The organism is bacterium (Candidatus Blackallbacteria) CG13_big_fil_rev_8_21_14_2_50_49_14 (genome assembly GCA_002783405.1).
In the GTDB taxonomy this organism is placed as follows: domain Bacteria; phylum Cyanobacteriota; class Sericytochromatia; order UBA7694; family UBA7694.
This window is the reverse complement of record PFGG01000041.1, coordinates 173015-228721: the sequence shown is the minus strand read 5'-3', so window position 1 is coordinate 228721 and position 55707 is coordinate 173015. Positions and strand designations below refer to the sequence as shown.

Below are 55707 nucleotides of genomic sequence, written 5' to 3'. Positions count from 1 at the left end.
GCCTTTATCCGAAAGGCAACACGCATGTCCATGTGGCTTAACCTTGAGTCGCGATCAGAATGCTGCACGTGTGATCTTAAACTGGGCCTTAGAGAGTATTAAGGGTCGGGAACCGGCCCTGTGTGGAGAGAAACTTTTCTCTGTGAAGCACGAAACTCCCTCCATACCCATGCGGGTTGGAGGGATGTAGTTCATTGACCAAGAATTTGAACCGCTTCTCCTTTTGTAAGATGGGGCAAGATCAGCCAAAGCGTTCTCCGATCTCCAGGGTTCGGAGTACAATGCCTTGAAATCGACTGCAAAGAGGTCCCCGATGAAAGCACTACACAGACCTGAGTTTTGGGGCTGGAGCGAATTCAACCCAGAAAGGAACCTGGATTTCCACTCTGTGCTTTGGATTCGTCCCGAGGGCAACTGTGCTTTTGACCCCCTGCCCATGAGCGAACACGATCTGAACCATTTAAAAAGCCTGGGAACCCTCAGGCATATTTTAATCAGCAATTCTGACCATCTGCGCTTTGCGATAGAACTGGCAGAGCAAACAGGCGCAACACTCTGGGGGCCTGCCTCTGAGCCCAATTTGCTGCCCAGACAAATGAATTTAAGCGATGGGCAGGAGCCTGTTCCCGGGCTTAGAGTTTATCAGCTTGAAGGTTCAAAGACTCCCGGTGAACTGGCTTTTTTGATTGACGGCCATACCCTGATTACAGGAGATTTAATTCGTTCCCACCAGGCCGGCAAACTTTGCCTTTTGCCCGAGGCCAAACTCAAAGATAAACAGCAGGCCCAGGCTTCGGTAAGACGCTTTTTGGATTGTTCAGACCTGGAAACAGTTTTAACGGGAGATGGCTGGCCTATTTTTGGGGCGGGTCGGCAAGCGATCCAAGCCCTTGTTGCAGGGTTTACCTAAGCGCTTGGGCCAAGCTTTACTCGCTGTTTTATTCTGGCTGAAAGGGAATACTGATACACACTTGCAGATTATCTTCTCTGCTTGTGCAGGTTAAAGTTTGTCTAAAATAAACCGCTTGCAACAAGATTTGCAAAAACTGAGACTATAATTAAAATATTAATCTTTACGCATCCATTTTTTAAAGCCTGTCCCTATCCATTTTAAGGAGCCTCCTGAATGACCAGACTCGACTTTACCACAGCCGCACAGCCTTTGAGCCGTCTGGGAACTCAACCTAAAGCTCCCCCAGCAATCCAAACTGAAAAACAAGCCCCTCCGCCTGCCCAGCCCACGTTTCAAGCCGACAGCCTGCTCAACTCAGGTGTCAAAGGCAACGCCACCCCCACCCTCTCTTTGGAGCCTGAGCCCCAATTTCTGATGCACAAAGTCAAACGCGGTGAAACCCTGGGCAAACTTGCGCAAAAATATTTGGGCAATGCCAATCGCAATCTAGAGATTTACAAGGCCAATCAGGATGATTTGCAAAATCCCAATGATCTGCGCATTGGCATGGTTTTGAAAATTCCAGTTCCTGCCAGCGCTGAGCCCATTCAAGAAGAACCCGATGCCCCAGAGCCAGCCACGCCCAACGACCCCACAGCTGATGCCTTTACCCTGCGGACCGTGAAACGGGGTGAATCCTTGAGTATTATTGCCCTGCGTACCCTCGGTGATTCTGAACGCTATATGGAAATTTACAAGGCCAACCGCGATATCCTCAAAACACCCGATGCACTGCAACCGGGAATGCAACTGAAAATTCCGCAGCGCAAGGCTGAAGTTCCCCCCCCAGCAAATCCACCTGTTCAGCCCAGCAAACCTGAAACACCGCAAAAGCCAGCCACACCTGAAAAACCAGCGGGACCGAGTGGCCCCAGCGCAGTCGATCATTCCAGCCTGACCCCTGGCGCACAGGAATTGTTCGCAGCCATGCAGAAATACCAGAAGTTTTATGCTGAACGGGGTGTGACCAGCCGAACCAAAACCACTCCCACCCAATTGCGTGAAATCGCAAAAGAACTTGACAGTGCCTCGAAAGCCTTTGGGGTGGATCCCAAAATGATGCTTGCACTTTATGCCCACGAAAGCGGCGGGATCAATCCCGGTGCACGCAGCCATACCGGTGCCGGAGGGCTGGGTCAGTTGACCAGTATTGCGATTCGCCAGGTGCATTTTATGGCAGGAATTGGCAAAGGCGGCAAGGGTACAGCTCCTTATAATCAATACAGGGGCAATTTTATTCAAAATGCCCGCTCCATTCAACAGCGTTACAATATCAAAGCCAATGTCTGGACCTCTGTGGCCTATATGAGTTATGAACTCAATGAGCGGGCCCGTCTGGGCAGAGGCATTGAAAAAGCCTTGAAACGCTACGGCGACCCCAGTGTTTCAACCTATGCCAACAAGGTCAATGATGAATACAAAACCCTCTTTGGTGGCAAACTCTTTTAAATAGCTTTCTATCAAGACCCAAGGCCTGAACAGACACAAAGTCTTGTCTGTTCAGGCCTTCTTTTCTGTATACCGGAAAGCGCTTTGATAGCTTCGCTGTATAATGAAGCATCATCATTCACAGACAATTGGAAATTGAGATGTATACGATATACGGCATTAAAAATTGTTCCACCATGAAAAAGGCCTTTACCTGGCTAGAATCCGAGGGATTGGCGTATACTTTTGTCGATTACGCCAAACAAAAACCCAGTCTTGAAGATCTTCAGCGCTGGCAAGCAGGCTTTGGGGAGTTGCCCGTCAATAAAGCGGGCACCACCTTTCGTAAATTCAAAGAGGCCTATGAAGCCGCCTCTGCCGAAGAACAAGCCCAGCTGCTAATTGCGAATCCCTCTGCTCTCAAACGCCCGATTCTGGAAGGGCCTGGACTGCTATTAAAAAGTTTTAAAGCTGAAGAATGGGCCCATCATTTGATAAAATCCTGATTCAAAAAACAGTCAATTTCAGTTAGCTGTGCAGTTTATAAAAAATCAGACCCTAAAAATTCAATTTAAACTACCCTAAATAACTTATAATTTTCTTTTTTTTTGGTTTTTGATCTTGTCGAATCCTAAAATTTCGAATCAATTGGCGGGTTCAGCCCTGACAGAGATGCGTTCGCTTTACCTGAGCTAACCTCAAGCATGTTTTGAGGACACTGAATCAGCTTGGCCTGAGATTCAGAAGCTTAAACATGCGCTGTGATTCAACAAAAATAAAAGGCCGCTGAAGGATTTTCAGCGGCCTGATCAACTGGGTCGATTAAGCTGGGGCTCCTCCAGCCTTCCGTTTGGCATAGGCCTTGCTAGCCAGAGCAAAGCCCACTCCAATCAAAACCACCACTGTGGTAAAGATCAGCTCAGGCAATTTGACCTGTTTGATCAGCCAGAGCGAAACCCCACAGCCCAATAGAGGAACCAGAATTCCCCCCGGAATTTTAAAACGACGTTCCAGCTCAGGTTGCTTCAGACGCAACCAAATCACCGCGGCACAGGTTGCCCCATACTGGCTGATGACCGCCAGATTGGAGATGTCCACCAGGGCCGCAAAATCCAGCCAAATCGCCATAAAAGCAGTTAAACCGGTGGTAAGCGCAATCGCACGGGCCGGGGTCAGATAGCGCGGATGCACAGCCCGCAACCACTGGGGCAGAAAATGATCCTCTGCCAGAGCATCCAAATAACGGGCAGATCCCATCGCATTGCCTGCACTGTAACCCGTCATTGAAATGGCGGCACCGGCTGCCATCAGGGTCGCTCCCAAAGGCCCCAGGAAAGTGGCGGCGGCATCAGCCAAGGGCTTTTGCGAACCCGCCAGCCCCGGCAGCGTTCCCACTGAAACAATCTGAATCAGGGTATAAAAGAGGGCCACTGCCAAGAGTGAAAAAATCGTAGCCAAGGGTACATCCCGCTGGGGATTTTTGCTTTCTCCGGCAATCACCGGCACCGTTTCAAAGCCCTGCAAGGGCCAAAGCGAAAGAAAAAGCGCTGCCCCCATGGTATTCAGATCAGTCTGCAAAGCCCCCTGAAAATTTCCAGGTTCGAGATGAAACAGACCCACGCCCACAAAAAGAGCAAGCGGCAAAGTTTTAGCAACCGTAAAGAGATTGACCGTAATCGCCCCCATTTTCACACCAAAATAATTGATTGTGCCAAAGCCCAGAATCAAGCTGCAGGCTAAAATTTTGGTCACCAAGACGGTATTAAACAGCGGATGAAAATAGGCAAGCTGCGAGCTGATCGCATTGGCAACTGCAGCCCAACTGAAAATCGAGGTCACCCAGGCAATCCAACCCACAACAAAGCCAATTTTCGCGCCAAAGGCTGTCAGCGCATAGACATAAGCCCCACCATTGCGCCGGGTCAGTCCCGCCATCTCCGCATAGCTAAGTGCAACGGTGACCAATAAAAGACCACAGAGAATAAACGCAAAAACCGAGGTCGGGCCAGCTGATTTCGCCAAGCGGCCCGGAAAGAGAAAAATTCCAGAGCCAATAATGGCATTGACTCCCAGGCAGAGTACATCGGGAAGCGTCAGACGACGGGCCAGTTCAGACATATTGACTTCCTTTTTCATGTCAAAAGGCCGATTCTGAAATCGGCCTTTCAAATTTAAAATCAGTGTTTATTGCTTGATTTTTGTCGTAACGGTGGTTTCAACGGTTAAATCTCCCCCACCCGGTGCTTTCGGAGAAGCATGAACCTGGGTCCCCCCTGCAATATTGCGCAGAGTTTCCAAAATAATATTGGTGGCTGATTGGTAGGAACTGTTGGTTGCGTTCCGCGCAGCAGTCAGTCCATTGGCAGCCTGGTTGCGAATAAATTCATTGCTGGCTTTGTTCTCAATATTGTTCAATTGATTATACGCGCCTGAATAAATCCCTTCCCGGCTCAGGTTATTGATTGAACCATTGCTCATGATCTGTCCACCCAAGCTGCGAACCGCAGTATGCACATTCTGAATCGCATCAGAAGCCAGATGTTTCATATCCCGGTCATTGTTTTTATGTGTGGTTTTAATTAGATTGAGCGTCTTCAGATAGGAGTTCAGACGTTTTTCGGGATCTTTGATCAGTTTGCCCCCATCGAGGGTAGCTGTCACAATATTGCGCAGGTTAGATGACTCACCAGCCAATTCATTCAGTTTGGATAAATATTTTTCGGCCATCCCAGCCACGTCACCGGCATTTTCTGAACCCGTAACGCTGCCATCATTATTCACGCCCCCTATAAACCCAAAATCCAAGGCCTGGTGTAAAGACTTGATCGCCACATCAGCCTGTTGAGTCACTTTTTCATGATAGGATTGCGTGGGCTGAGAAAACAAGTCCTGCATCACAGCAGCTCCACCCGCATCGAATTTTCCAGCCTGAACCTGATCGGCAATAAAGGCTTTGGCAGCTTCTGAAACATCTGCCCCCTTGCCCGTCAATTTTTCTTTGATTTCAATCGCTTCAAACTTATCCACTTTGCCAGGGGAATAGGGATCGTTGAGTGAACGTGAAACCATATCGCGCGCAGAATTTAAACTAAAATTTCCCATGAAGTCCTCCAGGACAGATTTTCGCTTGTCTTTCTATCGTCTTTTTAACCTGAAATCTGAACAGTTGCAAACACAAATTGAAAAAAAACCGTGCGAATGCTCTTCACACGGTTGAGTTTGCGGCAATTGCTATTGGGTAGAGAAAGCGAAAGAAGCGTCAAATCTCACTTCTGGATACATGGTAGTTGCCCCATTGAATTTTTGAATATGCATACTGCTATCCACTTTTAAAGCCACATTTTGAGTTGGCCGATACACCACACCCAGAGAGGGTTTAAAAAAGACACCATCATCGGACATCCCCGCTTCATTGTCGCCGCCATAGGTTTTACTGCCTATCACTTCAGGATGGCTCATCCAATCCAAGAAGGCGTAAGGCGTAAAAGTTCCAAAATCTGTTGGAATAGAATAACCCGCACGTAGATAAAAGGTCTGAACCTGATAATTGGCTTGGGTAATGACATCAGAGGCGCTTAAAGCATCGTTTGATTTGCTTGAATTGGAGCCAAGAAAACGTTGACGCTGTGAAGGCAGCAGCCCGCCATTGCGTACTATATTCAATACGCTTTCAGGATTGCGCTCTCCATTGTGAACCGCATGCCAGTATGCCGCCTGAATATTGAGATTTTCAAAAATCTGGCTTTCCAGAAAACCGCCAAAGACCATATAATTATCCCCTGACATCCAGGGCAAAATCCCACCTCTGGGTGAGCCATTGCCCAGGCCGACAGTTGATGTGCCTTTTCCGCCTGTTATGCTGGAAACAAAACCTGAGGTGCCCAAAATAATAGAGGGATTGCTCAAAGGGGCAAAATCCAGATTGACTTTGCCACGCAAATCCCAACTGAGGGGAAGGGTATTCAAACTGGCCCCTCCTTCGCCATTGTCAGTTGCCAATGCGTAAGCATAGCCCCAGTTATTGATAGTATTCTCTCCGTGTAGCATCAAACTGGTTGTACGCGGTAAAAGCAAATGATCCTGATCAAAGAGTTCGGGGGGTTCTATCCCCAAAATGACGGGAATTTGGTCGAGCTTTTCGTTGTAAAGACCAAATTTCTGATACATCTTCCCAAAGCGAACCTGAAACAAATCTTGATAGAGCTTAAAATTTCCCCAGGCATTCCGAATCTCAAGTCCATTTCCACTTTTCGCAAGGTTGATCAAAATATCGATATTGTCAAACAGATTGGCTTTTCCATAAATATGAAAATTTGGAATCGAAAATTCATAGGGGTCTGATTCAGACTCTGTTTGTCCATTCGCACCGATTCTGGGAATATTGAAAACTTCTTCCAAATTGGCATTGACATAGCCATAGATTACAAATTTCTTGTCAAGTTTTGAGACATCGATATTGAGCAAGCTTTCGATATCCATATCAAAAAATTGATCGGTGGGTGGAGCTTGAGCCACTTCTTGAGCCAAAACGGCTTGGGTCGTGCTGAAGAGAAATAAAAGTGATGCAGCAAGATTTTTAAACCTCATTGAAAATACCCCTTTAATAATCATGTGAACTTACAAATTTTTGGTTGATTCCTTCAGAATCTCTGGTTCAGCAAATCCTCCTTTATCCATCTTTGGAATATGGCTCCTTCTGAAAAGTCCCTTCAAACAAAAACCAGAGTCCGCTCCTCTTGATTTTGTTTTTGAAGCTCTTTCGCCATTTCGGCCAATTCTAAAGCAGATTCATTCAAAGTTTGTGCTCCTTGAGAAGTTACACGTGAAATTTCAACCAGTTGATCGGTACTTTTCAGAATGCTTTGACTGCCCACAACAGCATGTTGAACATTCGAATCAATCGATTGCGTTGTTGCTGCCTGCTCCTCAATAGCAGCAGCAATCATACTTTGTAAATCATTGATTTGCTGAATCATTGAAGTAATGCTCTCAATCGCTCCGACCACTTTGTTCACGTCGTTTTGAATTGCAAATATCTCTTCGCTGATAGAATTGGCCGACGCCGAGGTTTCCTTGGCCAGAGATTTGATTTCACTTGCGACCACGCCAAAACCTTTGCCAAACTCACCTGCCCGCGCGGCTTCAATGGCAGCATTCAGAGCCAAGAGTTTCGTTTGCTCGGCAATGCTCGAAATAAACTGAATGACTTGCCCAATGCTGATGCTTTTTTCCCCCAACTGAGCCACCACTTGATTGGTGATAAGGGACTCTGAAACGGCTTGATTTCCCATTTGATTTACACCGACAACGTGGCGGTTAATTTCTTGAATACTGGCGCGCATTTCTTCCATGCTGCTGGCAATGGTATACAACTCTGTATTCATTTGCTGAAATGTAGCCGAAACCTGAGTCGCTTGCTCAGTGGTCATATCTGCGTTTTGACTCAGTTTTTGACTCAAGGAAGAAAAAACACCAGAGGCTGAGGCTAAGGCTTCAGACTGCTCCATGTCACGTTCCAATTGAACTTTCTCTTTCTCACGTTGTTCGGCATCTTTGAAACGCTGTTCCTCATCTCGTTGGCGTTGCTCTGTATCTTTGCGACGCTGTTCCTCATCCCGTTGGCGTTGTTCGGCGTCTTTGCGACGCTGTTCTTCATCCCGCTGGCGTTGTTCAGCGTCTTTGATTTTTTGAATTTCTTCGCGTTTTTTCTGTTCTGCGATCACTTGCCAATCCAATACTTCTTGGCCCGTTGCCTGTTTTATACCTGCAATCGTCTGGTTGATAGAATCTGCCATCAACCCAACCTCGTCTTTGGAATGGATTTCAAGAACTTGGGTGAGATCTCCTCGGGCCATGGCTTCAATGACTTTGGCTGAAATTTTCAAGGGTCGGCTTACGAGCAGGTCAATCATGAAATACCCGAGCAGCTGAAGGATCAAAATACCCACAAAGGCCAAGACCAACGCAAATTGCGTTGAGGAATTTAACTTCTGTCTAAAATGATCTGAATCGGTCTTTAGATAAACCCTCCCAATCTGCTTCTTTTCAAGCAAAATGGGCAGGGACATTTCTAAGATCCCCCTTTGTTCATCCCAAAGCTTGTTTTCTTGAGGAAGGGTTGGCAAAGGACTTTTTTCAGAACCTTTGCGAAGATACTGTGCAAAAATTTTATTGTCTTGTCGATACACTGCAGCAGCCATTACACCAGATTCAACTTTGAGTGTAGACAATAATTTTTTTGCTTCTTCAGGCGTATCAAACTCAAGAAAGACTGAGGCATTTTCAGAAATTATTCCCCCTAAAACTTGGGTCTGGCGTTCCAAGACAGAATGAAAGGTTGTTTTTTCATTCCAAAGAAAAGCAGTACAAATCAAGGCAATAATCACAGCCGTATTCAAGCCAATAGCAATCAGCAATTTAGCTTTTAATGAAACGGGCAATTGGTTGATCTTTTCGAACATTGAAGACTCCAGTTATGAGTAAAAGAAAATTACTGAACCGATTTCGCTAATTTGAGCAATTGAGCACTGATTCCCAAATTGTTTTTCTTGGCAGTGGTTTGATCCAATGAAAACTGAACTTTACCCCCCGCCACAGAAAAAGACACAATCCCGCCATTTCCGACAGTTAAAATCGGCAGGGATTTAAAATTTCCAGGCACCGCCCCCCCCTCAAAAATAGCAACTTGACAGGCTGTCGCAGACCCCGCGCTGGTCACTGTAAAACTAACGGCCTGTCCATTGATCTTTTGCCCCTTCAATTTTTGTTCCAAGGCACCCGTCATACCACTCGCCCCAATCGCACAAACTTTTAAGGCACCGGAAGAAGGCCATTTGACAAATTTCATAATATTGAAAAGCAAAGCAGCTTTGATAGCATCTTCACTGCCTGCAGCCAGAACAGAGGCTCCCAGGCTCATGCTGCCCACCAAAATCATAAGTGCAGCAATCATTTTGCAAAGGGGCATTGTTTTCATGAGTCAAATCCTTTTTCACTTTTAAAATTGATATAAAGATCAAACTTAAAAACTACAAATCAAGTCCAGGAATCACAATGGAGAGATGAACAGAACTCCCAAGCCAGAACTTTTTTGTCCAAACTCAGAGTCAATCACAACGAGCAAAGTGATTTATTACAATTCACAGGAAAAATCACATCAAATAATATTACAAATTTATGAAAGGAAAAATACATTGTGAACTAATTTACAAATTGTAGCCCTGAAATATCACAGATGCAATAAAAAATTTATAATTGTGTAACAAATAATTGGAGATTCAAATATATAAAAAATAATGAATTACGCCGCTTGAAACAACGGGCATCCTGATCGGCATCCGAAAACTAGATATCCAGTTTCCATTCAGAGGCCAATCGGTAGCCCACTTGATGCAAGGCCTGAAGACTGGCGCGTTTGGAGACAGCACATTGGGGGTTCAGACTGACCAGATCCAGAGTCTGGCGCAGACCTTCAGGGCGATCTTGCAATTGCACGGTCTGACCGGTGACCAAACAGACTGGTTTTTCATATTTTTGACAGGTCTGAATAAGATATTGGGGCCATTTTCCCCAGGCAGACTGCGCATCATAGGCCCCTTCACCCGTGATCACAAGATCTGCATTTGCAATGGCCTGCTCCAAATCAGACTCCTGGATCACCCGTTCAGCCCCTGATTCCAAAATGGCTTGGGTCAGGGCTGCCAGAGCAAAGCCCAGCCCCCCCGCGGCCCCTGCACCAGGCAGGCGGGAACAGTGCTCTGCTGCTGGTAGAATCGGCAGCAGCAACTTCAACCAGGATTGAATCCGTTTTTCCAAGCGCTCAATTTCATGCGCAGAAGCCCCCTTTTGCGCGCTGAAGACGCGAACTCCACCCGCTTCGCCCAAGAGCGGATTGCGCACATCCGCTAAAATGCGAATCACTGGAAAAGCAACTGGGTTGAGAGCTGGCTCGATTTTCTCAAGCAAATCCCAATCCTGAGGAGCACCCGAAAGTAAATTCCCTTGGGCATCGTAAAAGCGATACCCCAGTGCGGATGCCAGCCCCATTCCTCCATCCACAGTGCCACTGGAACCCAAACCCACGAGGATCTCGTGGGGCTGCAGTTTATTTGCCGCCAAAAGCAATTCGCCCAGACCATAACTTGTGAGTTCAAGGGGATGTCGTTTTTCAAGCGGAATCAAATCCAAACCCAGGGCTTGCGCAGATTCAATCCAGGCCCTTTGGCGTGCGGGTTCCCAGCCAAAGCGAGAACTCACCCTTACGCCATGCGGGGCTTGAATTTCAACAGTTTTGAATTCCAAAGCGAGGGGAACCTGCAAGGCCGCCAGCAAACCTTCTCCCCCATCACTGGCAGGAAAGATGCAAATTTCGAATTCATCAGAATAGCTGCGAAAACCCTCTGCCAGCGCTTCACCCACTTCCCGCGAAGTCAGCGTCCCCTTGAATTTATCGCAGGCAAGCAGAACACGCATGGACGAACTTATCTGATTTTAGAAGGCAGCAGATAGGTCCAGACCACTTCAGAATGATGCGTGACTTCTAGCACCTGGCGGTTGCCACTGTGCACCACCACCGTATGGCCATTGTCGAGACGGTAGGCTGCCGTGGGATTTGAAATCTTTTTATGCGATTTTTCAGAATGCAACCCCCCAAACTGCCAGAAAATACCCCCAGCCGGATCGACTTCAATCACGCGGTGGTTGCGGGTATCCACAATCAGGGTATTGCCATTGACGAGACGAATCGCCCGCTCAGGATACATCAATTGATGGGGGCCTGAACCTGGGTTTTTCAGCATGCCATATTGCCAGACAATTTCGCCCTCACGATTCACTTCGATCACGTAGTGGTTGCTCCAGTCGGTAATCAGAACGGTATCATCGGGGGTAACTTCTGCATAATAGGGCGCATTGAGCGGATTGATGCCATTGTCCCACCCGCCAAAGCTCCAGATAATCTGTTTGAGTTCGTTAATTTCCAAGACACGGCCGCTGTACTGATCGGTGACCAGTATCGAGCCACGGTTGGTATTCACGGCACTGCGGGGATGTCCCAAAAGACCAGGGCGGCTGCCCATCACCCCAGCTTCGCCGTATTGCCAGAGAATTTCTTTGGTCGCCCTGTAAATTTTAATCACGCGGTGGCGATCGGTATCGGTGAGCAAAACTTCACTGTCTTCACGATCTGAGATTTCAACACATTGGGGGCGTTCAATGAACTCTGCACTGCGGGGGTGGCTTTCACCAAAGCGCCAGACAATCTGTTTTTGGCGGTTAATGATATACACGCGGTTTTCCTGTTTGTCGATCAAAGGCAATTCCAAATCAAGCAGATTCGCCTTGGTGGTGACATAGCTTTGGGCCGCCTGACGCGCCATTTCATTGATGCGTTCGGTCGAAGGTTTGCTGGAAAGCTCGACAATTTTATCGCTGTCTTCACGCAGCCGATGGTAATCAGGGGATTTGGGCAAGGTCGCAAATTGATAGAGATAGAGTGGTTTGAGCAGTCGGGTCACTTCTATCACATAGAGCGGGCTGAAAACCACAGTATTGCCATTGCCCATGCGCACCATGCGGTTGGGGATAAACGAGAAGGCCCCACCCGATGCTTTTTCAATCCCCGTATCAAAGAGCCAGACAATTTCTTTTTCTGGATTCACTTCCACCACACGCCGGTTCTCACTGTCGGCGATCAGGGTATTGCCATTGGGCATGCGAAAAGCCTGTGAAGGGGCATTGAGCTGGTTGGAATGGGAGCCATACCCAGATCCCAGCTTGTTTTCAGGATTGCCAAACTGCCAGACAATCTCTTCATCCTGGTTGACCTCAATCACGCGGTGATTGTCAGTATCCGTGATCAGAAAATGCCCGCCCTTCAGCACCTGCATATCCGAAGGGCTGTAGATCCGGCCACGGGTAATGCCCACCGAGCTGGTAATGCCATATTGCCAGACAATCTTATTCTGTGGGTTGATTTCAATCACGCGGTGATTGCCCTGATCGACAATAATCGTATTGCCGTTCAATTTGCGCATGGCTTTCACAGGGCGATGCAGGCGAATCTCTGAAGATTTATCTGAAGGAGGAAATTGCCAGCGAATTTGCCCAGATTTTGAAACTTCGTAAACCGTATCGCTGCCAGCATCGGCAAATAGCGTATTGCCGCTGGGCAAACGAATCGGATTCATGGGTTCGAGCAATTCCATATGGCCAATGCCGTCTTTGCCCCCAATCTGCCAGGTAATCAGCCCCTTATTGGTAAATTCAATGATGCGCTGACGCTCAGGATCGTGAATCAGAAAATGGTCATTGGGCAGATCATCGGCACGCAAGACCTGATCATCGGCTTCATACTGCATGGTTTTGGGGGTATTTGCTGGTTGTGCGATATCCTGAACCCGGCTTGCCAATTCCTGGATATTGGTGGGGGGTGATTTTGGCGCGACCGCAGACGCTTTGGGTTTCGCAGCAGGCACCAATTGACGGGCCAGCGCCAGAAAGGACTCTTTGGTAATCACGGTTTCGAGTGAAAATTGATTGTAAAGATCCGGAATGCGGATAATCGTATAATCAAAGCTCATCAATTCCTTACGCGCCCGATCGATAAAGGGATGCAGTTTTTCGAGCACCTCCACTTCACCGCTGAGATCAATTCCCCAGATTTTGCGGAATTCATTCAAACAATGCTGGGTCAAGGCCTCGTTCAGTTTCTCGCTTGAGAGCGCAGCAAAATCAATTTCCTGTTCAGAGTTTTCAGCCCCCTCAGACTCGGAAGCTTCTTCTGAAGCCATTTCTGAACGCGTGAGTTCCTGGACAAGGCTGTTTTTTTCTTCAAGCTGAGCGGGTGGAATTTCTTTTGAGACAGAAGCAGGCAGATTGGCAGATGGGGCATGATCTGGTGCAGATGGGGCTGAAGCTTCAGTTTTTACAGGCTCAGGGGGAGCAGGTGGCAGGCCCTGCTCGATTAAATTCTCAAGCACCCCTTCGGGTGCCGTACTGGCAAATTCATCCCGCTGCGCAGGCGACATCTTCGAAACAATCTTTTTCATGCGGTGAATAATTTGCGCATAAAATTCCCGCATAAAGCGCTCAAACTCATCCCTTTCAAAGGGAATCAGATAGAGTGGCAGATCGGGAAAAAGTTTCTGGGTAATCATTTCAATTTCGGGCTGAGCGGGGTTAACGGCCGCTACGCGAAAAATTCCATTCAATTGATTGATCGGCACAAACTCATAACGCCGCAGCAGCGTTTCTTTGAATTGAATCAAAATACTGGGATCAATCTGATGCTCATTCAAAACAGGATAGTCCTCTTCGGGATTCCCGCGTTGGGCTTCAAGTTCTTCAAGCTCTTCTTCATCCTCAGGGTCAAGCTCAAAGGCCTGGCTGAAGTCTGGATCGGCATCCGAATCAATGCTCTCAGCTTCAAAATGAATTTCGGGTGCCGTTTTATTCAAGGTTTCCTGAATGGTCCATTCTGCTTCTTCTACATCCTGAAAAGAGATATAGCCCTTGTCGAGCAGAATATCCAGAATGCTGGTATCAGAGCGGAAATAGCCATCGGGTTTTGACATGGCAAAAGCCAGATAGCTGGGTTTGGTATCTTCGGCAAAGAGCGCATAGCGATCAATCAGTTTATTGCTGGCCAAATCGACAATATTCAACCAGGGGGTAAACATCGCGGGAACATCCACATAGGTCATAAAGACCATAAAATTATTTAACGGGCTGATCGCCATCAGATCACAGGGGTCATCCAAGCCACTGAAGAGATTGCCTTTGAGGGGGATCGTGGCCAGATGAAGCAGGTTCAAGGTATCGACCACGACTATTTCAACACTGCCATCCGGGCGGGTGCTCTGTAAATAGAGCCACTGGCCATCCGAAGAAAGCTGAATATTCCCCAAAATGCCATAGGGCAGCGGCTGGCGTTTAATTTTCAGGGTTTTCAAATTGACAATAAACAGAGAGGGTGACTGGTTATCTGTAATATACAGTTTGAGCCCATCGGGGCTGGGAGAGAGATTCAGGGTCTTTTTACTGCCTGCTGGGCGCACGGTCAAAACGCCTGAAACTTTAAAACTCTCGGTATCGACCACAAAAATCGAACCCCGTCCCCGATCAGACACAAAAATATGCTGACCAGAACAGGAAACGTGCAAATCCAGAGGCAAAGATTTCTGTGCTTTGATCGGGAAATAGCCATAATGCAGGTTCTGGCTCAATGCAAGGTAGGGGTGCTCATCCAATTCCCCAAAATAGAGATGGGTATAGCGCTCAGAAACCGTGATGCCGCCCAGACTGTTTTCAGCATCTTCCCAAGTAATTTCGCCCAATTCACGCGCATTGCTGGCATGAAAGAGATAGACAGAGCCGCTGCCATTGGGGATCCAGTCAACCCCAAAAAAGCGCGGGCTGAATTTGCGACTGCTTGGCAAGACCAATTCTTCAAGCACTTCGCCATTCCAGGGGTTGATTTTTTTGAGCGAATAGGCGCGCTGATCAACAGCATAGCTCACCGCTTTTTGCTCTCGCTGCTGCTCAATCTTAATCTGACGCAGGCGGGCCACGGCCAAAGAAAGCTGTTCAGGCGTAATTTTACCCGTATCCAGCAGATACTCCTGAATCAACTGTTCCTGAAAATCTGGATTCGATGGATTCAGGGTTTCGGTGGGGGCGCTGGCGCTGCTCATGGTTTACCTATCAAAAATTTATTCCTGCTAACTGCTCAAATGACTTTACTTTCAGTATTTTACAACAACTGAATGAGGCTAGGGGGTTCTCACCCTGTTTGCGCGGTAGTCAGAGAGAACCGAAAACCTGCGATAAATTTTGATTAAATCAAGAAATTTCTCAGAGAAACAGCCCATAAACGCTTTAGCCATGCAGACTTGAGGAGGCCGTGAATGCAAAACCCAGGAATACCAAAACCAGGGGGATGGGAGCTCAAACCCCTGAGTGAAATGCTTCCCAGTTTGCGCGCTCCCCTCAAGCCCCCCGCACAATTTTCACCCACCCTTCATTCAGTATCAGATCAATTGCAAAACCTTTCTCCACTCAGCTCAGGTCTGGATCAGTTTGCCTTTCTTGAAGACGCCGCCCAAATTCAGGCCGAAGCAGAGGTTCGCCCTGAAAGCTATCAAGCGCTGCAGACCCTTCCTGGCAAACATTGGCTCGGCAAAATGCCAGCCAATGGAAACCGCGAAGTGGCGGTAATGATCCCCCAAGGAACTGATTTGAGCCGTCCCGTCGAGCTTGTCTATTTCTTTCATGGTCACAATGGAACGATTGCCAAAAGCCTGGCCGATCCCCAAAAGGGCTTGGGTTCAGAAATCACACACATGGCCCAGGAAGGTCGCAACCGGGTTTGGGTGATTCCGCAAGGCCCTCCCAAAGAAAGAGATTTTTCCTGGATGAACCCCCTGAATAAGGAATCGATGACTGAATTTCAAACCCAGACCTTGGCAGAACTCCAGCAACTGGCCCCAGGTCTGATCATCGGGCAAACCACCGTCAAAGGCCACAGCGCAGGCGGCCTGCCCTTGATGAATGGCGCAGCCCATGGCATGCAGGCCGATCGGATTGAATTTCTCGACGCCAGTTATGGCTCCTGGGCAAGCGAAACCTGGCGCAAACAGAAGCAAACCAATCCTGCCCTGGAAATGCGCGTCGTCTATATTCCTGGCACATCAACCGAGGCCAATGCCCTCAGTTTACGTTCACAAAAAGGCGTCAAACTTATAATCAGCAAAGTCAGCCATGGGGCAGTGCCCAAAACCCATATAAAAGATTGAAACCCCTGATTTAAGCCGCAGCAAGAGGAGAAAGGCTCAGACCCAAGCGAAGATTTCTGTTCGTTTCCTAGAGAAAATCAAGTCAGTTTAGGCCCGATTTCAACTATAATAGGAAAAACCCATCCTGAAGGAAACGTCTGAAATGACCCGGCTTGAATCTGGCTCTCCCCTTCCCAACCCGGTCTCCCCCGCTGCAGCTCAAATGCTCTTAGGAGCAGGCAATCCCTTTGAACGCCTCAAAAAATCCCAGGGCGAATCTGTGCCGGTCAAACCCATCGCTTTGGAACAAGACGATCTAAAACTGCAAAAACCTGTGGCAGCTCCGGTTCAAGAGTCCCCCAATGCCGTCAAATTAGAGCTTAATCCAGGCCTTTCGCTGCAAGCTTTTGATCAAAGGGTCAACCAGGGGGGAACCGATCTTAAGCAAATTGCAGCCCTATTAAATAAAGCACCGGCTTTGCGTGATGCCCTCTTGAAACGCCCCCAAGGCGAAACCCTGGTAAGTTTGATAGAAGCTTCAAACCAAAGCAAACCCAGCAAAGAAGCCATTACAGCTTTGCAAAAAATCCTGATCGAAACAGCCGGTGCAAAGATCAGCTACCCTGGTTCAGCGACTGGGATAGATGGCAAATACGGTTCACGTACCCATGCAGCCCTGGCACGCACCCTGCGTCAGGAATTGGCAGCACTTTCTCTGCCCAATCAGGCACAGGCCCCCAAACCGGCCTTGTCGTCCGAACAGATAAAAGCCCTTCTGCCCAGTACCCAGCAATCGCTCAAGAGCCTGGCACGGCTCAGCAGGCAATTGCCAGATAGCTTGCGCGCCCAAATCGGGGCAACGCCCGAAGGATCTGCCTTTTTAGAAACCCTCGCCAAGGGCTCAGATCGCCCGCTAAACAAATCAGACCTGATCGCCATTCAAACCTACTTGGTTAAACAGGGTGCCCAGCTGCGCTATCCCGGTCATGCCACAGGCCTTGATGGTCAATACGGGAAGCGTACCTATCTGGCCTTGCGTGAATTGCTGACCCAGGGGCCCAAGCAAGTCTCAAACGCCCCGCAGGACCCCCCTGCCGCCCACCCCACAGAGGCCCCAACCAAGCCCCCTGCTTCTCCTTCAAACCCCAATGCCGGCCCCTACCCCCGCTACGACCGCATGCTTGAAGATCAACTGCTGGATATCACCATGGCCATCGGCTACGACGAAGGGGCACCCGGCTATGCTTCAGCCAACCTGGATGCAGAGCGGCGTTTAAGCCAAGACATTGAAAGTCGGGGCTTTAAACAGGACACGGCCCGTGCGCTTGAACTCTTGAAACAAGCAGGCAGAGAAGTCAATGCCGACTATTCTGCCTTTTATGTCAAAGAAAATATTTCAACAGCCAATGGCAAGCCCGTTCACAGTATCATTCGTGTACTCAAACCTGGCGATGGCAGCAAAGGGGCCGAAATGCGCAAAGCCGCCCTGGAAGGCATGAAGCAAAGTGATGTCTTTATGTACGGGGGCCATGCCCGCTATGGAACCGGACCTGATTTTGACCGCAACCTGAGCGTGACGATTGACTGGGAGGGGGTTGCCAATGCCAAAGGGGTTGGGAAGGTCACTTACGAGGATGAAGAAATTCTGAAAAAAGTGCTCTCTGCGCGCGAAGATGACAGTGAAGCCATTGCGCAGCTCAAAGCGCTTAAAGCCCAGGGCAAGCTCACCGTTACCGGTCAGAACCAGGGCAATATCCGCATTGGCGTGAAAGACAAACATCCCTATGAAATGGGTTCATTTTTAATGCAGGAAGCCCTGGCAGATACTCCCAGTCAAAGTCTGAGCGAAGAAATTCAAACTGAAAATTACCGTCTCTGGCTCTTTAATGGCTGCCGAACCCACGATTACCAAGCCCCGATCCGCCAAATGGGCAAAGACAACAAAGCCTTGAATGAAGCCAATCTGGACCTCGTTTTAACCAACCAGACCCTGTGGTGGGAGAATACAGAACCCAGTCTGATCAGTTTTCTCGATGGGGTGCTGGCGCTTGAAGATGCCAACGCCTTAAACAATCGCTTACAGGCCAGCAACCCTGAGCAGGCCCGTTCTGGTAAAACCCATGTCCGGCAGGGATTTGACGATAACCCCCTGAGCCAACCCCTCAAACCCTGATGCAGATCGCAAAAACACTCAAGACCCTGTTTTCAACTGGTTTTTGCCTGGTCTTTCTGCAACTTACGGCTCAAGCAGAAACCCTGCCCCGTTGGCAACTCAACGCCCTGCCAATTGCCAACCTGGCCTACCAACTGGATTGTATGAGTGGTCAGGGCCATTGTTCCCGCGAAGCTTTTGAAAAGCTCTGGCATGAGGATTTGGGCTGGAACCCTGAAGACAGTGAAATGCTCAAAGCATGGCAGAAACTGCGTCAGCTCTACCAGCATCAAATCATGCTGAACCCAGCCCCACTTCCCCCCACTGTCTTTCCACTGCGCTTTGAAGGTCTGGATTTATCACGAAAACTGCGGATTGCGCCTTTGGATGCCCGTAATTTTTCAGAATACGCAAGCCGTGCAAATTTACTGATGCGCCCCCAGGATGCCGATCAGGCCTTGCGCATCCTCAGTCATTTTTATCCCCGTATTTCTCAATGGTGGCAGGCCGGAGCCCAGGCTGAAACTGAACGTGCCGCCCGTGAGTTTGTAGAAATTGCCCAAAAATATGCGCTTGAAGACTGGCTCAAACAAGCCCGGAATTTTTACCGCAGCCAGGAATCTGAGCATTTAACCTATCAACTTGATTTTTTTCTCAGGCCAGGCATTGGCGGAAATCAACATGGTGAACAACTTGAGAACCACAGTTTGATTGAAGTTTTACCTTCAAAATCGCTCTTGAACCAGACCCCTGTGACCCTGCACGAACTCAGTCATTTTCTCTATGCCCAAGCCCCGCGTGAGCTTCAGTTTCAATTGGTGGATTGGTTCTGTACACAAAAGGAAGCCTGGGCAATTCCAGCCTATAACCTACTCAACGAAGTCATGGCCACGACCCTGGCCAATGGTCAGGCTGCCCGCCGCTTGTTTCCTGCAGAACAGTTTCAACGCTATTTCAAAACAAAGGGCAGTTTTTACAATGATGCCTATATCGACCCCGTGGCAAAAGCCCTGTTGCCCAGGCTCGAAGCTGCGCTCAAGAATCAGGAAAACCTCTACCAGCCAGAATTTTTAAAGAGCTATCTGAGTATCTTTAAACAAGCCCTGGGTGAAAAAGCCCTGGCACCCGAACTTTTTCTACGCACAGCGGGTATCGTCGCCGAAGGTCAGGCCATGCAGGCCGCTGCTCAAAATTTCCAACAGGCAAACCGGATTGGAGTGGCTTGGGGCAGTCAGAATCTGATTCAGGGGCCACAAACCTTCCGTCATTTTCCCGCTCTGAGTGGAGCCCTGTTTTTAAGCCCGGATCAGGCTTTCCGCCTGGCCGACTGGGCTGATTTAATTTCCCAATCCGATCGAGACGCCATTCTGCGCGCGGCCCAAGAAAAAAAACCAGGGGTCTGGGGAATTCAAATGCCCAAAGGGGCCTGGCTCTTTGTCTTTCTGGCACAAAAGCCTGAAGAATTTCTCAGCCTGAACAAGCGCTTTCAAGCCCACCCCCAAGTCTTTCAGGGGCGTTTGTAATTAACTGAAGATCCAACCCAAGCTAAAGAGCAGACTGTGCAGAATTAAGACCTGATTGGTTTTGCCCAGAATCGGGTTCAAACGCGGATCTGCATCCAGGCTCAAGACGGCTTTGATGGCAGGAATTGCCGGCAAAATACTCAAACAGGCCAGCAAAGAGGCAGGATGTTTTTCAGGCGTCCAGAGATAAAGCCCCAGCGGCATCAAAATGCCCAAACCCATGCAAAACAGATATTCTGCTCTGGCAAAGCCAGCGCCCCAGCGAACCGCCAAGGTTTTCTTGCCAGCCTGGGTATCTGTTTTGCGATCCCGCAGATTGTTGACGACTAAGATCGCAGTCGCCAAAAAACCTGGCGATAGGGCAGCCAGAAGGACGACAGATGTGATGGCATGGGTATGCACCCAAAAAGTTCCCCCTGTGGCCACCAGCCCAAAAAACAGCAAAACGAAGAGATCTCCCAGCCCCAGGTAACCCAGTGGAAAAGGGCCCCCCGTATAGAAAATGCCACTTAAAACAGAAAGCAAACCCAAGACCAGGATCGGCCAACCGCCGCGGTAGACAAGATAGAGCCCCGGCAGCCCCACCAGCGCAAAGGTCAGCAAAAAAGCCAGGCGCATACGCTCAGGTTTGATCAAACCTGCCTGTGTGGCACGGGTCGGGCCAATGCGCTCAGCGGTATCTGCCCCCTTGATAAAATCGAAATAGTCATTGGCAAAATTGGTTCCAATCTGTATCAGGAGAGCCCCCAGCAGGGCAGCTACAAAACTCAAGGGGTCCCATTTTCCAGAAGAAATAGCCAAAGCTGTCCCTATCCAAATAGGTGCCAAAGCAGCTCCCAAGGTACGGGGTCTCGCTGCCATCCACCAGATCTCTGCCTGAGAATTTTTTGTCATGTTTAACCTGGGATTACGAAGTCTTCATTTTAATGTTAAAATACCCGAGTGATTCAGGGTCTTTACAGCTTACCCCACTCCTGGCCAAGAATACCAGTGAACTGTGTTTCCTGCCAGAAGAATAAGCCACTACCCGCCTGAGCACAGCGTCATTTTCAGTGTGATTTACATCAAACGCTGTGGTGGGTTCTGCGTTTATGATGAGAATGAAACCGTTGCTGTGAATTCAGAGAGAAGTGATCACAGGGAGAGAAGCGATGCACGAGTGTGAACAAATGATTTCGACAAGGCAGGATTTAAATTTGCCCTTGCACCGTCTGGCCCAACAATTGGGCGTTCACCCAGATCTACTCATGATCTGTGCGCAAAAGATAGCTCAAACAACCTGCTTCAGCGAAAGAGCCTGGCTCCGTCTTTTGCGCGAAAGTATGCTCTCTGGCTATGGTTCTGCTGAAGAATGGCGAAAACTCAAACAACTCGAACTTTTACATGTTTTAAGTCAAAACAAAGGCTTGAGTGAGTCAGAAGCCAAGACCCTGCAAAAACTGCTGAAAAGTCTGACTGAAAACCTGAAGCGCTCTGTGGCCTGAACCCTTTGCGTTAAAATTTTGGAGAAATAACCATGTCCCCTTTAAAATTCGCGTTTGTGATGGATCCTATTCAGACGATCAATTATCACAAAGACTCTACCTATGCCCTGATCGAAGCAGCACAGAACCGTGGTCATCAAAGCTATTTTCTCTTAGCTGAAGGCTTAACCTTTCGCGACCAAGAAGTCAGAGGCAGAATGCAGGCCGTGACAGTTCAGCGCGAGACCGATTTTTACAAGCTGGGCTCAGAAGAAATGCTTCCGCTCAAAGACATGGATGCTGTCTTCATGCGCAAAGACCCCCCTTTTGACATGGACTATATTTTTAATACCTATCTCTTGGAACTGGCAGCACGGGATACCTTGGTACTCAATCACCCGGGCAGCTTGCGCAGCGTCAATGAAAAGCTCTATGCCTTGCACTTTCCTGAGTATATTCCACTGACCCTGGTCAGCTCTGATCGGGCTGAAATTCGCAGCTTCGTAGAAACCCAAGGTAAAGCCGTGCTCAAGCCGATCGATGCCAAAGGCGGTGAAGGGGTCTTTATTCTCAAAGCTGAGGATTCCAACCTCAATGCCTTGCTCGATCTCATGACCCGCGACGGAAAACGGAAAATTGTGGTTCAAGCCTATATCCCAGAAGCGCGTGAGGGCGATAAGCGGGTTTTGATGATCCACGGTGAGGTCTGCGGGTATTTTCAAAGAGTGCCCGCCAAAGGGGAACACCGCGCCAATCTGAACGCCGGAGGCAAAGCCGTAGCCTGTGAGTTGACAACGCGGGATCGCGAAATTTGTGAAGCGGTCGGTGCCTTTTTAAAACAGGCAGGCTTGTATTTCGTAGGCTTGGATATCATCGGCGATTATCTGATTGAAATCAATGTCACCAGCCCAACGGGCATGCAAGAAGCCTTAAAACTGACGGGTGTCAATGCCGCTGAGCGTATGATTCAAGAGGTAGAAGCGCTGGTTCAATAAGCCAGGCTGATGAAATAAGGAGAGATTATGAACGCACCATTGGGCATTACCCAAGGCAAAATACTGGTTTATTATCAGTTTGATTTGGCAGATTCAGTCGATTTAGAAACGCTAAGACACAAATGGGTAGGCCGCTCAAGCAGCATCAAATTGGTATCCCGGCGTTCCTCTCCCTCTTATTTACAGTTTAAAACCGAGCCGCTGCTCTTGCCCATGGGCGCACAAAAACTGCAATTGAGCCAGGATCGCTGGCTGGATGTTGAAGTCCGTGCCAAAGTGTTTGAATTTGGAGTTGTCTCGATTGCCTGGGAATTGCCCTTTCCTGATACTTGGCAAACCGCAGTACAGGAAGCCAATCTCTATATCGACAGCCACTGGATTGCCGATCAATCCGAAAAATTATTGGCAGACTTAATGCCTGCCCTCGCACCCGCCTTGATCAAACCCTATCCCCAGCAAATGCATGAAGACTATACCATTTTTTATGTCTACGGCTTTGAAAACCCTGAATTGAGCAGCTCTGAGGCCATCCTCAAACAGTTGGGTTCTGATATTGCAGGCATGGTCCGTGGCGAATCCAAGAAATTGGCAGATTCAGAACGCCAGACCATTCTCAGTCAAAAAATCACCTATTTTGAAGACGATTTGGTCGTGGTGGCCTGGAACAGCTCCTTTATTTTTGACCCCGAGGGCAGTTCCGAACACGTGGATATTCTTGAGTTTGCCAATGTTGAGCTTTTGGAACTGCGTTCTTACGATAAACTGCTCGACCAACAGCTTGAAGGCATTTACGATGAGCTTGAAAACCAGCCCATGTCTCGGGGGGGGCTGTTTAAAAACCCCTATCACCACACCATCCAAAAACTGATGACCTTGCTTTTGGACGTCACTGAGCTGACGGATCGGATTGAAAACACCCTGAAGATTATCGGGGATCTCTATTGTGCCCGTATCTACCGCATGATCTCTACTTTGCTGCAATTGCGCGATTGGCAGGCCCGTGTCGATGGCAAACTTGAAAGCGCACGCCAGATTTATGAAACCCTCAATGACGAGGTTCAGAACCGGCGCTCAACAATCATGGAAATCATCATCATTCTGATGATCGGGATTGAAATTATCCTGGCGCTGATGCCTGCCTTTAAGCACTAAATACACAAAAAACAAAGAGCGCCTGAAAACCAGGCGCTCTTTGTTTTTCAATCGCAGCTTAGAAACCTGAAACCAGGTGAATCTCGCGATCTTTAAAAGGGAAATAGCCATGGTAAGAACCTTGGCGTGAATTGCGGTTCTGATTGCGCACGGGCGCTTGGGTAAACTGAACCTCTATCCGGCTGAATTTATACCAGGAACGGTTCAAGGTTTCCTGGGCCCAGCGGGCATCTTTCTCTGACATCTCAACGAGTCCGAAATTTTGCAATTGACCTGTCTTTTGATGAACGGCCATTTGCGCGTTGAGCACATGGCCATGGCGGGAAAAAATCCGCTCAAGTTCTGCAGGGGTTGTTTCAGGGGGGAGATTGGATACAAATAAGATAGACATCTTTTTAGAATCTTCTTTCCTTGCTATGGATATTGACAAGGGCTTGAAATAAGGCAGAAAAGGGTTGAGCTGCCTGCCTGGCAGCAACTGTTTGAAGTAGTGAAGTTTGTGATCTAAAGCCCATAGTCTTAATCAAGATTATAGCTTATTTTGTAAATTATTTAAACCCCTGTTACAAAAAAGTGATACTAAATTTTAAGCAACGATACAATAGCCCCCATCCACCACCAAGGTATGGCCATGCACCATCCGAGCCAGGGGGCTGCAAAGAAAGAGAGCGGCATCGGCCACTTCTTCGGGGGTCACCAATCGCCCAGCGGGGGTGCGCGCTTGAGAATGACGCAATAACTCTTCACGGTTGGGGAAATGATTCAAGGCTTCGGTATCTACCACGCCTGCAGAAAGGGTATTGATATTGATTCCCTCGGGGGCCAGTTCGAGACTCAGATGGCGAACCAGCGATTCAAGGGCGGCCTTGGAAGCACCCACGGCAGCGTAATTGGGAAAAGCCCGTGTAGAACCCAAACTTGAAACAGCAACAATCTTGGCCCCCCGCGAAAGCAGGGGACGCACCCCCTGAACCAGCCAAAGCAGCGCCAAGGCATTGATATCCAAAGTCCAGGCCAAATGACGGGGGGTCAGTTCAAATGCCGAGCGCAGAACGCCTGAAGCCGCATTGCTAATCACGATATCCAGAACCTGCGTATGGGCTTGCAAGTCCTTCAGCATTTCTGCAAGTTTTTCAGGTTCTCCAATATTGCCCTTCAAAAGCAGCGGTTTCTGGCCGCTCAAGGCTTCAATTTCAAGCGCGGTTTCCTCGGCTGCGCGTTTATTGCGCAAATAGTTTAAAACCAAATGCACCCCTTCTGTTGCCAATTTCAGAGCAATGGCTTTGCCAATTCCACGGGTGCCCCCCGTGATCAGAGCTGTTTTTCCGTTTAAATTGAGTTCCATCAGCGAATTTCAATCCAAGCTGCGTGTTTGACGGGCATATGCAGTTGTTCCTTCATGTCTTTGTAAATAGCAACCGAATCGTCGATCAAGAGAGAAATGACAAAGCCCCCCGCCCCCGGAATCTGCAGTTCGGCAACAATCCCCTCGGGCTCAACCGCAATTTCGAAGGGCAATTCTTCCCGACAGAGATCCATTAAAAAGGTTTTAGAATAGGATTTGCGGGTGCGTTCATCCAAGGTCGCCATTTTTCGCATCATCGGCTCCCCTCTGCGCGAGATTCCATCCATATTCAGGGCAAAGCCAGCCAAACCCGTGGGATTTTCATTGATAAGTTCCCAACGGAACTGTCGGTAGGCATTGAGAAAACCTTTTTCATCGCGTTGTTGAAAAAATTCAGGAATCATGCGCCCCAAGGCCTTTTGTTCCTTGAGCAACTGATAGAAATGCGTTTCAGAGAGTCCTAACCAATCATTGAGCTGGCTCAAACCCAAGGATTCAAGGACCGCCAAAAGACGCTTGGGATCGATATGGGCCTGTTGCAAGGTTCGGCTGTTCAGTAAAAAGGGCTCAAGTTCAGGCACCTGCCAACCCGCTTCTCCCTGTTCTTTAATCGTGGCCAGCATATCCAGCGTAATTTCCTGAATTTCTGGATGCAAGGCAAAGAACTCCACCATGCCCGCTTTAAAGATATGCATGCCTGCAATCCGCTCACGCAAAAAGCGAATCGTTCCAGTGCCTTCAAGCAGACCCTCAAAATGCAGGCAACGCCCCAGGCTGTTTTTTAAGACCAGGAGATTGAGTTGCTCTGTCGCAGGGGGCATCAGCCGGGCAGCCAGCGCATCCAATTCCTGAAGAGAACGTGGCCTTGCATTCAAATTGGGCTGAATCATGGTCTTGAGCAAGGCTTCATAAAATTCAAGCAGGGCAGAAATATCCGGGCCAGATCCATCTGCCAGGGCAGGAACGGTCAGATAGGGAACTCCCGAAACCTGATAGGCTGAAGCCAATTCATAGCTTTGCGACTGTTCATCCCATTTCCAGGCAAAATCTGATTGGTTGGGCTGAGAGGTTCCCTTGAGATAGCTCAAGAGCGCAGGAATCGCCTGGGCCTGCGCATTGATTCCCAATTCTGAGCCCATGAATCCACTCACGGGGTGGTAAAATGCGGCTTTGCTGGCCAAATCTAAATCATAGGATCCATAGCTGAGCAGAATCCGTTCGGGGGCCACTTTGATAAAGCGCTGCAAGGTTTTGATAATGCTGTAGACATCGCTGCCCACCGAGTCGCCCCAGGTCGAAAAGGGGGATTTATTAAACAAATCGCCGACCAGCATGAGATAAAAGTCAGGGGAAGCTGTCCAATGTAAAATATCCCCTTTGTACTGCGCCAATTGGATATTTTGCAGCAGGGTCTCCAGTTTCTTAAAATGTCCCTGTAAATCGGTAATCAGCAACATGGCATTGCCTGCTTGCAATTCATGTTCTTCTTCAGCACCCACAGGCTCAAGTGGGCCGGTATTGGGAAAGGCCACCTGCACACTCTCCCCCATCGCTGCAGCAGGACTGTCAGGCGCTTGAACATTTAAATTGCCAAAGGTCGAAATTGAATCAAAAATATACTGGCATTTTTCCTGTACCTCAGGCTTTTGCCGGGGATCATCCAACCATTGTGCAGCCAGAAGTTTGGTTGCGCGTAGGGCTCGTTTGATTTCTTTGTGTTCATTTGCGCCCTCAGCAAGATAGAGCATTTCATCCTGAAGCTGAGGCCAATCCAGTTTGACCATTTCCTGCAGTAAAATACTTTTCAAGCCCTCCAAGCCAAAGGAGACAAAGGCCGTTTGTACGGCAGGCATGGTTAAAATCCGACTGCCTACCGTGGGCAAAGTTTTGTCTTTGGCTGTTTTGCCTTGCGTAGGCGTACGGTAAATACCCGCGTCGGGAATGATTTGATGTTGCTGAAACTGAATTTGATCCTTGGGATCTGACATCTCAACCTCTGGGCACTGCGGATTTAATCGAACTTCCTCATTTTACCAGAGAAGCAGACAATCGTCCCTGTGGGAACGCTTCAGTCACTTGCTTCCCACTCTCCACCCTCAGAGTTGATCCAGATCACAGGATCTTTGTGAGATCGCCTATAGATTTCAATTTAAAGCTTCGCGATAATGGAATCAATCTCTCCTGAAAAGTCGCTAAGGTTCAGTCAATGAACCCAACACGCGCCCACACCCAAATGGGTGTGGGAATTTTTGTTTTAAAGCTGGATAAATCTGGATTTTATAGAAGATGAAACTGAATGATTTGCTTAGAGAATTTGAGAGCAAACCCTGGGAAAAACTTCCTTTTACAAATTTTAGCCATACTGTTGAAATCAATCAGGATTATGCAGGTCTAGCCAAAATACTGCAAGCAGATTTACCCTTTCCAGAAAAATTACACAAGGCAGTCCCTAAACGCCAAGCACTCTATTTAGCGGGTCGTTATTGCGTTCATCAAGCTTTTCTGCAGGCAGGCTTTGATCATCCAGTCCATATAGACCAAACCCCAGAAGGTGTACCCATTTGGCCCACTGGCTGGGTAGGCAGTATCAGCCATTCCGATCGCATGATTGCAGCAGTCATTGCCCCCCGGTCAGAATGCAAAGTTTTGGGAATCGATCTTGAAAAAATAATGAATGAAAAAACCTGCGAACGTATTTTTAAAAGTATCAGTCGGCCTGAAGAGAGAGGGCCAGTCAATTCAGGTTTGACTTTGGAAGAATACTATACATTGGTTTTTTCAGCAAAAGAAAGCTTGTACAAGGCTTTATATCCTGAAGTGCATCATTTTTTTGGATTCGAAGCAGCCAGCTTAAGCCTGCTTCAGCCAAACCAGTTAGAACTGAGGTTAACTCAGGATTTAAATGAAATTTTCCCTAGCGGATTAAGTCTGAAAGGTCAGTACCTTCGTTCGCATCACCATATTTTCAGCACGGTGTATCAAGCAATTTCAGCCCCCAGCGCAGACGGTGCAAGAGATTGAACCCAAAGCAATTCGCCGTGCCTGTTGATACACCTCAGTTCTGTTTGCTTTGCACTCACAATTAGAATTTGTCCATTTTCAAAGCAAGAACAGGCATCAGGACTCATTAAGGGAGCATCGGGAGAACCAGAATACGACCAGAACAAGTCACCCTGGGCATTTACCTCAATGATACGGTCTCTTCCGGCTTCAGCAATCAGCCAGCGATGGTTCGGCAAGACCTGAAGAGCTCGGGGAAGCGAGAGCATTTCGCCGTTAATATCCTGCAATAGCCCAAGCAAGCGCCCTTTAAAATCAAAATGAAGGATGCGCCCCATTAAACTATCGACACATAAAAATCCAGTTTCAAAAGGTACCAAAGCAACGATTTCCATCGGCACTTTTTCAAGGCGAATCACTTCCGTTTTTTTCTCAGTAAGATGTAAGATTCTGTTTTGCCCAGTATCTGCAATCAGAGTTGAGCCATCTGATAACCGAGTTGCTGCACGCGGAAAAGAAAGTTTTAAATGATCATCTCCATATTCAGCAATCAGTTTAAAATGCTCAGGTTCTAACTCCAAAATCCTGTCATGACCTGTGTCTGCCAAAAGTAAACTCCCTGAAAGAGTTCGGACAATACTCGCGGGCATCAAAAGTTCCAAGGGGTCCTCTTCCATAGGATAAACACGCAAAACACCCGATTCAAGTTGCCAAAAACAATTTTGCGATGAAAGTACCCCCAGCCAAGAAAGTTGCGGATCAGCAGAAGTTTTTATGGTTTGGACAGGGCGGGATTGAGCCCTCTCCAAGGCCTCCTCTTTACGTTCAGAAATTACTTTTCTCAACTTTTTCTCAAATTCAGGAAATTTCTTCAAGAGGTCAAAAAACATCTCTTTTTCAAGTCTGAAAACTTCGGTATAGGTCAGACAACGTGCAGAAGCACTGCGAGGACGGTCATTCAGCAAAGCCATTTCACCCAAAACCACTCCCTCAGGTAAAATGGTGAGAAGTTGACCCTTTGCATCTAAAATTTCAACCTCTCCCCGATTAACAAAGAATAGGGCATTTCCAGGATCACCCTGACGAAAGATAAATTGCCCCTTCTTAAAAGCCAAACTTGAAAACTGGGGTTGAAGTGCATGAAAAAAAGCATCATCAGCGTCCTCAAGTAATCTCAGGTTACGCATTCTCGAAAGTGCAATTCTGCGCTTCATACTTTCGATAGCTAAATATGATTGCTCATTTTCAAAATTTTGGCGACGCTTTTGTCTTTCGTATGCCAAATTCTGAATTCGAGACATCAGTTCAGGATCTGCCAAGGAGATTTTTTGAAAATCTGCCATTCTTAAACGCAAAAGTTTCCCTGGCCGAATCGCCTGAATACTCGAAGAACGTTTCTGTCCAAAGATCAAAGCCATTTCGCCAAAGACATCTCCGGCTGAAAATTCAGCCAACAATTGGCGATTCTGATCCACCCTGGCTTGAAATGCACCAGACTCAATCAGATACAAGGCATCACCCAGATCCCCTTCCTGAAAAACCCATTCACCTGCAGCGACAGTAATCGGTTCCAGCATGCGGGCCAACGCAATCAAAGCAAGCGTTTCAACGTCAGCAAAATAGCGCAAACTTTGAAGCAACTCAATTCTTACATACAGAGGATTCACACTGTGCGTTGATTGAGGCAGCAATTTAGTCGCTTCAGTCTGCTCAAATGTTCTTTCCCAACAAACCCCGCCATTGAGGGTATCGATTTCAATACACCGTTCAGAATCACCGAGAACCAGATTTCCATTGGCATGCCGTGTAATAGATTCAAGGGATTGAAAATTCAGCACAGAGAGCCCCTCCCAAGCAATATGGGGCTCAGAATCAGAGTTTTTAAAAATCAAAAGCGCACGACGGGCCCGGTCCACAATCCAGGTTTCACCTGAATTCACACGCAAAGCCCAAACAGGTTCAATTAAACCCTCTGCTTCAGCCCATTGGGCAATCACTTCTTTTTGCCCATTGAGTTCGATAATGCGGCGATTGCCAGAGTCCGTAATCAGCCAACTGAGCTCAGCGGTGCGTTGCACGAACCTCGGTTGATTCAAATAACCAGGCAATTGACCGGAAACACCCTGCGTCCCATAAGACCAGCGGAGACTCCCCCGGCTGTCACAAGCAAACACCTGATGTCGGCCTTGATCTGCGATAAGATAAATCAAAGTTTTTTGGTCTTCATCCAAGTAAAAACTCAACCATTGAGGATCTTTCAATGCTATCTGCTGACGATTGGAAGTCCAAATCAAATCCCCAGCCGGATTCAATTCCTGAAGATATTTGCTGAATCCATCCAATACCAGATAATTTCCATTGGGCAAAGCAACCGCTGAAATTGGTTTCCAATCAGATATCTCAGCCTCTAATTTGAGCAAAATCTTTTGATGATGGTCGAGAACCAAAACCAGTTTTTGTGAGGTCAAACAAATCAAAACTTGCCCTGGCAAAAGCCAGGTTTGTGGTTCAGCAGAGGAATGAAAACGCGCAAAAAATCTGGCCGGGCTCAGCAATTCAAAACCACAGACGGGGCAATTCCAACTGCCCAACAAAGGAGAGGCACAAAAGGGGCAAAGATCTGGCGGCGTTTCAGAAATACCATTTTCAATCCCATCGCGAAGTTCTAAAAGCTGTAAAAGTGCCTCACGCAAAATACTGATACGCAACGCATAACGATTCAGTATTTTTAAATCCAGAAAAGCCTCCCAGCGTGTTTCAAGCTGAACTCTCAGTTCAGGAATCAAAGAAGACAAATGTTTAACTTCCTTGGGATAATCATGGATATGAATACCTGTCTGCTGAAAAATCCCCCCCGCCAGAATATCCAATATTTCAGCATCTGCTTCAGCTGGCAAAACAATCCGAGGTGCTGCATCTGGATCTAGAGAACCACTTAAGCTAAAGGCCCTGTATCTTAAATCCATTGCATTTTGAGTTGAAACCTCTGGTAACTCAGGTTTCTTTTCGTCTGAAAGCAGTCCCCGACGCTCCATGGTCTGGATCAGGTTCACAGGATCTCGAAAATATGGATTTTTTAGAGCAGAACCCAGGCCAAAAGGCAATTTTCCAGCTTCTCCTGTATAACGTCGAATCACTTTCACTTTTTGAGTATCGATGACTTCAAGCAATGGGGTATAGGGCACAGGATCAAAACTGAACTCCAAAAGGGTCAAAAGGGATTGGGTGTTTCCTAAACTGAGCAATTCAGTCGGAACATCACTCTCACGGCTGAAGAGCCTGCCTTTTAAAGCAATGCGTCGAATGACCTCATTGTTTTGAATATCAAAATAGACCAGGCTACGTTCAGGTTTTAAAGAAACCAGAAACAAAAATCTTGGGTCAGAGGGGTCGAGCATGAGATTTCCCAAGATTCCCAAGCCTGGTTGAAATTTATGTAATTGCAGGGTATCTAGTGAAAGCTGATAAAGCAGACTGGATTCATTATCTGTGATAAAAACCTGATTCCTCGCTGCATCTGCAGCAAAATTCAAACAAAGATCACTATCAGTTTTGCGAATTTGAAATTCTGCCAGCCATTTTAAATTTTCCAAGTCTAAAACTGAAAAACAACCTCGACGACGGTCAGAGACAATCAAGAACCCTTTCCCTGCTACAAAATAAAGGTCATGGGGTCCCGTCAATTTTTTATTTCGCTCAGTATAGGGCCAATAGGAAGAAGGTGTTTGGCAGAGAACAGGTTGAAAGGACCAGAATTGATCTGCCAAAGCACAGAAATCAGGAGCAATCAATAGCCCCCTTGTCTGATCTGAGCTCAGAATACTTTCAGGAATTCCTTTTTCTCTTGAAAGAGACCAAGCTGAATGCCCCCATGCATTTCCCCAAATAGGTTCAGGCCTTGCTTTCTGATTGGGCAATAAAATTTCTGTTTCTACTTTTCCAAATTCAGGTTCACAGATTTGAAGTTTCTTTTGATCCTGGCTGATACGATAAATATGACCAGGGAGAGCATCAGGATAGGTTTCTTTGACCAGAGACTCCCAATCCTGTACAGTTAAATTCATTGCAGAATAATAAAGAGAATAAAAATGATCCCAATCCAGACTTTCAAAATCAGGCATAGGTGTCCTTCCTGACAGGTTTCAGCTAGAATACAACAATCTTACTCCTGAATTCAATAGGTGCTTATGAAAGCAAAATCTCTGCCAAGGCACAAACCCAAGGATATCAATCGCAGGTTTCTGAAACCGCTCAGAAATTTGATTGAACTCAAATATTTTCGCTTTAAAGTACGTGGACAGGAGCATATTCCCAAAGAAGGGCCTGTCATCTTTGTTGCCAACCATTCTGGCTGGGTACCGCTTGATGCCCTGTTTTTATTGCTGGCGATCCATGATTTCGCAGACCCCAGTCGACTGCCCTTTTTGATTGTGCACGATGTCTTGATCAAACTGCCTTTGACCTATCGCTTTTTAAGAAATCTGGGCTTGATTCCTGCCGATTGGTTGCATTATGGACGAGACCCCCTGCCTGCAGAACTCAATCCCATCGCCATTTTTCCTGAAGGTGCAGATGGAAACTGCAAACCCTTCTGGCAAGCCTATCATATGAAGCGTTGGAAAACAGGTTTTGTCAGATTGGCTCTGCAAAGAGGAGCAAAGGTGGTTCCTGTTGCGATTATCGGAGGCGAAGAAGCACTCCCTGTCGCCGCCACCCTTGAAAACCTCAAGCCCCTCTTGGGTTCGGTCGCTCCGCTTCCGCTTAGCTTGATGCCCATGCCCTCCTATTGGCGGATCTACTTTATGCAACCGATCGATTTTGCAGCTTTTCCACAAGCAACCGCCGAAGACCCTGAAGCCTGTATGCAATTGGCCCACGAAGTCGGCTTGCTCGTTCAGGATCGGCTTGAAAACAAAGCCTGGAAAAACCCCTTGCTCTGGCTGAGCGATTGGGTCGACAAGGAAAACGATAATCCAAACTTAAGCAAAACTTGAATCCAGTTGCCCGTGTTTTTGACGATAACCACATCAATGCAGTGAGTTGCGGAGGTTGCGCATGACATCGCCAAATTGGGGTTTAAAATCGCCCCTGGATCTATTTTCACGATTTTTTCAGCCTGTCAAAGCGCAATCAGCGCCTCCTTCTCCACTGATAGGCCCGATATCACCCGTTCCAATCCCTTCATCCCCTGTTCAAGCAGAACCAGATCTGATTGCGATGGGGGCGGTTTCACGTTCCACCAGTGGCAAAGCCCTCAGCCTTTCATTTTTAGAAAAAATGACTCCAGCGGCGGCCCCCGCTCCTGCCCCTGCCATGCAAAAAATTGAGTATCAAAAACCCGTGCAATTGCGTGAGGGCGTGATGATGTACATGCCGCAAAATCCACTGAAAGTAGATCAGAGTGTTGATGTGATTATTCAATTTCGGGGCGATGTCCCCCAGCGCTTTGCACAAAGTGGCGTCCCTGCGGTCGTGATCAGTGCTGAAACCTCAGGTCTTTCTGGGGCCATGATGGAAAAATTTGGGCAAAAAGAGTTTGTGCCCCAAATTCTCGAAACAGTGAAAGCACGTCTTGAAAAACAGTATGGCCCCCAGGTCAAAATAGGCCGTCTCGCCTTGGGAAGCTTTAGCGCAGGCTATGCACCGCTGCAGGTCGCGCTCTCAAATCCCGCTGTCAGCGCACGAACCGACGCTGTCATGGTCATCGATGGCATTCACTATGGAGCCAAAGGCAAGCCAAATCCAGCAGCGCACCAACCCTTTGTAGATTTTGCCAAAGCAGCAGCAGCGGGTCAGAAAATGATGGTGATCACGCACTCTGCGATTCAACCCAGCTATTCTTCCTCAACAGACGCCGCCGATTATATTCTGAAAGCAGCAGGAGCGCAGCGTCAGCCGCTTGCTTCAGCAGAGCCCGACGGGCAGGACAGCAATCGCTACAAAGAACGGATTGCACCTGCCAACCGGGCAGATCGCGGCAGTTTTCATGTCGAAGGTTTTGCAGGGAATCAAGCGCGGAACCATGTTGAACAGATAGACAATCTCGGCAATCTTTGGGCCCGTTATCTGGCCCCACGCTGGAATACCAGTCCCTAAAAAAATCCCCCGTAAAGAGGGAGGATACCTGCTTAAAAATAGACGAGAGCCCTGCTTCCAGGTAGAAAGTTTGACTCCATTATTTGCTTGAGAATAGGGTATGATGATGGAGTAGATTCGCAGAACGGGGAGTCCGATGAGCAGTTACAGCAATCTTGTCGATATGCGATCACTGATTCCCAAGGTGATCGACAAAATCACCATGGACAATTGGTTTCGAAATTCTGATTCACTTGAATCACTTCTGGATTTACTTTTGCAGCGCTTCAACCACGGAGGAAAAAAAGTCAGTCAAATCGAATACCTTGAAATCGCAAACCAAGCCGAACAAATGTCTGTAGAACTCGTGATGAGTTTGAGTTACGGCGATTTGGTGCAGCTCTTGTCTGAAAACCCCTGGATTTTAACCACTGAAGCTGAACTCAATCTGATCAGTCTTTTTGAAGAGAAACTAGGCAAATCAACGGTCGCCTCTCTGATTGCAGTGGTGCTCTGCGAGCATTTTTACTCCACCTTGATTCAAACGGTAGAATGTCTGATCTAAGTCAACGAAGCTTCAGATTCTGGCTCTTCCTCTAAAACCAGCCATTCCCATTCGGTTTCACGGATTAAAATTTCCTGTCCGGTTTTAAACTTCAAAATATCCTCTCCCACACCCGTCAGGGCAGGAATGCCTGCTTCACGTAAAAAACTCAAAGCCCCTGTATGATCTGAATTTTCAGCCAGGATCACCATGGAAACCTGCTGAATCTGAAGCCAACGGCCAGGATCAAAGACTGCAAGCACCAAACAGGTCGACCAGGGTTTGAAGTCCTCAGGCAGATTTTCTTCTGCAGAAAGTGGGCACCAGAGCATCACTTCTCTTTCGCCCGGAAAGAGAGCCTTTGCGGTTTTGTTCTGAGACTCAGGCTGATGAGTGTTTGCGCAGAAGCCTTCGCTTTGCTGGCGAGGGGCAAGATAAGCCGAGGAAAAAATAGCGCCCCGATCCAAAGCTGCTACTTCTTCAAGGTTCAGCTGCCAAAAATCATCCTCCGTCGGCAATTGTTCTGCTTGAACAGCGGTTTCAATTAAGTTCTGCATTTGTTTACGCACCTGATAAATCGCCCACAGGGCATCAGAGCGCAAGTCTTCACGTTCCTCAAGCACAGGCTGAAGGATTTTCCAGAGCGGCCGCCAAAACCAATAGTGGCGAGGCGGTTCAAGCTCCTCACGAAAAGCCTGCCAAGGCAAGAGCAAAGCTTTCAGAACGCGTTCGGGCTGATCGGCAAGGCGTAACGAACTGGGTAGAAACTCCTGACTGCCACGGTGCCCATATTGAGACATAAAAACTTGCCATTCCTGTCGAAAGACAGCATGCCTTAAAAAGCCATTCAAATCAGGCTTTCGGCCTTCTGCCAGGAGGATCTGTGCCAGATCGCGAAGATGGTTCAAAGCCTGAAGTAAACGCGAACCGGAACTGAAGGATAAGCGTTGCAGACTTTCCAATACCCCCGCTTTTTCAAAGGGAAGCAAGGCTCGCTCCAGTAAAAGTGAAAGCGGAAGCGAAACCCCCAAATAAAGTGCATAGAGTTCAGCCAATTGCTGCGTATATCCCAACAGGCCCGGATGGGGAATCGAAAAGCTTTCGAGCAGCCAACGGCGGGCCCGCTGGGATTGCTTGATGGCTTGCCTCAAGGTACGTAAATAGCTCCACCAGGACAAATTGTCCCGCCAAGCCGTCAATTGTGTGATAAACTCAACTTGAAAAAAAAGCTCACCTGCAAACGTCTTCAGCAAAACAGATCTGGGTTCGAGCCCCATCGGTTTAAGCCAGCTTTCTGAAATATCTTCAGCAAGCTGGTTCAAAAGGGAACAAAGCAAAGGTTCTGGCCGCTGTCCAAAAGCTTCTAATTCTGCCAGAGGTTTCCAGGCTGTTGGGGGTTCCAACAGAGGCTCCGTTTGCACTGAAACCAGCCAAGTCTGAGAACCATCATCCGCCCATTCCAAAGTAACTTTCTGATCGCAGATATGCATACGAAACAAGGCAGAAAGCTTTGCCAAACGCTGGTTCAAGGTTACTTCTTCTTCACTATCCCAGGCCTTGATCTGTTCAATGATTTCAGCGGCTCTCACTTCTGGCCAAAGAATTTCTACCTGATCCTGATTGAATTCAGGATCCAGGGCCAAACTCCCCCGTGCTTGAAAAGCCGTGGACAGGGGTTGGATCAGCCAAAATCCAGTTTCGAGTAAATCCAATTGGATTGAATCCAGAGAACGGGTTTCCGAGAGGCCGAAATCAGCAAGGGGTGAATCCAAGCGACGCAAAAAACACCTTCCTAAACCCGGTTTTTCTGCACTTTGCAGAAAAACGGCTGATTCAGGCAAACTGAAAAAACCGGGAAGCACCCTGAGGCCGGCATTCGCTGCCTGACACAACAAGGACAAACCCTCAGGCAGAAAAAATCGAGGGATTTGGAAAAAAGCGTCGCAGGGTATTTTTTGCCAGTTCATGCAGTCATTTTAGCCGATTCTTGCAGACAGAGCAGCCTCTTCTGAAAGAATCGCATTGCAGAGAAAGTCATACACCGGCTAAACTGAGACCATGTCTGGGAGGCAAATCATGATTCGCAAGGATACAGAACAGGTTATTCCACCTGAACTGAAGGCGCTGGAACTACAGATTGAACAGCTTCCTCAGACCCCATTTTCCGCGTGGAAACGTCTATCTGTTCGTTTAGAAAAACGCCCCCTTTTGGACTGGTTGCGCGCCCAAACCCAGACCTTTAAATTTTGTTGGAAAAACCGTTCAGGTCAGGATTTTCGCCTGGGTTGGGGAATCGCCCAAGAATTCCATGCCCGCAGTTATCCTTCTCTTCAAGCTTTATTCTCAGAGTTGCAAACAACCCTTCAAAGCGCGCCTGAAGATTTACGGGCCTTTGGCGGGACGGCCTTTCCAATCAGCAAAAATTCAAATTTCCCCCCCCATCCTGCCTGGGATGAGATGGAGACTTCACGCTGGGTGATTCCCCGCTTTGAAATCACCCGTAAGGCCCAGAATTTTTATTTAAACCTCAATTTCTATGATCAGAATCAAGCATCCCGCCACGAAATCATCAAGCTCATCCAAGCGGTTCAGCCTCCCAGCCCTGATTCTGAGTTGCCCTTGCCAGATTTACAGCTCTTGAAACATCAGCCTGATCAACGCGAATGGAGCCAACAGGTGGCTGAAATGCTGAAGCATTTTTCAGAACATAAATTGGACAAAGCGGTTTTGGCCCGTGTCTCTCATTTTCAAGCATCAACAGCTCTTTCGGGTATCCGGCTTTTGAAACTCCTGCTGGAGGCTGAATTGCCCGCCTATCTCTATTATTTTGAGTGGCCCCAGGGAACCATTTTCGCTGGGTTATCCCCCGAACGTTTATACCAACGCAAGGGGGTTTCCTTAAGAACGGAAGCCCTCGCAGGAACCCGACGTTCCAGCCTAGACCAAACCCTTCACCACCGCCTTGAAAATGAACTGCTTGGCAGCGACAAGGACCGGCTTGAACACCGGATGGTCACAGATTTTCTGAACAGAGTCTTGAAACCTTTTTCCACACAGAGTCCAGAAGTAGAACCGCTCAGGCTGATACAAAGCGGCCCCGTACAGCATCTGTACCAACCGATTCAAGCACAACTGAAGGTTCTCCCCAACGATGCCGATTTGATTGAAGCCCTTCATCCTACTCCCGCTGTGGCGGGTCTTCCCCGACCTGCTGCCCTGGAAGCACTCGAAAAGACCCAGGCACTCTTTCGAGGCTGGTACAGCAGCCCCGTGGGCTGGATGAACGCCTCTCAAACTGAATTCGCAGTGGCACTGCGCTGTGTTTTGGTTCAATCTGATCAATTGCGCTTTTATACAGGTGCAGGAATTGTCAAGGGTTCAGTCGCTGAAGCCGAATGGGAAGAACTCAATGCAAAACTTGAGACACTTTTGCGTCTGTTTAAGGAACACCCGCCTGAAAGGATTTCACCCAGGGCATGGTTGTCCCCATGTGCCGGGCAGTGCTAGACTGGATATAGAAAAGTGCTGTATTAGCGGTTATGTCAGGTTTTTACTCGCTGCGTACAGATTTCAATCGTTTCATTTGGATGGTTTGATTTGAAACCTGCGGCTTGGATTTTATTGTTATTTGTGTGTTCTGGCGGGCTTTCGGCTTTACTAGGGAATGAGTTAGGCCGGAAAATTGGCAAAAAAAAGCTCAGTCTTTTTGCAATGCGTCCCAAATATACCAGTACGTTTATGACGGTGATCCTCAGCATGGCTCTTTCTGCCGGACTTTTTGGCAGCTACTTGGCTGTATCAGGCAAAACCCGCATGGCATTGCTGAACCCTGAATTTTTATTGAGTGAATCCAGCGAAAAAGAACAGGCCCACCAATCTGAACTCGTGCAGGTTTTGCGCAGATTAAAAACCCAAAACAGAGTTCAAGTTGCAAAGCTTGCGCAGCAAGAAATTACGCTTGCAGCCCTTCCTCAGCCAATACAGCCCCCCCTTGCTCCCAAAGCGACAGCAAGGCAAGCAGTGATACCTGCTCCTCAGTCACATCAGAATCTAAAGCCCGAGCCTCTGCGTCTGGCCAAGGCTGAGATGCCGATGAAAAAATCTGTGCAGCATCTTGCTCCCAAGGCACTGCCCAAAGCGCTTCAAACCCATTTTTCCAGCCAAGATCTGAGATTAAAAGTTTCCCATGGGGTCGAACCCCATCGCCCCGCTTCACGGGCATCAGGCCCTGAGCTGGCCCAGACGCACCGCAGTCAAAAATCCTATGTATTCATGGCAAAGGCCAATGAAACCCTGATGCGCTTTGAAGCCATGGGCCTGGAGGAAAATGACAAAGCCCAGGCAGCCATGGCCCGTGTTTTGGATTTAACCGAAGCCTATGCCCAGCAAATGGGCTTGCCTGAAACTGAGGGCAGCCGCATTCGCGTTTCTGAAGCCAATATTCAGCAGGTTCTCAGTTCACTTGAGAACCATTCTGGCTTGGGTATCGAGGTCAAAACGGCCTCTGCTGTACTCTCCTCCCAGCCCATGTCGATTCAGCTCAGTGCCTACCCGCTGGTACAACAAGAAAATTTGCGCCCCCAGGATATTCTTGAGCAGGATCGTTTGCAACCGGAAGGAGTTCAAGCCGACCTACGTCAAGAGATTCTTCCCGCCATCCGTACCGCTCTGGCCCTCAAACAGCCACTGGCAATGAGCAGTTTGCCACCCATACAAATTCAAGAGTCCACCTGGGTATCTCCCCTAAAAATCGAGCTTGTACGCACCCGCTCAGCCCAAGTTCATGAAACACTGCTCGATTCACAAAACCTGCGCATTTTACTTTGGTTTTTGCCCTAAATTTCACGCAAGCAAAAAATTTAACCTAATTTTATGATTTCCAGCCGCTGAAAAACCAGACTTCATACGCTAGAATAAATTTATAAATCGGTTTTAGAGTGTCATGTGGCTAACCCTTCCTGTTCGCTGCCAGCTAGATAGGAAAAAGTAAAATGTGCTTTAAAACCCAAACTTTCTGACAAAACTATAATTTCATTTCATTTTGAGAAGGAGTGTCAAATAAAGTTCTCATGTCTGTCGATCGTGACCCCAAAGGTTTGAAAAAAGGTTCTAACCAAAAAAAGTATCTCTATACCTATTCTTATCAGGAAGAGGATGAAGATATCGAAATGTTTGAAGGGGAATACAGCGAGTTTGAAGCTGCCTTCGAACAACCGAAAGGCCGGAGAAATGCCAAGAAAACATCAATGGGGAAGAAACGCAAACAAAACGCAGACCTATTTTATTGATTCTCCAGAATAATTTTTGAGTGCAAGAAAGTATTTCTTTGCGCTCGGTTTCACGAATAACTAAGCGTCCAGCTCGTTAGCTTGGACGCTTTTCGACTGTATAGACAGCCATCACCCCAGACCCGAATGAATCTTATTGCTTATATATTCTAATAACCATATACCCATACCCATTTGGGGGATTGTATGGGGTTTAGACTGAGTCAAGCCAGCCAAAACACCAAGCAAGCTGGTTTTTTGCAGTCATCCACCTGCCTTTCAGACAAAATAATAGATTCGGCTTTTACAACTTGAAAAGCAAGCAGTACGATGATTTCAGCACAAAAAAGCAATCCTCTTATTGGAAGCCCCCCCTTGCAAAAGCATCGGAATGTGATCCCTGTCCTGGGCAAAATTCTGTTTTTAAATATTCTTGTTTTATTTTACCAATAGGTTGTAAAACTTATGAAAAACACCTTGACAAGCATGGCTTAGAGTCATTAAACTTCTAAACTGCGATACATTCTTTAGAGGGTTGGTCTCGCATAGCACTGAATGCTGGCAGCTTTACAATTCAATTATTTATGCCCCCGAAATTTTTCGGGTGTGGCATCTTATTTTTTTTTGGCAGCGACAGTCAGTTTGACGGTCCCCAATTCCCAGCGCCCCGCAATTGCAGGGCATTATCCATCCCATTGGATGAATAAACACTTAAAGGTAGGTAGATAGTTCACCCATGTTGTCAAACGCCGTGGAACGCAAGAAAATTCACAAAGAGGTTTCTGAGAGCTTTAAACAGTTACCTGACCTGATCAAGATTCAGAAAGACTCCTTCAAATGGTTCCTCCAGGAAGGCCTGCCCGAGGCTCTGGAATCTTTCTCTCCGATTCAGGATTACAGTGGCCGCCTCGAGCTTCATTTGCTTCCCAATTACGAACTTGAGCAACCGCCCTATTCCGTACCCGACTGTCGGGCACGGGATTTGACTTTTGCTGCACATCTTAAAATTCCTGTACAGTTGGTCAATAAACAAACTGGCGAAATCAAGGAACAGAAAATTTTCATCGGTGAATTGCCACTGATGACCGAACGTGGAACTTTCGTGATCAATGGCGCAGAGCGCGTCGTGGTCAGCCAGATTGTACGTTCACCTGGGGTTTATTTTAAACGCGAAGATACAGAAACGGGCGGTAAAACACTTTACTCCGCCACCGTCATTCCCAATCGGGGTGCTTGGCTGAAATTTGAAACAGACAACCATGGTCTGATTCATATCCGTGTCGACAAAACCCGTAAAATTCTCGCTACCACCTTTTTACGTGCCTTGGGTTATCAAACCCAGGAAATGAAAGAACTTTTCCGTCACCGTGATTTCCTCGAGCGCACGCTTGAAAAAGAAAAGGCAGCCGGAATTGAAACCACCGATCAGGCCCTGATTGAAGTTTATAAAAAACTGCGTCCTGGCGACCCCCCTTCTGCTGAAGGTGGACAACAGATGATCAAGAGCCGCTTCTTTGATCCCAAACGCTACGATTTGGGTCGTGTTGGCCGTTACAAGATCAACCAGAAACTGAAACTCGACGTCCCTGAAGATGTTCGCACCCTCGACAACAAAGACATTGTTGCGATTATCGATTATCTCGTGGGCTTCAATTTCGACATGGGCGATCTCGACGATATCGACCATTTGGGCAACCGCCGTATCCGCTCAGTGGGCGAATTGCTGCAGAACCAGTTCCGCGTGGGTTTGACCCGTATCGAACGAATTGTGCGTGAGCGCATGACCATTCAGGATATCGACAGCCTGACCCCCCAGAACCTGATCAATGCCAAACCTTTGGTGGCCTCGATCAAAGAATTCTTCGGTTCTTCGCAGCTCTCTCAGTTCATGGACCAAACCAATCCCCTGGCTGAGTTAACCCACAAACGCCGTCTCAGCGCCCTTGGGCCTGGCGGTTTGAACCGTGAGCGCGCAGGTTTCGCCGTCCGCGATATCCACACTTCTCACTATGGCCGTATCTGCCCGATTGAGACCCCTGAAGGTCCCAATGCCGGTTTGATCAATTCCATGTCGACCTTCTCTCAGGTCAATGAGTATGGTTTCCTTGAAACCCCCTACTGGCGTGTACGCAATGGCCTCTTGACCAAAGAGCTGATTTTCATGACCGCCGACAAAGAAGACAACCACTATATTGCACCAGGTGACTTGGGCTTTGAAGATGTGGAAGTTGAGATTGAAGGCGAAAAAGTGGTTGAACGCCGCTTCCAGCTTAAAAAGATTCCCGTGCGTTTCCGCGGTGAGTTCTTTGAAGTCGATCCCCATGAAGTAGAGTTCGTTGGCGTTTCACCGGTACAAATCGTATCCGTCGCAACCTCCATCATTCCGTTCCTGGAACACGATGACGCGAACCGCGCTTTGATGGGTTCCAACATGCAACGTCAGTCAGTGCCCTTGGTTCTGCCCGATCGCCCCTTGGTAGGAACAGGTCTGGAAAAACGCGTAGCCTATGACTCTGGCAGTCTGGTACTGGCCGAAGAGGAAGGTGAAGTAATCTATGTCTCCGCTGATAAGGTACGGGTAAAAAGTACCAAAGGTGATATTAAGCAATACGACTTGCTCAAATACTACCGTTCGAATCAGGACACCTGTATCAACCAGAAACCCGGTGTTGTTTTGGGCCAGAAAGTTAAAGTCGGCGATTTAATTGCTGATGGCGCTTCAACCCAAGAAGGCGAGCTGGCTTTGGGCCGCAATATCATCGTGGCCTTTATGCCCTGGGAAGGCTATAACTTTGAAGACGCGATTTTGATTTCACGTCGCCTCGTCAAAGATGATGTCTTTACCTCGATCCATATTGAAAAATATGAAACCGAAGCCCGCACCACCAAACTGGGTGCTGAAGAAATTACCCGCGATATTCCCAATGTCGGCGAAGACGCCCTGCGCGATCTCGACGAAGACGGCATTATCCGTGTCGGTGCAGAAATTGAGCCCGGCGATATTCTGGTCGGGAAAGTCACCCCCAAAGGGGAGTCTGAACACCCACCCGAAGAAAAACTTCTGCGCGCCATTTTCGGTGAAAAGGCCCGCGATGTTCGCGATACCTCACTGCGTGTTCCCCACGGTGAAAAAGGCCGTGTGGTAGATGTCAAAGTCTTCAGCCGTGAAAATGGCGATGAGCTGCCCCCTGGCGTCAACAAAGTAGTGCGTGTCTATATCGCTCAGAAACGTAAGATTTCTGTCGGGGATAAAATGGCTGGCCGTCACGGCAACAAGGGGATTATCTCCCGCGTATTGCCGATCGAAGATATGCCCTATCTGCCCAATGGCAAACCCGTTGATATTGTTCTGAATCCCCTGGGGGTTCCGGGCCGTATGAACGTGGGTCAGATTTATGAATATCTGATGGGTCTGGCTGCCGACCTGAACGAAGAAATGGTGGAAATCACCCCCTTCGACGAAATGTTTGGCGCCATGGCTTCACAGCAGTTGGTTGAAAATGAGCTGATTGCCGCCCGCGAACGCAAAATCGCCCAGTCGACTGAAGAGTTTGTCTCCCGCTTGCAGGCCATGAAACCCGAGCATCTTCAATTCATTCAAATGACTGAAGGGGAATTGGAAACTGAAGCAGATTTCCGCCGTGAAGCAGAGGCTCAAGCCCGCAGCGAGTGGAACTGGTTACAGGAATCCGGCAAAATCACCCTCTATGATGGTCGTACGGGTGAAGCCTTCATGCAGAAGGTCGGCGTGGGCAATATCTACATGATGAAACTGGTTCACCTTGTAGACGATAAAATCCATGCCCGTTCTACTGGCCCCTACTCTTTGGTTACCCAACAGCCTCTGGGGGGTAAAGCCCAATTCGGCGGCCAGCGTTTTGGGGAAATGGAAGTTTGGGGCTTGGAAGCCTATGGGGCCGCTTATACCCTGCAGGAAATGCTCACGATCAAGTCAGACGATGTCATGGGCCGTGCCGCGGCTTATGAATCGATTGTCAAGGGCAAGAATATTCAGAAACCCGGAATCCCTGAGTCCTTCAAGGTACTGATCCGGGAGCTCCAGAGTCTGGGCTTGGATATCCAGATTCTCCATGTTGGCGATGACGGCTCTGAAACAGAGGTTGAACTGTTTGAAGACAGCTTGACCCAGTATAAAGAGCGACTGAAAGAACAGTTCGCCAAGACCTCACTGCTGGAAACAGAAATCAGCAGTTAAGCAATGCCGTTTGGCATGGTTTGAAAAAATTTGAGAGACTAAAGGTATAAAGACAGTGATAAAGAGCGAACCTCTGATTTATTCTCAAGGACAGCAGCCCAGCGATGAGGGTGATGCGTTCGATTGTATCAAAATTGGCATTGCTTCTCCCCAGCGTATTTTGAGCTGGTCACGCGGTGAGGTTACCAAACCCGAGACCATCAATTACCGGACCCTGAAACCTGAAATGGGCGGTCTGTTCTGCGAACGGATTTTTGGGCCCTCCCGCGATTGGGAGTGCTATTGCCAAAAGTATAAACGTGTCCGTCACCGGGGCATTATCTGCGAACGCTGCGGCGTTGAAGTGACTGAGTCCAAGGTGCGTCGTCACCGCATGGGCCATATCAAACTGGCGGCTCCTGTGGTCCATATCTGGTACCTCAAGGGCATCCCCAGTTACCTCAGTCTCTTGCTGGATATCCCCCTGCGCAGTCTAGAAGACGTCACCTACTACAACGCCTATATCGTATTGGAAGAAACCAATCTGATCCGTGAAAGCGCTGAAGTGGCTGTTGCCGTTTCTGACGAAGAAGGCGAAGAAGCGGCGGCTCCCAAAGAAGACGCCCCCGAACCCGCCAGTTTGCTGCTCAAACGCGGACAATTGCTTTCAGAAGACAAATACGAACAGCTTTGCCGGATTTATGGCGAAGACAGCTTCGTAGCTGAAATGGGTGCCCCTGCGATCAAGCATCTGCTTGGTGAACTCGATCTGAAAACCCTGTCAGAAGAAATCTGGCATGAGCTGAAAGAGAACAAACCCACCGGCCAAAAGAAGATCAAATTGATCAAGCGCCTGCGCGTAATTGAGAATTTCCTCAATTCAGGCTCACACCCCACCTGGATGGTGCTCGACGCCATTCCCGTCATTCCCCCCGACCTGCGCCCCATGGTGCAGTTGGACGGCGGTCGTTTCGCGACCTCCGATTTGAATGACCTCTACCGCCGTGTGATCAACCGCAACAACCGTCTCAACCGTCTGCTTGAAATGGAAGCCCCTGATATCATCATCCGCAACGAAAAGCGTATGCTTCAGGAAGCTGTGGATGCCTTGTTTGACAATGGCCGCCGGGGCCGTACCGTGGTGGGCCCCAATAACCGCGCCCTGAAATCCCTGAGCGATATCGTGGAGGGCAAGCAAGGCCGTTTCCGTCAGAACCTGCTCGGTAAACGTGTGGATTATTCAGGCCGTTCCGTTATTGTGGTAGGCCCCTCTCTCAAGCTGAACCAATGCGGTTTGCCCAAAGAAATGGCGCTTGAGCTTTTCAAGCCCTTCGTCATGAACAAATTGGTCGAACGTGGCGTGGTTCAGAATATTAAATCAGCCAAAAAGCTGATTGAACGCCAAGACACCTATGTCTGGGACATTCTTGAAGAAGTCATCAAAGGTCACCCAGTTCTGCTGAACCGCGCCCCAACCCTTCACCGTTTGGGCATTCAAGCCTTTGAACCGATTCTGGTCGAAGGCCGTGCGATTCAATTGCATCCTCTGGTTTGTACAGCCTTCAACGCTGACTTTGACGGTGACCAGATGGCCGTACACGTTCCTCTTTCGATTGAAGCCCAGACCGAAGCCCGTCTGCTGATGATGGCTACCAACAATATCTTGCTGCCTGCGACCGGCAAACCGGTGGTCAGCCCTTCTCAGGATATGGTTATTGGTTGCTATTATGTCACCATCGACAATCCCGAAGCAGACAAGGAAGATTCCAATCTGCTCGGCAATGGCAAGGTCTTCAGCTCCTCAGACGAACTGCTGGCTGCCTACGAAGGCGGACAATTGGATATTCACGCCAAAGTATTGGTGCGTTTCCCCGTTCCCCGCGTTGATTTGGATGAGCCCGTGATGGTGCATCTGAATGGCGCAGCCGTTCTGGATGCAAACAACCAGCCAGCCCTTGATAGCCATGGCCGCATTACCGTTCGCTTCAATGGCACCCCCTTGGGAGACCTTGAAGAAGCCGGTGAAGTCAAGATGAGTGATCTGGTCTATATCCGTACCACTCCTGGCCGCGTGATGCTGAATCAGCTTTTCCCCCGGGAAATGCCCTATCAGAACTATGCTTTCGGCAAAGAACAGCTTTCCAATCTGATCGAAGACTGCTATAAAATCTATGGCAACGAGAAGAGTGCTGAGTTGGCCAATAACCTCAAAGACAAAGGTTTCCACTTCGCCACCAAAGCCGGTGTATCGATTACGATTTCCGATTTGGTGATCAACAAGAAGAAACCTGAAATTCTGAGCCGTGCTGAAAATATTATCAACGAGGCAGAAACCCTCTACCAACGTGGTCATATCACTGAAGCTGAACGCTATACCCGTGTTATCAACACCTGGCATGAAGCATCTGAAGAACTGACCAAGTTGATTGATAAAAACGATCCTGACAATAAACTGAACTCCGTCTATATGATGGCCTTCTCCGGCGCACGTGGGAATATCTCCCAGGTCCGTCAGCTGATTGGGATGCGCGGTCTGATGGCAGATCCTTCCGGGAACATTATCGATATGGCGATCAAGTCCAACTTTAAAGAGGGCTTGAACGTAACCGAGTATGTACTTTCTTCCTACGGCGCCCGTAAGGGGATTGTTGATACCGCCCTGCGTACCGCTGACTCCGGCTATCTGACCCGCCGTCTGGCCGACGTGGCGCAAGACGTGATTATTCTGGATGAAGACTGTGAAACCCAGAACTTCTTCCGCCTGCGCGATATCAAAGAAGGTGAAAATACCCACCTGAAACTGATTGACCGTCTCGTGGGCCGCACCTCTGGATATGATATCATCAGCGATTCAGGCAAAGTCATTGTTCATCGCAATGAAGTCATCTCTCCCGATAAGCTCGATGATATTGAAATCTATCTGAAGGGCAAATCCGAAGAGAACGCCTATATCGATGTGCGCTCTCCCATGGGGTGTGAAAGCCATTTCGGTGTCTGCCGCCTCTGCTATGGTTGGTCCTTGACCAATCAGCGGGTCGTGGATCGTGGTGAACCGATTGGTATTATCGCCGCTCAGTCCATCGGGGAGCCCGGTACCCAGCTGACCATGCGTACCTTCCACACAGGGGGGGTTGCTGAAGGTGGGGCCGCTGAAAAGGTCTATGCCACAGACAAAGGCAAAGTTTCATTCAATGCCAAAGATCTGGTCACTGTGGATATCCGTACCCAAGCAGGTGAAAACTTCAAGGTACTGGATAAAGAAATGGTGCTGACCCTGCAGCCCTCAGGCCGTAAAAAAGCCAAAGAGATCACCATCTTGCCTGGTTTCGCACTGAAAGTCGAAGATGGACAGGAAGTCGACAAGGGTGAATTCCTGGCGGTTGCCGTTCGTGAATCCGGTAAGTTTGGCCGGGGCTCAATGGAACGCAAAACCAAAGATGTTCCTGCCACCATCAGTGGTCAAATCGTCTACGATGGCGTGCAATGGGAAAAACGTAAAAACCGCAATAAACAGCAGGACGAAAATGTCGTTACCGGCAAAGAAGGCCTGATCTGGATTTACAGCGGCGATGTCTATTCCATGCCGCCCAAATGCGAAGTGCATGTCAAAGATGGCGACACCCTCAAATCTGGGGCCACGATCGCCAGTATCGGCACTTCCACTGAATATGGCGGTCGCGTGTCATTGGTAGAAAATGAAGATGGCACCAAAAACCTGTCGATTATTACGGCTGAACTGCAGTTGGAAGGCGCGTTGGTCGATAAGACCCGCCCTGAAACCGTTCTGCGCTTCCTTGACGAGGAACTGCCCGTTAAAAACTTTGAACTCTTTGTGGATGACGGCACCCGCCTTGAAAACAACCAGGTTCTGGCCAAAGCCTTTGAAAGCCGCTACAAGGTTGAACGCAATGGTGTGATTCATTATGTTCATGACATCAATGAAAAAGAACCGATCACCAAAGAAGTCGAAGTACTGCTGCTCTTTGAAGAATTCTATCCCCTCAAGGACAAAACCCTCTATCTGGAAGAAAGCGCTACCGTAGCTGCTGGAACCGAACTGATGGAAGGTGAATTCGTCGAAGAAGCCGGCTTTGTTAACTTTGACCCCGATACCTCTCAGGAATTGCTCTTCTATCCTGGCGCTGTAGCCTATCGTTTCCCCGATGGTTCAGAAATTTCGGTTGAAGAAAACCACGTAATTCAAGCGGGTAAAACCGTCGGTAAACGTGTTGATCCTGAAACTGGTGAAATGGAAGTCGTGACCTCTGAAATCAAAGGTTTCATTCAAATGATTCCCGTGGATGAGGCCGAAACCCTCGTGGTGATTCGTCCCTTTGAGAAATTCAAAATCAAACCGGGCGAAAACTTCTTCAACGTCAAACGCGAATCCGATAATATCGGTCTCGAAACCGTCACCCGCCTGCTGCACCGTCAGGGCGACCGGATCAAAGCAGGTTCTGCGCTGAGCCGGATTGAACTGCAGTTCAAACTGCTCGGTTCATTGGTGACCCTCGGTGGCCGTGTCAATCTGATTCCCAATCCCGAAGAAGAAGGCACTTTCTTCCTGAATCTGTCTTCTACAGAAGCACTTTCAGGCCAGAAAGGCAGCATGAGAGGCACCTTCCTGCCCGATTATCAGGAAATCGAAATCTATATCGAGCCCCTGGTCAAAGACGGCGAAATGGTCACCCCCCGTACCAAAGTGGCTTCTACCAAGTACAAAGTGCGTGCTGACGGTACGATTCACGTCTATGAAGACGAAAATTCCGGCGTCTTCCGCATGATGCTGCTGACCAGTGAACATGAGCGTCACTACGATATCAGTGGCAAAGCTGCTGTTGTTGTAGGCGATAAACTCTTCGACGGCGATTTAATTGCTGAAGGCATCACGGCTCAGGAAACAGGTATCGTCACTGCAGTCAGTAAAAATCTGGTCACGATCCGCAAGGCGCGTCCCAATCTGGTCAGCCCAGGTTCTCACCTGGTACTCACCGACAAGAGCATGGTGCGTCAAGGCGAAGTCGTTGCCGTTCTGGCTTACGAGCAGATGAAAACCGGGGATATTATCCAGGGTCTGCCACGTGTTGAAGAACTGCTTGAAACACGCAAACCCAAAGAAACCGCCGTACTCTCCGAGTATGAAGGTGAAGTCTTCGATCTGATTCGTGATGACGACAAGACCACCCTCAAAATTCGGGGCGTCAAAATGGGCGCAGAAGTGGAAGCCGAGCATTCGCTTGAAATTCCTTATACCGCCTCAGCCACGGTTTCTGTGGGCCAGAAAGTTCATCGCGGCGATCGTCTCACCACAGGTTCTGTCAATCCACATGAACTTTTGAAAATCAAAGACGTGGCGGCTGCACAGCGCTACCTCGTCGATGGCGTTCAAATGGTTTACCGTTCACAGGGCGTTAAAATCAATGACCGTCACATCGAAGTCATTGTGCGCCAGATGACACGCAAGTGCCGGATTGAGAATCCAGGTGAAACCACCTTCCTGCCGGGTGAAATCGTCAGTGAAACCCGTATTGCTCAAGAAAAGAAACGTATTTCAGAATTGGGTCTGGTGACCGAATCCTTCGAATATACGCCGATTCTCCTGGGGATTACCAAAGCTTCACTGAATACCGAAAGCTTTATCTCAGCGGCCTCTTTCCAAGAGACCACCCGCGTTCTGACCGAAGCCGCGGTCGAAGGCAAGCGCGATTGGCTCCGTGGTTTGAAAGAAAACGTCATTATCGGACGTTTGATTCCTGCCGGAACCGGCATGCGCACCAAAGCCATGCGCGATGAATTGCTGCGTAAGCAGAAATCTGTCGCCGATGCCCGTGCCGATGCAGCTTCTGCCAACAGTCAGGAATCTGTTGCAGAAGTTCAGGCTTAGGATGCTGAACAAGACGTCAGGGTTGTTGCTTGCAACAGCCTTGACGCTTACGGTCAACCTTCCCGTTGGAGCGGCGGAAGCCCCCAACGGGAAGGCCCCCCACAAGGCTGTGAATCCAGCCCTGTGGGGCTATTCTGGCCTCTTAAATGTACCTACGGCAGAAGTTATGCCGAATGGAAGTTATTCAGGAAACTTACGTTATTTCCCCTTAAACTCAGGCCTCTCTGGTTCCGCCATGATCAGTCTTTTTGACAACCTGGAACTTGGCTTGGTCTTTGGTGCCCCCCCCGCCAGTGGGTTTGCCTCCATGGCCGGCAGCCTGAAATACCGCTTGATCTCTCAAGATCAGGGAGCCCCCGTTTCTTTGGCCTTGGGAGCCAGTCTTTTGGGGCTCGACAGCGGCAACAGTTATGTGCCCGGTAACAGTCTCTTTCTGACCCTGAGCCGTTCTTTTTATCTTCCGCTTGAAAAAGGCAGCTTGCATATTGCCAATCTGCACGGTGGCTTTATGGGAGATTTAAAAGGCGCGCGTCTGGTCGGTGGGCTTGAAGTCCCCGTTATGGATTATGGACGTTTCAAGCTTGAATACATGGGTTCCTTGAATGATCTCAGTTCCCAGGCCTTTAATTTTGGCCTGAGTTTCACCCCTTGGCCTTTCCTCAATCTGGATATTGGTCTGATGCAAATGCCAGGGCGTACCTTTTGGGATCGGGATTTTGTGATCGGCATCGGTTACAGCGGCAATTTTGGCTTGACTCCCCATACTGCCCCCTCTCCCGTTTCGAGCCCCAGCCCAAGCCCCCAGGTTTCTTCAACGCCCACGCCACAATCCTCTGCGACCCCACCCTCTCAGGTTGAAGTGCAGCCCCAGGCTCTGAAAAAAGGCAGCTTCAGAATTCGCGTGATCGACAAAGTCGATCAAAAATCCCTGTCAGGAGCAAATATACGCCTTTCAAGCCCTGATTTGGTGCTGCGCTTAAATGCCCATACGGATCCCGTCGGCGAGGCTCGCTATTTACACGTGCCCAGCGGAGCCTATGAGGTGGAGATCATGAAAGAGGGTTGGTATTCTGAATCCCGCTTTATCTCGGTTCAGGATAACCGTGAAACCTTTATGGAAATAACGCTTACACAGCGTACAGGGCGTGTATCAGGACGGGTGATTATGCCCGATGGCAACCCGGTCAGCGATCAATCCAGTAAATTGGAACTGACAGACAGCAGGGGAACCCTGATCAAAGAAAACAAGCCCGAAGCCAATGGTTCTTATTTACTTGCCGATATTCTGCCAGGCAAATACACCTTGACCCTGTTTTATCAGGGACGTATCTCCTCGCGCAAAGAGCTTGAAATTTCGCCAGGAACAGTCAATGTTCATGAATTTATCGTCGAAGGCCCAGCCCCTACACCCAGCCCACCTGAACCCAGTGCAGTTCCCCCCAGCCCCTTGCCCACACCTGTTCCTGCCAACAGCGCACCGCCCCCTGCCAAACAGGTGGTTTCAGCGGTGATTGAAGGTCAGGTCAAAGACGCCTCAGGTGCCGCCCTCAGCGGCGTTCGACTCAAACTCGAAAATGACGATCTGATGGTGATTACGCTCAGTTCGCCGGAAGGCAAATACACCTTTCGCGAAATTCCGGCAGGCGTCTTTCGCCTTTCCTTGAATAAACAGGGCTTCAAAACACGGGTCTTTCAAATCACGATTACCCGGACAGAATCCCTGAAGCATGATTTTGATATGCAGAAAGAAGAATAACGTGCCTGAATCCTTAAAAAGTGGCTTTGTCAGCCTGGTAGGCCGCCCCAATGTAGGGAAATCGACCCTGCTGAATCATTTAATTGGAGAAAAGGTCGCGATTGTTTCGAAACGGCCCCAAACCACCCGATCCTGTCTGCGCGGAATCTTAAGTGATCCTGATCGGGGGCAGGTTATCTTTGTTGATACCCCAGGGATTCACAAACCCAAGCACCTGATGGCCAAAAGCATCATTGAACAGGCCATGCATGTTTTACAGGAAGTGGACTGGCATCTTTTTGTGGTCGATGCGACCGAAGCGCCAGGCCCAGGGGATCGCTTTATTGCCGACGTACTTGCCAACAAAGCCCCCCAGACCTTTTTATTGGTCAACAAGGTCGATAAACTGCCCAAAGGCCAGAAAGAACAGTTCCTCAAAGCCTATACAGATTTGGGGCATTTTCGCAAAGTGTTTCAAATTTCCGCAAAACACTCCGAAGGCCTGGACGAAGTCATGACCGCTTTATTTAAGGAATTGCCCGTTGGCCCTGCACTTTATCCTGAAGATGAATATACCGACCAGACCGAACGCGTGATGGTGGCAGAACTGATTCGCGAACAGGTTTTTCGCCGCACAGGCAATGAAATTCCACATGCCACCTCTGTGTATATTGAACAGTATAAGCAGCGGACAGCTGATCTTACCTATATTTCTGCAGTAATCGTGGTTGAGCGCGATACTCAGAAAAGAATCGTGATTGGCAAACAAGGGCAGAAACTCAAGGAAATTGGGGAAGCCGCCCGATTGACCATTTCCAGTTTTTTGGGCACCCAAATTTATCTCGAACTTTTCGTGAAAGTTATGCCCCATTGGCGCAATGAGCGTAAAAAGCTCATGGAATTGGGCTATGAAGTGGAACGCAACGCTGAAAAAGGATAGCTTTCAGCATGGATTTTTCGTTCCAGTTCAGAATAAGCTTCCATTTCACCCTAACCCGCATGCTATAATTTGCTCAAATGAAAAGCATCAAACTTTTTCTCACATCCTGCATATTCAGTCTGACACTCAGTCAGTCAGTTCTGGCCGCAGACCAGTTTGTCACGGTAACGTTTCGTCCAGAGGTTCAGACCTCCTTTGTTGAAATGTTAGGGGAAACTTTCAAAGCGCCCCACCCCCAAAACAAGGGCAACCATACCTGGGTCTTTAAAATTCCCAGTTTGAGAACCCGCAATCAATACGCTGAACTTTTTGCCAGTTTGGGCAGTGTCGCCAGCACCGATCCCGCTCCGATTTACCAAGTAGCCGATCATATCAACCCCACAGCCGTGAATATTCAGCCCGTCAACCCTGGCCAACCCGTTAAAACCTCTGATTATATGCCCGGAGAGTTGCTGGTAAAGTTTAAACCCGAAGCCAGTGCCTCGGATATCAAATTTTTGACCACGCATTACAATGCCAGTACTTTAAGCGTTATTTCGGGTATTCATGTGCACCGTTTGCGTTTGCCACAGGGCATGAGCGTAGAAGAAGCCAAGGCTTTATTTTCAAAAAGCCCCTTGGTGGAATATGCTGAACCCAATTTCAAAATGAAGCTCCCCGATCCGGTTTCATCCCCCCAAGCTGGCGCTTCCCCTGCGCCTACTGCGTCTAATACACCAGCCACAGTGGGCAACCAAACCCAAATCCCCAATGGTACAGCGATTGTCACCCAAATCCCGCTGGATGGTGGCAACCAGATGATCATTGACTTTAAACCCGGCACCACAGCCGAAACGATCGCCAAATTTCACAAAATTTATGGCACGCGTGAGGTTGAAAAACGGTCTTTTTACTCCTATCGGCTGCAATTGCCCCTCCATCTGAATCCTGGCTTGGCAGTCAGGGTTCTCATGCTCCACCCGGCAGTGATCAATGTTCAACGGCTTTACTCCTAAACTTATCGGGCTGATCAGCCTGGCTTTTCTGACGGCCTGTTCGACGCAAGGCCTGAATACGGTTTTGGCCCCGACAACCGCACAAGCCCCTGTAGCCAGTCCAGCTCACCTGCTGGACTCAGTAGATCTGGCCCACAGCCGAGATGTGCTGGTGCGTTTACGTGATGTCGCAGCCAATTTGAATCATGTGCTGCCTGAGCAGGTCAAAATCGAAGACAGCCGCCTGATCTCGAAGGAGCAGGGCATCTATCTTTTAAAAATTCCTACCCAGACCTCCTTGATGAAAACCCTCGAGCAATTGAATCATTCGAGTGCGCTGGCCTATGCTGAACCCAACCCCAGTTTTCATCTTCCCAATTTTCAAACCCAGGCCTTAACAAGCGACGTGATTCGCCCCAACGATCCCAATTACGGTTTGCAATGGAATATGAAAAGTGCAGGCATTGACAAAGCCTGGACGCTGACCACAGGAAATCCCACGCTGCGGGTGGCAGTGATTGATTCGGGGGTCGATCCCAATCACCCTGATTTAATTGATCATCTCGAAAAACTTGAAGACATCTGGAATGAAGAACGGGGCCCTGATATTTATCGCAATCCCTTTACAGGCCAAAGCACCAATTTTGGGGGCAAGGATGGAAACGGGCATGGCACCCATGTCACCGGTATCATTGCTGCTACCCTGAACAACCAAATTGGGGTTGCTGGCGTAGCCGGTTCAGGGGTGCGAATTATTCCAATCAAATCTACAGACTATGCCGGCAATACAGATGCAGCAGTTCTCACGGCAGCCTTTCAACGCGCCATTGACCGCAATGTACGCGTTATCAATATCAGTATTGGCGGCCCCGCAGCAAAATCAACCCAAGCCTTGGTCGATGTCATTCAATTGGCCCTTCAGAAAAACATCTCGATTGTCTCTGCCACAGGAAACGAAAGCAGTCGCTTTCAAGGCAGTATCAATCCGATTACCGTGCCAGCAGCCTATCCAGGCGTAATTGCAGTGGGTGCACATACCCAATATGACAAGGTCGCATCCTATTCCAATGGCGGCCCTGAGATAGATATTCTGGCCCCCGGAGGGGGAGGCAGAAGCACCAATGCCGCAGAAGGGCAACAAATCTGGTCGACCTGGCCCTCCTATCAGACCTATGAATATTTTATGAAGCGGGTCACCAGCACTTACTACGCAGCAACCTCTGGCACTTCGATGGCTTGCCCCCATGTCACCGGAGTCGTTGCCCTGATGCTCAGTCGCGAACCCAATTTAACACCGGCCCAGATCCGCAGCCGCCTGATTGCCACAGCGGATGATCTGGATGCCCCTGGTTTTGATGAGGCCAGTGGTTATGGAAAAATGAATGCTTTACGTGCCCTAAGGTGGACCCGCAACGATGCCCGTGATTAAGACTCAAAAATCGAAAACATTAAAATACCAAACCCTGGCTGCGTTGCTGAGCGGTATGCTGCTTACGGCCTGCGTCTCAGATGGCGTGATTGATCCGCCTGTTCAGACCCCAACCCCTGCTCCCACGGGAGCCGTCACTGGCACTCCCCTACCGATTCCGCGCAAAGATGTTCAATTGTTGATTTCAGATGCCGATGTCAAAGGCATTAGCGGGGCAGAAGTGGAGATCAGTGCGGCAGCGGTGCCTGCGATTAAAGCCACCACGGACAGCAATGGCTTGGCAAATTTCCCTGGTTTACGCACTGACACAGAATATTCCATCCGGGTCAATGCCAGCGGATTTCTTTCATCCTCGCGCACAGTCAACCTACTGGGTGTGCCCTCAGTTCAAAACACAGATACCCTGCTTTTGGCGATTAAAATGGAACGGAATCAATCCACTCTCAAAGGGCGGGTCACAGATTCACAGGGGCAGCCGCTCGCAAATGCCGTCGTTTTTGACAGCAAGCAGAGTATCATCACCAATGCCAACGGTGAGTTTCAATTTGGCTATTCAGAAGCACAGCAATTGAGAATGGTGGCCGCAAAACAAGGCTATCAAAGCCAGATTAAGATCACAGCCGCTCAAATCAATCAAAATCTGGATCTCGGTACGCTGACCCTGCCCACCAAGACCGGTCAAATCAAAGTCAGCCTCGACACCAGTAAAAATCCTATGGGTCAAAGTGCAGAAGCTGGCTTAAAGAATTTTGAAACACTGCAAAATGAATGGATCCAGGCCGGTTACTCGCTCAAAAAAATGAACTCCTTGGAAAATCTCTCTGATACAGATATCCTGGTTTTTATCAGCCCCTCGAAAAGTTTTTCAGCAGAAGAAATAGG

The 55707-nt window shown here is 48.6% G+C and carries 36 protein-coding genes (1 of these 36 running past the window's edge); 23 read left to right on the top strand and 13 right to left on the bottom strand.

Features of this window, described 5'->3' with window-relative positions; all coding sequences use genetic code 11:
• Positions 1 to 313: 313 nt before the first annotated feature.
• The 3 genes from COW20_10265 (at position 314) to COW20_10255 (ending at position 2886) form a co-directional block, all read left to right on the top strand.
• Positions 314 to 910 carry an MBL fold metallo-hydrolase gene (locus COW20_10265; GenBank protein ID PIW48461.1) on the top strand — a complete coding sequence of 199 codons (597 nt, stop codon included), beginning with the start codon at positions 314 to 316 and terminating at the stop codon, positions 908 to 910.
• 216 nt (positions 911 to 1126) lie between these two features.
• Complete coding sequence (locus COW20_10260; protein PIW48460.1) at positions 1127 to 2401, top strand: hypothetical protein; 1275 nt, start codon at positions 1127 to 1129, stop codon at positions 2399 to 2401.
• Positions 2402 to 2541: 140 nt separating this feature from the next.
• Positions 2542 to 2886 (top strand): arsenate reductase, encoded by a 345-nt coding sequence (locus COW20_10255; GenBank protein PIW48459.1) that lies wholly within the window; start codon positions 2542 to 2544, stop codon positions 2884 to 2886.
• 316 nt (positions 2887 to 3202) lie between these two features.
• Here COW20_10255 and COW20_10250 read toward each other — a convergent pair whose 3' ends face one another.
• The 7 genes from COW20_10250 to COW20_10220 all read right to left on the bottom strand — a co-directional run bounded on the left by COW20_10250 (position 3203) and on the right by COW20_10220 (position 15072).
• Complete coding sequence (locus COW20_10250) at positions 3203 to 4516, bottom strand: hypothetical protein (protein ID PIW48458.1); 1314 nt, start codon at positions 4514 to 4516, stop codon at positions 3203 to 3205.
• A gap of 48 nt (positions 4517 to 4564) precedes the next feature.
• Positions 4565 to 5482, bottom strand: coding sequence for a hypothetical protein (locus COW20_10245; protein ID PIW48457.1), 918 nt, complete (start codon positions 5480 to 5482; stop codon positions 4565 to 4567).
• A 129-nt stretch (positions 5483 to 5611) separates the two neighbouring features.
• Entirely contained in the window at positions 5612 to 6967 is a 1356-nt protein-coding gene (locus tag COW20_10240; protein PIW48456.1) for a hypothetical protein, read from the bottom strand.
• A 122-nt stretch (positions 6968 to 7089) separates the two neighbouring features.
• Positions 7090 to 8841, bottom strand: a complete 1752-nt coding sequence (locus tag COW20_10235) for a hypothetical protein (GenBank protein PIW48455.1) — start codon at positions 8839 to 8841, stop codon at positions 7090 to 7092.
• Positions 8842 to 8870: 29 nt separating this feature from the next.
• Complete coding sequence (locus tag COW20_10230) at positions 8871 to 9356, bottom strand: hypothetical protein (protein PIW48454.1); 486 nt, start codon at positions 9354 to 9356, stop codon at positions 8871 to 8873.
• 368 nt (positions 9357 to 9724) lie between these two features.
• Positions 9725 to 10852: a glycerate kinase gene (locus COW20_10225; GenBank protein ID PIW48453.1), complete on the bottom strand. Its 1128-nt coding sequence runs from the start codon at positions 10850 to 10852 to the stop codon at positions 9725 to 9727.
• Positions 10853 to 10860: 8 nt separating this feature from the next.
• Complete coding sequence (locus tag COW20_10220) at positions 10861 to 15072, bottom strand: hypothetical protein (protein PIW48452.1); 4212 nt, start codon at positions 15070 to 15072, stop codon at positions 10861 to 10863.
• Positions 15073 to 15285: 213 nt separating this feature from the next.
• On the opposite strand from COW20_10220, the gene COW20_10215 reads away from it, so the two are divergent.
• The 3 genes from COW20_10215 (at position 15286) to COW20_10205 (ending at position 19827) form a co-directional block, all read left to right on the top strand.
• Complete coding sequence (locus COW20_10215) at positions 15286 to 16173, top strand: hypothetical protein (protein PIW48451.1); 888 nt, start codon at positions 15286 to 15288, stop codon at positions 16171 to 16173.
• 142 nt (positions 16174 to 16315) lie between these two features.
• The gene (locus tag COW20_10210) at positions 16316 to 18325 is read left to right on the top strand and encodes a hypothetical protein (protein PIW48450.1); all 2010 of its coding nucleotides are present in this window, start codon (positions 16316 to 16318) and stop codon (positions 18323 to 18325) included.
• Positions 18325 to 19827, top strand: a complete 1503-nt coding sequence (locus COW20_10205) for a hypothetical protein (GenBank protein PIW48449.1) — start codon at positions 18325 to 18327, stop codon at positions 19825 to 19827. Before COW20_10210 ends, COW20_10205 begins: the two co-directional genes overlap by 1 nt.
• On the opposite strand, the gene COW20_10200 is transcribed toward COW20_10205, so the two are convergent.
• Positions 19828 to 20721, bottom strand: a complete 894-nt coding sequence (locus COW20_10200; GenBank protein ID PIW48448.1) for a 1,4-dihydroxy-2-naphthoate polyprenyltransferase — start codon at positions 20719 to 20721, stop codon at positions 19828 to 19830.
• Between the two features lie 257 nt (positions 20722 to 20978).
• On the opposite strand from COW20_10200, the gene COW20_10195 reads away from it, so the two are divergent.
• From COW20_10195 to COW20_10185, 3 genes are read left to right on the top strand one after another with little or no spacing between them, the layout of a single operon-like run.
• A complete protein-coding gene (locus COW20_10195; GenBank protein ID PIW48447.1) occupies positions 20979 to 21311 on the top strand; it encodes a hypothetical protein in 333 nt (110 codons plus the stop codon).
• A gap of 32 nt (positions 21312 to 21343) precedes the next feature.
• Positions 21344 to 22285: a glutathione synthase gene (locus tag COW20_10190; protein PIW48446.1), complete on the top strand. Its 942-nt coding sequence runs from the start codon at positions 21344 to 21346 to the stop codon at positions 22283 to 22285.
• A gap of 27 nt (positions 22286 to 22312) precedes the next feature.
• The gene (locus COW20_10185; protein ID PIW48445.1) at positions 22313 to 23437 is read left to right on the top strand and encodes a hypothetical protein; all 1125 of its coding nucleotides are present in this window, start codon (positions 22313 to 22315) and stop codon (positions 23435 to 23437) included.
• A 58-nt stretch (positions 23438 to 23495) separates the two neighbouring features.
• Here COW20_10185 and COW20_10180 read toward each other — a convergent pair whose 3' ends face one another.
• From COW20_10180 to COW20_10170, 3 genes are all read right to left on the bottom strand, one after another.
• Positions 23496 to 23828: a hypothetical protein gene (locus COW20_10180; GenBank protein ID PIW48444.1), complete on the bottom strand. Its 333-nt coding sequence runs from the start codon at positions 23826 to 23828 to the stop codon at positions 23496 to 23498.
• Between the two features lie 195 nt (positions 23829 to 24023).
• Positions 24024 to 24782 carry an enoyl-[acyl-carrier-protein] reductase FabL gene (locus COW20_10175; protein ID PIW48443.1) on the bottom strand — a complete coding sequence of 253 codons (759 nt, stop codon included), beginning with the start codon at positions 24780 to 24782 and terminating at the stop codon, positions 24024 to 24026.
• Positions 24782 to 26770 (bottom strand): hypothetical protein, encoded by a 1989-nt coding sequence (locus COW20_10170; GenBank protein ID PIW48442.1) that lies wholly within the window; start codon positions 26768 to 26770, stop codon positions 24782 to 24784. Before COW20_10170 ends, COW20_10175 begins: the two co-directional genes overlap by 1 nt.
• Before the next feature lie 298 nt (positions 26771 to 27068).
• On the opposite strand from COW20_10170, the gene COW20_10165 reads away from it, so the two are divergent.
• The gene (locus tag COW20_10165; protein ID PIW48441.1) at positions 27069 to 27803 is read left to right on the top strand and encodes a hypothetical protein; all 735 of its coding nucleotides are present in this window, start codon (positions 27069 to 27071) and stop codon (positions 27801 to 27803) included.
• Here the strand turns inward: COW20_10165 and COW20_10160 are convergent.
• Positions 27761 to 31903, bottom strand: coding sequence for a hypothetical protein (locus COW20_10160; protein PIW48440.1), 4143 nt, complete (start codon positions 31901 to 31903; stop codon positions 27761 to 27763). The two genes, COW20_10165 and COW20_10160, sit on opposite strands and share 43 nt — an antisense overlap.
• Positions 31904 to 31969: 66 nt before the next feature.
• On the opposite strand from COW20_10160, the gene COW20_10155 reads away from it, so the two are divergent.
• From COW20_10155 to COW20_10145, 3 genes are all read left to right on the top strand, one after another.
• Positions 31970 to 32776, top strand: coding sequence for a hypothetical protein (locus tag COW20_10155; protein PIW48439.1), 807 nt, complete (start codon positions 31970 to 31972; stop codon positions 32774 to 32776).
• Between the two features lie 61 nt (positions 32777 to 32837).
• On the top strand, positions 32838 to 33878 hold the full coding sequence (locus COW20_10150) for a hypothetical protein (GenBank protein ID PIW48438.1): 1041 nt from the start codon (positions 32838 to 32840) through the stop codon (positions 33876 to 33878).
• 136 nt (positions 33879 to 34014) lie between these two features.
• Entirely contained in the window at positions 34015 to 34422 is a 408-nt protein-coding gene (locus COW20_10145) for a hypothetical protein (GenBank protein ID PIW48437.1), read from the top strand.
• Here the strand turns inward: COW20_10145 and COW20_10140 are convergent.
• The gene (locus tag COW20_10140) at positions 34419 to 36368 is read right to left on the bottom strand and encodes a hypothetical protein (protein ID PIW48436.1); all 1950 of its coding nucleotides are present in this window, start codon (positions 36366 to 36368) and stop codon (positions 34419 to 34421) included. The two genes, COW20_10145 and COW20_10140, sit on opposite strands and share 4 nt — an antisense overlap.
• A 91-nt stretch (positions 36369 to 36459) precedes the next feature.
• Here COW20_10140 and COW20_10135 point away from each other — a divergent pair, with 91 nt between their 5' ends.
• The 10 genes from COW20_10135 to COW20_10090 all read left to right on the top strand — a co-directional run.
• Positions 36460 to 37908: a hypothetical protein gene (locus tag COW20_10135; GenBank protein PIW48435.1), complete on the top strand. Its 1449-nt coding sequence runs from the start codon at positions 36460 to 36462 to the stop codon at positions 37906 to 37908.
• A 90-nt stretch (positions 37909 to 37998) separates the two neighbouring features.
• Positions 37999 to 39240: a hypothetical protein gene (locus COW20_10130; GenBank protein ID PIW48434.1), complete on the top strand. Its 1242-nt coding sequence runs from the start codon at positions 37999 to 38001 to the stop codon at positions 39238 to 39240.
• A 230-nt stretch (positions 39241 to 39470) separates the two neighbouring features.
• Positions 39471 to 39689, top strand: a complete 219-nt coding sequence (locus tag COW20_10125; GenBank protein PIW48433.1) for a hypothetical protein — start codon at positions 39471 to 39473, stop codon at positions 39687 to 39689.
• A gap of 715 nt (positions 39690 to 40404) precedes the next feature.
• Positions 40405 to 43884 carry a DNA-directed RNA polymerase subunit beta gene (gene rpoB / locus COW20_10120; GenBank protein PIW48432.1) on the top strand — a complete coding sequence of 1160 codons (3480 nt, stop codon included), beginning with the start codon at positions 40405 to 40407 and terminating at the stop codon, positions 43882 to 43884.
• Positions 43885 to 43957: 73 nt separating this feature from the next.
• Entirely contained in the window at positions 43958 to 49747 is a 5790-nt protein-coding gene (locus COW20_10115) for a DNA-directed RNA polymerase subunit beta'' (protein ID PIW48467.1), read from the top strand.
• Entirely contained in the window at positions 49653 to 51503 is a 1851-nt protein-coding gene (locus tag COW20_10110) for a hypothetical protein (protein ID PIW48431.1), read from the top strand. Before COW20_10115 ends, COW20_10110 begins: the two co-directional genes overlap by 95 nt.
• Positions 51475 to 52422 (top strand): GTPase Era, encoded by a 948-nt coding sequence (locus COW20_10105; GenBank protein PIW48430.1) that lies wholly within the window; start codon positions 51475 to 51477, stop codon positions 52420 to 52422. The genes COW20_10110 and COW20_10105 overlap by 29 nt, the downstream gene beginning before the upstream one ends.
• Before the next feature lie 77 nt (positions 52423 to 52499).
• Positions 52500 to 53417 (top strand): hypothetical protein, encoded by a 918-nt coding sequence (locus tag COW20_10100; GenBank protein ID PIW48429.1) that lies wholly within the window; start codon positions 52500 to 52502, stop codon positions 53415 to 53417.
• On the top strand, positions 53395 to 54825 hold the full coding sequence (locus tag COW20_10095; GenBank protein ID PIW48428.1) for a hypothetical protein: 1431 nt from the start codon (positions 53395 to 53397) through the stop codon (positions 54823 to 54825). Before COW20_10100 ends, COW20_10095 begins: the two co-directional genes overlap by 23 nt.
• Positions 54812 to 55707 carry the 5' portion of a hypothetical protein gene (locus COW20_10090; protein PIW48427.1) on the top strand. It continues 472 nt past the right edge of the window, so only the first 896 of its 1368 coding nucleotides appear in the window; it begins with the start codon at positions 54812 to 54814; the stop codon falls past the right edge of the window. The genes COW20_10095 and COW20_10090 overlap by 14 nt, the downstream gene beginning before the upstream one ends.

What these genes read in the sequence shown, in the direction of transcription:
- COW20_10265 (PIW48461.1), top strand. Translation starts at nt 314, where the DNA reads ATGAAAGCACTACACAGACCTGAGTTTTGGGGCTGGAGCGAATTCAAC.
- COW20_10260 (PIW48460.1), top strand. Translation starts at nt 1,127, where the DNA reads ATGACCAGACTCGACTTTACCACAGCCGCACAGCCTTTGAGCCGTCTG.
- COW20_10255 (PIW48459.1), top strand. Translation starts at nt 2,542, where the DNA reads ATGTATACGATATACGGCATTAAAAATTGTTCCACCATGAAAAAGGCC.
- COW20_10250 (PIW48458.1), bottom strand. Translation starts at nt 4,516, where the DNA reads ATGAAAAAGGAAGTCAATATGTCTGAACTGGCCCGTCGTCTGACGCTT.
- COW20_10245 (PIW48457.1), bottom strand. Translation starts at nt 5,482, where the DNA reads ATGGGAAATTTTAGTTTAAATTCTGCGCGCGATATGGTTTCACGTTCA.
- COW20_10240 (PIW48456.1), bottom strand. Translation starts at nt 6,967, where the DNA reads ATGAGGTTTAAAAATCTTGCTGCATCACTTTTATTTCTCTTCAGCACG.
- COW20_10235 (PIW48455.1), bottom strand. Translation starts at nt 8,841, where the DNA reads ATGTTCGAAAAGATCAACCAATTGCCCGTTTCATTAAAAGCTAAATTG.
- COW20_10230 (PIW48454.1), bottom strand. Translation starts at nt 9,356, where the DNA reads ATGAAAACAATGCCCCTTTGCAAAATGATTGCTGCACTTATGATTTTG.
- COW20_10225 (PIW48453.1), bottom strand. Translation starts at nt 10,852, where the DNA reads ATGCGTGTTCTGCTTGCCTGCGATAAATTCAAGGGGACGCTGACTTCG.
- COW20_10220 (PIW48452.1), bottom strand. Translation starts at nt 15,072, where the DNA reads ATGAGCAGCGCCAGCGCCCCCACCGAAACCCTGAATCCATCGAATCCA.
- COW20_10215 (PIW48451.1), top strand. Translation starts at nt 15,286, where the DNA reads ATGCAAAACCCAGGAATACCAAAACCAGGGGGATGGGAGCTCAAACCC.
- COW20_10210 (PIW48450.1), top strand. Translation starts at nt 16,316, where the DNA reads ATGACCCGGCTTGAATCTGGCTCTCCCCTTCCCAACCCGGTCTCCCCC.
- COW20_10205 (PIW48449.1), top strand. Translation starts at nt 18,325, where the DNA reads ATGCAGATCGCAAAAACACTCAAGACCCTGTTTTCAACTGGTTTTTGC.
- COW20_10200 (PIW48448.1), bottom strand. Translation starts at nt 20,721, where the DNA reads ATGACAAAAAATTCTCAGGCAGAGATCTGGTGGATGGCAGCGAGACCC.
- COW20_10195 (PIW48447.1), top strand. Translation starts at nt 20,979, where the DNA reads ATGCACGAGTGTGAACAAATGATTTCGACAAGGCAGGATTTAAATTTG.
- COW20_10190 (PIW48446.1), top strand. Translation starts at nt 21,344, where the DNA reads ATGTCCCCTTTAAAATTCGCGTTTGTGATGGATCCTATTCAGACGATC.
- COW20_10185 (PIW48445.1), top strand. Translation starts at nt 22,313, where the DNA reads ATGAACGCACCATTGGGCATTACCCAAGGCAAAATACTGGTTTATTAT.
- COW20_10180 (PIW48444.1), bottom strand. Translation starts at nt 23,828, where the DNA reads ATGTCTATCTTATTTGTATCCAATCTCCCCCCTGAAACAACCCCTGCA.
- COW20_10175 (PIW48443.1), bottom strand. Translation starts at nt 24,782, where the DNA reads ATGGAACTCAATTTAAACGGAAAAACAGCTCTGATCACGGGGGGCACC.
- COW20_10170 (PIW48442.1), bottom strand. Translation starts at nt 26,770, where the DNA reads ATGTCAGATCCCAAGGATCAAATTCAGTTTCAGCAACATCAAATCATT.
- COW20_10165 (PIW48441.1), top strand. Translation starts at nt 27,069, where the DNA reads ATGAAACTGAATGATTTGCTTAGAGAATTTGAGAGCAAACCCTGGGAA.
- COW20_10160 (PIW48440.1), bottom strand. Translation starts at nt 31,903, where the DNA reads ATGCCTGATTTTGAAAGTCTGGATTGGGATCATTTTTATTCTCTTTAT.
- COW20_10155 (PIW48439.1), top strand. Translation starts at nt 31,970, where the DNA reads ATGAAAGCAAAATCTCTGCCAAGGCACAAACCCAAGGATATCAATCGC.
- COW20_10150 (PIW48438.1), top strand. Translation starts at nt 32,838, where the DNA reads ATGACATCGCCAAATTGGGGTTTAAAATCGCCCCTGGATCTATTTTCA.
- COW20_10145 (PIW48437.1), top strand. Translation starts at nt 34,015, where the DNA reads ATGAGCAGTTACAGCAATCTTGTCGATATGCGATCACTGATTCCCAAG.
- COW20_10140 (PIW48436.1), bottom strand. Translation starts at nt 36,368, where the DNA reads ATGAACTGGCAAAAAATACCCTGCGACGCTTTTTTCCAAATCCCTCGA.
- COW20_10135 (PIW48435.1), top strand. Translation starts at nt 36,460, where the DNA reads ATGTCTGGGAGGCAAATCATGATTCGCAAGGATACAGAACAGGTTATT.
- COW20_10125 (PIW48433.1), top strand. Translation starts at nt 39,471, where the DNA reads ATGTCTGTCGATCGTGACCCCAAAGGTTTGAAAAAAGGTTCTAACCAA.
- rpoB (PIW48432.1), top strand. Translation starts at nt 40,405, where the DNA reads ATGTTGTCAAACGCCGTGGAACGCAAGAAAATTCACAAAGAGGTTTCT.
- COW20_10110 (PIW48431.1), top strand. Translation starts at nt 49,653, where the DNA reads ATGAATTGCTGCGTAAGCAGAAATCTGTCGCCGATGCCCGTGCCGATG.
- COW20_10105 (PIW48430.1), top strand. Translation starts at nt 51,475, where the DNA reads ATGATTTTGATATGCAGAAAGAAGAATAACGTGCCTGAATCCTTAAAA.
- COW20_10100 (PIW48429.1), top strand. Translation starts at nt 52,500, where the DNA reads ATGAAAAGCATCAAACTTTTTCTCACATCCTGCATATTCAGTCTGACA.
- COW20_10095 (PIW48428.1), top strand. Translation starts at nt 53,395, where the DNA reads ATGTTCAACGGCTTTACTCCTAAACTTATCGGGCTGATCAGCCTGGCT.